This window comes from Dolichospermum circinale AWQC310F, from assembly GCF_000426925.1.
In the GTDB taxonomy this organism is placed as follows: domain Bacteria; phylum Cyanobacteriota; class Cyanobacteriia; order Cyanobacteriales; family Nostocaceae; genus Dolichospermum; species Dolichospermum circinale.
This window is the reverse complement of record NZ_KE384716.1, coordinates 46120-103790: the sequence shown is the minus strand read 5'-3', so window position 1 is coordinate 103790 and position 57671 is coordinate 46120. Positions and strand designations below refer to the sequence as shown.

The window sequence follows — 57671 nt, the reverse complement described above, 5'->3', positions numbered from 1 at the left end:
CGCAAACAGTTGGCAGAAACTGATTCGGATTATGATACCGAAAAACTGCAAGAACGCATTGCTAAGTTAGCCGGTGGTATTGCTGTGATTAAAGTTGGTGCAGCCACGGAAACTGAACTCAAGGACAGAAAACTCCGAATTGAGGACGCACTTAATGCCACTAAAGCAGCGGTAGAGGAAGGTATTGTTCCCGGTGGTGGTACAACATTGATTCATCTATCTACTAAGGTAGAGGAAATTAAAGCCAGACTCTCCCCTGAAGAAAGAATTGGTGCTGATATTGTCAAAAAAGCCTTAGAAGCACCCCTGCGACAAATTGCAGACAATGCTGGAGTGGAGGGTTCTGTAATTGTCTCCAGAGTCCGGGAAACTGACTTAAATATTGGCTATAACGCAGCGACAGGGGAATTTGAAGACTTAATTGCTGCTGGTATCATTGATCCTGCCAAAGTCGTTCGTTCCGCTTTACAAAATGCTGCTTCTATTGCCGGTATGGTACTCACCACCGAAGCTATTATCGCCGAAAAACCTGAGAAACAACCCGCTGCTCCTGATGCTGGCATGGGCGGCATGGGCGGTATGGGCGGTATGGGCGGTATGGGTGGTATGGGCGGCATGGGTATGTTCTAATTTGCCACTCACCCAAATCCATAATTTATAGAATTACCCACTCCTCAACTTAGTAGGGGTGGGTTTTTGTCATCATTCCAGTGGAGTCACAAAAAGGAAACAATCATTATTTTTAATTATTTATTATCATTAATTCACGTGACGCTGTTATTGATTATTGTTGGGTTTCCTTGCGTCAACCCAACCTACTAAATTACTTTTTAACGAACCACGAAGACACGAAGAACACGAAGATAAGATACAAGGAGAAGAAAAAGAAGCATCATTAGTATAGTAACCCATACTACGTCTCTTTGGCAACTGGATAAACCACGAAAAGTACAATAAATTAAACTTTACTCAGATCCTTGACTTCTCAAAGAAGTCGGATATCTATTACACAATTTGCAAAACAACCAATGTCATATCATCCGTATTTTGTCTATCAGCGCCGATAAATTTCTCAACTTGATCAAATAGATATTCCACAATTTCTTGAGGACTATTACAATACTTACAAGCTGTTCTAAAGGATGTAATAAAATTATCTTCATCAAAGCGATCGCCTCCAGCGGCCGCCGCATCAGTCAAACCATCAGTATAATAAATAACTATATCCCCAACTTCTAACTGGGCTTGAGCGTCTTCATATTCACTATTAGCATCTAAACCAATTAACATCCCCAAGGTATCCAAACGTGTAACAGTTTTGGTCCCTGCGTGCCACCACAAAGGCGGATTGTGGGCTGCATTACTATAAGATAAAATCCGCGTTTGCGGGTCATATTCTGAATAAAACATAGTTACAAAGCGGTGGGAATTTTCTAAATCCGCATACATAACACGATTCAAATTTTGCAAAATTCCGGCTGGAGTGTTACCATGTAATACCTCACCCCTTAACATTCCCCGCAACATGGTCATAATTAAACCTGCGGGGACACCCTTACCCATAACGTCCCCAATTACCAAACCCCAACTAGCATTTTCTGATATCATGGGTGGCGTAGCCGTAGGTTGTTGTGGGTTGGGTTTAGTAGGAATAAAATCATAATAATCACCACCGACGCGATTAGCTGGTTTACAGCGTGCTGCTATAGACAAACCCGGAATATTGGGACATTGACGCGGTAAAAGTCGGCGTTGAATTTCCGCACCAATTTCTAATTCTTGATCTAAACGTTCTTTCTTTCTTAATTCTACAGCTAGTTCATCATTTTCAATGGCAACTGCTGTTTGATCTGCTACTAACCGGACTAATTTTTGTCTAGTTTCTGTCCAACTATATTCAGGATCACGACTGAGAACATAAAGCCAACCTCGTTCTGTATGCTTAACTAAAATGGCTGTACCAAAGATTTGCACATCTGCACCCAGATAACGGTGCATTTGTTCATCTAAAATACCTGTAGATATAGTTGGAGGAACGGAATGATTTAAAAGGGTAATTTGACTACTAGCAGTTTCTAGGGCTTTTCTAATATTTTTCCTTTGTTGACTGTCTTGCCAATGTAATTGTTCTAATCTAATTTGTCCATTGGGTTTATAAAGAAAAAGTGCGCTACCTTCTCCATCTGTCACTTTTGTGGCCATAAGAGGAATCAATTCTAAAAACTGATTTAAATTATGGAAGCTTCTGAGAGCAAATCCTAAAGAACCCAACAAGTCTTGAATTTTATTTTGTTCTCGATGTAGCCTGGCCACGAGTTCCTTAAGCGCCACCACAGGAGTGACATCTGTTGTGGCACTGTTATTACTATCAGTAGAATGAGGAGGAAATTGTGACACAGGTTAATATTGCAATTGATAATAGCAAATTTGTGGTTATTTGTAAATACTCTTTTTTGATAAATTGTTAAATTATATTGGCTAAGATTCGTTATTTTAGCAAGAGTAGAAGCGGGGTAGGACGGAATTTTTGTGGTTGATGATTAATCTTCTGATTTTGTCAAAAATATGTCTTTAGTAATCAGTATTAATCAGAGGCTTCCAATTTTTCCATAATTGAATTAGCCATTCATATATCTTGAGAAATATAAAGTTTATCATCAATAAAATTACCTTTATTCCTTACAGGCTAGATATTAGTAATCATCAAACCAAAAACCACATAGATTTATGGTCAGTTAATTGATGATTTTTGGTTAGTTGGGTTTTTGTGAAAAACAGAGTTGTCATCATGCTTTTAACCTATATACCACAAATTTTGTCAATATTTCCGCAGATAGATTTCTTTCATGGAAAAATTCTCTTTTGTTTCCATAAATACGTAAGTTTTAGGTAACATAGATAAACCTAATTTACGCAATTTAAGGACTCCGACGCTAACACCAACCCCATTGGTCTAGATCACACTAAAATATCCGGTACGTTCCCGAAATTACAACAAATGACCTAACTGTAATTTTAGTTATATACTTGACTCAGTACGATGAAGAAATTTGTTCCAGATACTTCAAGCCCGGACAGTTATAAATCTTGCTTTGGCGTTACATCTCAATCAAAAGCAATATCAACCGCTCAATAGTGCTTCTACAAATTCATAACTAGAAAAGGGACGTAAATCTTCAATTCCTTCACCAGCACCAATAAAACGAATAGGTAAGCCTAACTGCTGAACAACAGCCAGGGCGACACCTCCCCTAGCTGTTCCGTCTAATTTGGTTAAAACAACGCCGCTGAGTTGGGCTGCTTGGGAAAATACTTCCGCTTGTCGCAGTCCATTTTGTCCTAGAGTAGCATCAAGAACTAAAAGAGATTCAACATGGGTATTAGGAGCTTTTTTGGTGATAATTTTGCGGATTTTACTGAGTTCCTCCATCAGATTTTTCTTATTTTGCAGTCTTCCAGCGGTATCTATTAATAATAGTTCAGTTTCCCTAGCCTGAGCAGCGGTGATCGCATCAAATACCACGGCTGCCGGATCAGTGTTTTTACCTGGATTGGCGATAACTTCTACACCGCTTCTATTCCCCCAAACTTTAACCTGTTCCACCGCAGCCGCACGGAATGTATCAGCTGCACCAATTAAACATTTATAACCGGATTTTTGCGCTAGGTGAGAAATTTTACCTATGGTTGTAGTTTTCCCCGCTCCATTAACCCCAGTAATTAACCAAATCGTGAGAGTATCTTTTTCCGGGGCGAACCTAGATTTTACATGGTTTTGTAAGGGTGCATCTAGCATATCTCTAAGAATTTCTTTAAGATAGGCTATTGCTTGTTCTGGTGGAGTTACTTCTGCGAGTAATTTTTTTTGTAGCGCAGTAATAATATATTCGGTTGCTTCTACACCTACATCAGCTTGTAAAAGTAGTGATTCAATTTCATTTACAGCATCTTGATTGAGCGGACCTTGACCAACAATTGATTTTAGGCGATTAAGAATATTTCGTCGGGTTTTATCTAAACCTTGACGCAGTTTTTTCAACCAAGTAATCTCTTCTAGGGAAATATCTTCCGCTTTTCTCCCTTGGGCGGCTAAAACCTCTGCTGACCATCTAAAACCATCATCAAATACTAATTCGGGAATTGTTACCTCTGTTTCCGTGGTTGTTGTCAGTATTTCTGGAATTTCGGTTTCTATGGAACTAGCAATCAATTTCTCTTGTTTAGCTTGTCTTTCCGCCGCAGCCCGTTCTAAAAAAGATAAATTAGCTACTTCTGGTTGTAATTCGTTAACAATATCTTCGGTAATTTCTACTGCATTTTCAGCCAGTGTAATTACTTCCTCTGTGGCTACTATTTTTTCAGGAATAGTCTCTTCTGCAACAGTTACAGGTGCTACTGTTTCTACTTGTTGTTTTTCTTGAATATTTTTATACGCAGCTTTGGCGAAAGCTAACAAATCCTCTGTATCTGGTACTATTGTTTCCGGTGGAGTTGCTGAAGAAGCGGGTGTTTCTGTTTGGGGAGTATCAGCGGATTGAGTCTGGGGACGATTAAACCAATTAAAAGCCATTGTAGTTGATTTAGATAAGAATTTAATTAGGAAGCATGGAAGGAGTTAGAAGTCAAGGAAGAAGCAGAAAGAAAAGCCTTAACGGACCAATGATCACTGACTAAGGACAAATTTAAGCAGTTTTTTTCCGTTCACTGACTCGACGAAGAACACCATTAATAAAACGGTGACCATCTTCTCCACTATAACGTTTAGCTAATTCTACAGCTTCATTAATAGCGATACTATCAGGGACTTTCATGAATTGTATTTCTGCGGTAGCTATTTGTAGAATATCCCTGTCAATTTGGGCTAAACGAGTCACTTGCCAATCTACTAAAGCATGAGAAATAAGTTCTTCAATAGCTTGACGATTTTCGTTTACGGCAATAATAATCGCTTTAGCGTAGTTACGAACTTCTTTATCTTGATTAGCTAATTGAATCAATTCAGGAAAATCAACGGACGTACCTAATTGATTAATAGCGGTTTGTGTATAGGAAATTGCCTCCTTCAGCATAGTTCTAGCTGTATTTAAGTCAGCGGCTCTAGTCTCACTAGTCAATAGACGCTCATTACTCCGTTGCAGTTCTCCTGCGGCATTATTCAATGTATCCTGTACCTCTAATGTGAGGGTGCGTACTGCCCCTAAAACTAGCTTAGAGACTAATTGTTCGTCTGATAAGCCTTCTAGTTTTTTGGGGTTTATTGGTAACTGACTGAGACTTAGCAGTGCCAATTCACGCGCTATTTGCTGGGGTTTACGACGTTGCATACAGTTGGGATGATAAAAATATGTGAATTTTCGCACAGACAAACAATTAGCTTATCTATTTTCGGATCACTTTGCCAGATTTGCATCAAGTTCAATTTTTGCCGCTGGTATTTCCATTATTGTCTTATTTCTACAGGTAATACTGTTGTCACCATTGTCAAATTAGATATTTCCGTATTAGGAGCGACTATACCACCAGATACAATTATTTTGAAAGCATCTTCAACGGATATAGAAAGATTAATGACCTCTTCTTCTGGGACTATTGCATACCAACCTGTTGTTGGGTTGGGGGTAGTGGGAACAAATATACTGATTACGGGACGAGAGATATGATTTTGGATTTCATGGCTAATTATTCCTGTCACAAAACCAATTGCCCAAATTCCCTGACGAGGATATTCTACTAATACTACACGGCGAAATTTACCATGAGAATCCTTGAGAAGTGTTTCTAATAGTTGTTTCAGGGTTTTATATACCTGACCAGCTAAAGGAATTGCGTGTAATAACTGTTCACCTACATCTAATAACCACTTTCCAGCAATGTTTCTAGCCATTAAGCCAATGACGAGAATACTTAATAGTGGTACAGCTAATCCAACTAGTAAGTTAAGTATATTTACTAGAATGGGGTTTAAACCATCAAAAGGATTAAGTTGTTTGGGAATTTGGGTAAGAAAGTTAATCACCCAGGTAGCTATGGTAATTGTTAACCAGATGGTAGTTGCTAGGGGAATTAACACCAACAAACCAGCAATTAGGTCATTTTTTAGGTCTTGTTTCAAACGTTCCATTACCGAACTCTGGTTCTCGCTGTTCAACTTTGTCAAACTGTTGTGATTATTTTCCATATCAGCCTAGTCACACTGAAAATATTAGAAACTGATTAGAGAGGTCTCAGTGTGTTATATTAGGTAATTTTTTATCCCTAGAAAACACTTTTTGTATCCGTCTCTAATGGTAAAAGGTCACACTATCGCTACAAAATTCAGCCATTTTTTGCTTAGACGTAAATATAGACATCCGTACACCATTATGGCGGATTGTGAATTTCTGAGAGTGTTACTTATCTTTGCAATCATTGTAAATGATTGTTGCAAATCTGAGAAATATTATAACAGGGAACAGGGAACAGGGAACAGGTTACAGGGAACAGAGAACAGGTTACAGGGAACAGAGAACAGGGAACAGGGAAGAGTCAAGAGTGAGAAGATTTTCAATCTCAGACTTTGCGCCTTTGCGCGAAATATAATTAATCTTTCATTTCCAAAATACCAACTAAAATATGACCAATTTCTTCAATATCATCAGGGATTCTCAAAAGAGTCATATCTTGGGTAATTTGTTGTTGTTGACGATCTAATTTACCAAAGCGCCAAATTTCTCCAGTGGTAACAGCGCCATAAAACACAGATTTATTTTCTTCAATTTCCGATAAAGCAATTAACTCTACTGCGAGTTGAGTAAACCCTCTAGTTAAATCATCATTTTTGGCTTCAATAACTAACAAGCTTTGCTGAGAACGCAACAAATAATCTAGATTTCCTTTTAACCAATTATTCACATTAACTGTATACTCAATTTTTAGCTGACATTGACAACAAGTGATCACCTCCAATAAAAGGGGTGAAACTAGAGTTTCTCGTCTAGCAGTTTCATTATTCAAACTAACTAATGGTAAGAAAGACGTGATTTTATCTTTGAGTTCTGCAATGTTTTTTAAAGGATTGGAAGTTTTAGGTAGAGTAATGGCTTTTTTAATAAATGAGTAACCTAACTCAGAGAGAATTTCCTCTATATCGTAAGGTAATTCAAAATAAGAGCGAAAGGTGTAAGATTGTCCTTCTTGAAGTATTTTTTGTTTAGTCATATAGCAGAGAATTTAATTTCTCAAACTCTTATTCTTTGTGCTTTTGTGTAAGTTACATAGGTCTTGTTTCCATTACTTTTCGCACCAAAGTTGCCAATTTATCCGCACTATCAGGAACAGAGATTGCTTTGGCATTTTCCCCCATTTTCGCCAATTTTTTTGGATATTGCAACAAATTTAAAACCTGAGTTGTGAATATTTCCTGTGTCAAATTTGACTGCTTAAAGGACAACGCAGCGCCAGCTTTAGTAAACACTTCTGCATTATAAGATTGGTGATCTTCTGCTGCAAAGGGATAGGGAATTAAAATTGCTGGCGTACCACAAACCGCCAATTCTGTCAAGCTACCCGCACCAGAACGACTAATAGCTAAATTAGCCCTTCGCAACAAAGCCGCCATATTGTTATAAAAAGGCAAAGCGATATATTGAGGATGTTGTAGACTGTTAATATCAGGATCATTATCACCTGTTAAATGCACTATATAAGCACCGGCTTGAAACCAAGCCTCCGCACACTGACGTACCAATTTATTTACAGCTACAGCCCCCTGACTACCACCAAATACCACAATTAAGGGAACACCATCAGGAACAGATAAGTCTAACCTATTATTGCCTTCCTCGTGCAAAAATTGAGAACGGACCGGAGTACCCACAGAAAAAGTTTTAGTTCGAGGTAAGTATTGAGCCGTAACATCGAAACCTATGGCTACTGCATTACACCAAGGACCAAAAAAGCGGGTAACTTTCCCCGGTAAAGCGTTAGACTCATGAAAAACCACCGGTAAACCCAGAGAACGGGCTGCAATTACCGCAGGACCTGCAATATAACCACCTGTAGTGAAAACTCCGTGGAATTTTCCCTGTTTAAGAATGCGTCTGACCTTCAAAATTGCACCAATGAGTTTAACAAAAGTGCGGAGAGAACGAAGACTCAAACCCTGCTGAAAGCCCTCAACAGAGATGGTATTTAAAGGATAGGTCTCTGGAACTAAGTTAGTTTCTAGACGGTTGGGTACACCTAACCATTCAATATTGTATTCTGGCAGTTTTTCTGCCAATGCGATCGCTGGAAACAAGTGTCCACCTGTCCCACTAGCTGCTATAAGTAATTTAATTGGTGCATTTACCATTCCTGACTATACCATTTATCGCCCAGCTTCATTAAGATAAAACAAATTCCTTGTCTTTGATCATCAAATCAGTAAAATCTTACCTATGACTAAAATTATCCCCTCATTAATGAAACGTAATAAAACATTACCCGTGGGTATTAGTCTCCTTTCCAGTTTACTAGCAATTGGTTTATCTATTCCTGGGCAATTCGCGCAAGCCAGAGAACCGGAAAATGCACCTTCTACACTCACTAAACTCTTAACACAGATTGATACTGCTGCTAATCAAGGTAATGTTAAAGCTGTGATGCAATTTTACAGCCCCACATTTACTCATAGTGACGGTTTAAACCGTAAAGGCATGGAACAAGCCTTAACAGGACTGTGGAAGCGATATCCTCAATTACGTTATACTACAAAGCTAGAATCTTGGAAATCTCAAGGTAATACAATTATTGCGGAAACTGTTACCAACATTAGTGGTTTACCTGCATCTGGTAATAATAATTTAACCCTCCAGTCTACAATTAAATCACGTCAAAAAGTCACAGGTTTAAAAATTGTTCATCAAGATATTTTGTCAGAACGGACTCAACTAACCGCTGGGAGTAAACCACCCCAAGTAGAAATTAAATTACCACAACGGGTAAAAGTTGGTGAAAAATATAGTTTTGATGCCATTGTTCAAGAACCATTAGGTGAGGATTTTCTACTGGGAACAGCTATAGAAGAACCTATTCAAGCCAATAAATTTCTCAAACCCACAATTGCAAATTTACAATTTCTCAATGTTGGAGGACTTTTCAAAATCGGACGCGCACCCTCTACTCCTGGTACTCAGTGGATTTCCGCAGTTATTCGCAGGGGTGAAAATATGACTATTATCACTCAACGGTTACAAGTAGTTAAAAAGTAGGTAATAGGTAATAGGTAATAGGTAATGGGTAATGGGTAATGACTTCTTCATGGAAAACCACATTGTTTTGATTACTGGTGCAAGTAGCGGTATAGGTGCTGCTTGTGCCAAAATTTTTGCTCATGCTGGTGCAAAACTGATTTTAGCGGCACGACGGTGGGAACGTCTACAACAAGTAGCTGATTCCTTGGATATCCCATCTGATAAAATCCATTTATTAGCACTTGATGTGTGCGATCGCTTGGCGGTAGAATCAGTTATTAATAATTTACCCCCTTCCTGGTCAAATATTGATATTTTGATTAATAATGCCGGTTTAAGTCGCGGTTTAGACAAATTACATCAAGGTGACTTTCAAGACTGGGAAGAAATGATTGATACTAATATCAAAGGTTTACTTTACCTCACCCGCTACATAGTCCCAGGAATGGTGGAACGGAATTTTGGTCATGTTATCAATATTGGTTCTATAGCCGGACATCAAACCTATCCTGGTGGTAATGTCTATTGTGGGACAAAAGCAGCCGTTAAAGCCATTTCTGAAGGCTTAAAACAAGACCTTTTAGGAACTCCCGTGCGAGTAACTTCTGTAGACCCTGGAATGGTAGAAACAGAATTTAGTCAAGTGCGTTTTCATGGTGACACAGAACGGGCTAAAAAGGTGTATCAAGGCCTTAAACCCCTAACTCCTGATGATGTGGCTGATGTGATCTTTTTCTGTGCCACTAGGCCAAGTCATGTTAATATTAGTGAGGTCTTACTGATGCCCGTTGACCAAGCCAGCGCGACTTTAGTAAATCGGCGGGTATAAACTTCACTCTCATCCTCTCGTTCCTAGACCGAGGAAAGCCGGAGTCTGGGAACGAGTGATCTTTACCTCCAGATGTCTATTCTATTATTTGAATCTGAACATAGGAAAAGTAGTTACTGATTTTACTGTCGCAATTCCAGTCTCCTCTTCATGCTTTTGTAACCGTTTAATAACTTCCTTTTGAGCTTCTACTTCTGGGGAATACTGCCATGTTTTCTTACTTTGAAGATGCCCACTAATCCCTAGAGATTTATCAGAGATCTTACCACCGTTCTGTTCTAACAGGGTGACGAGATTAGGTTTCAATTCTTCCATCTCTTGTTCCAATAAAGCTAATTGCTGCTTAATTTCTCGATATCTATTGATGTAATTTTCTTCACTGTATCCGAGATCAATTTTTGGTAATTTTTGTTTAGTCAAGTTCATGTTTAATGGTGGGTCGAACTTCTGGATATACCCAACTTCCCACTCATGTAAATCTTGCTCGTCAGTCCAGACAAAGTAACAGATGTGCTGAACTTTGTTGGTTTTGAAATCCTCAAATTTTTCGTGTTGTGAGTGTCTCTTTCTCAAGCTAGACGTGGATATCCCTATATACCAAATTCTACTAGCTGAATCAATAGCGAAGTAAATACCAGGAGCGTCTGGTAAGTTTTGGTGATCTCCCAAAAGAACTTTACCAAGTTTTTTAATTGAGAAACTGGGAATAAAAGCAGAATCCTCTAACTCGATTTGCTGGTCTAAACCGGTTTGTGTCATTTTTCCCCCTAAGTCCAAGACTATTGGCAAAATGTAATATATCTTACTGATTTGCCTTTATGGTTTGTTTTCTTTCACATCTTACCGTGTTTTAATTACCTCTAATTTAGATGAGTATTGTCAGTTGTATTATAATGAAGTCCGTAATGCAGAATTATCAATATTTTGGTGCGTTACGCTGTCGCTAACACACTCTACGTATTTTTGACAAATTAAAAGCAATTACTATACAAAAATATACAGAGAAGAAACTTAAATGTCTCAACAATTAATTGAGTTAATGAAACTAGCAAAAATATTTACACTATATGAAAAATTAAGTTTTATTTGTTACTTAATACAAAGACTGCAACACTGTGAAATTAAACCCAAACCAAGCCACAATTTTACAGAACTTGAAGGAATTGCACCGAATTTATTAGGTGGTATGGATTTTCAAGAATATGTTACACGCATAAGACGCGGTGATTTTCCAGATTTATAGGAAAATAGAAGTGAGTATTACGAACAATTTACGCTGGATGATTTTAAAAATGCTGTATCACATAATCTGTGATTGTTAGGTGGTGCGCTAAATTGTATAAATGCACATTAACGCACCCGATAGTTAATTAAGGAACAATCAAAACAGGACAGGGAGAAAGATTGATTACTCGCGTAGTAACGCTATCAGTTGAGCCTTCCTCCGTTAAGCCTAGTCCTCGACAACCCATAATAATTAAACTGGCCTCAATTTCATCAGCAACATCACAGATAGTAAAAGCTGGTTTACCTTGTCTTTCTAGTAATTCCGCTGTAATTCCCTGTTCAGAAAATAGGTTGCGGGCATTTTCTAGGAGTTGGGCAACTATTTCTGAAGATACCATGGGACTAGTAGTAGACGCTTCTGAGTTTGGCTCTTCAACAACTGAAAGCAGAATTAAGCGGCTATTATATTTTTGCACAATATTGGCAACTATATCAGCGGCCTCTCTGGCTTCTCGACTTTGATCAATGGGAAATAAAACTGTTTTAAACATATCTCACCTCTGCGCCCCTCACTCCGGTAAAATTTTGATGGTCATATTTTGAAGACAATAACAAAAAAGTAATCAGGAGAGTTGTACTGTGTCTAAAAAAAGTTTAGCAAGTTTATCTGCGGCTGATATATCTGGAAAACGCGCTTTAGTACGGGTTGATTTTAATGTGCCTGTGGATGATCAAGGCAACATTACTGATGATACTCGGATTCGGGCGGCGCTACCAACTATCCAAGATTTGACCCAAAAGGGTGCTAAGGTCATTTTAACAAGCCATTTCGGTCGTCCCAAGGGTGTAGATGAAAAATTGCGTTTAACTCCCGTCGCTAAACGTCTTTCTGCGTTGTTGGGACAGGAAGTTATCAAAACTGATGACTGTATTGGTGATGATGTTGCTGCTAAAGTTGCAGCTTTGGACAATGGCCAAGTGCTATTGTTAGAAAATGTCCGCTTTTACGCGGAAGAAGAAAAGAACGACCCCGAATTTGCTCAAAAATTGGCTGCAAACGCTGATTTTTATGTAAATGATGCCTTTGGAACTGCACACCGCGCCCACGCTTCTACTGAGGGTGTAACTAAGTTTTTAAGTCCTTCTGTGGCTGGTTATTTGGTTGAGAAAGAATTGCAATACTTACAAAGTGCTATTGAAGCTCCTCAACGTCCTTTAGCGGCTATTGTCGGCGGTTCTAAGGTTTCTAGCAAAATCGGTGTAATTGAAACTTTGTTAGAAAAATGCGATAAGTTGATCATTGGTGGAGGGATGATTTTCACCTTCTACAAAGCCCGTGGTTTGAGTGTTGGTAAGTCTTTGGTGGAAGAAGATAAACTGGAATTAGCGAAGTCTTTGGAAGCAAAAGCTAAAGAACGGGGTGTGGCTTTGTTGCTACCTACAGATGTGGTACTAGCAGATAAATTTGCTCCTGATGCGGATTCTCAAACCGTCAACATTGACGCAATCCCTGATGGTTGGATGGGTTTAGATATTGGTCCTGATTCTGTAAAGGTTTTCCAAGCAGCTTTGGCTGATTGTAAGACTGTAATTTGGAATGGTCCAATGGGCGTGTTTGAGTTTGATAAATTTGCTAAGGGTACAGAAGCGATCGCTCATACTCTAGCAGATATCAGCAAAACCGGCGCAATTACTATTATCGGTGGTGGTGATTCCGTGGCCGCTGTAGAAAAAGTAGGTTTGGCCGATCAAATGAGCCATATTTCTACTGGTGGTGGTGCTAGTTTGGAGTTGTTGGAAGGTAAGATTTTACCTGGTATTGCAGCTTTAGATGAAGCGTAATTAAAAGTATGAAGGATGAAGTTTTTGGCTTTGTCCTTCATACTCTGCAATTAACCGAATTAAGGAAAACAATATGGAAGTACAAACTCGCATAAATACTTATACACCTGAAGAATATTTAGAATTAGAGGAAAAAGCACTTTATAAAAGCGAATATCGCAATGGAGAAATTATACCTATGACTGGAGGAAGTGGTAATCACAATAAAATTACACTAGCTATTGCTGCTATTTTATTATATGCCCTGAGACGCAAAAAATATGAAGTTTTTATGGCAGATATGCGTTTATGGATTCCACAACTAAGACAATATACTTATCCTGATGTAATTGTAACTGATGGTCAAGCTAGTTATACAAGTAAAAATAATACTACTGTGACTAATCCTTTATTAATTGTTGAGGTTTTATCCAAGTCTACAAAAAATTATGATCAGGGTGAGAAATTTACTTTTTATCGTTCTATTCCCCAATTTAAAGAATATGTTTTAGTAGAACAAAATCAATATCAAGTCATGCACTACAGCAAAACTAATGAGGGTGAATGGATTTTTCGAGAATATAAATCTGAAAATGATATTGTTAAGTTGCAATATCTTGATTTTGAAATTAGTTTAGTAGACATTTATCAAGATGTGAATTTTGAGGATAAAGAATAATATCAAGTTCGGATAATTACTGACGATATAAAAGGTAAAATCATCGAAATCCAAGAAATTAAAGCCTTGATTAAGGAGATAGTTCAAGAAGTATTACAAGAAGAAAGACTAACACTTTATAATACTCTGTTATCATATAGGAATAATACAGAAAATCAAGAATGGAATCAATTTTCTCTTGAACAGGCCATGAGAGGTTTAGAAAATGATCATCTTCCCGAATACACAGAAGCGGACATTATAGAAAATGGCAATAGTTGGTCAAATTGTTTTATTCAAATTTCCCCTAGTTTAACTATATTATATATTTACAGCCCAATCTTCCATTTTTAAATCAGGAACTTTGATAAAATCTTGGTAATTTTGAGTTACTAAAATTGCATTATTAACTAAAGCTATAGCAGCAATTCTTAAATCTTGTGTACCTATGTTTATTTTCTGCTGACGCAGTTTTTTAAAACATTCGCAACATTCTTGATTAAATTCTAATAAATTCATGTTACAGAAATAACGTTGAGTTATTAGTAAATTTTGGTGAGCAATTGGTAATAATTCTGGTTTAGTGGCACATCTACTAATAGCTGCTAATCTACCTTTTAATTGTTCTTCAAGTGTGACAGTTGTAATAAATATATTGGTAATTCCTACAACTTTGGCACGTTGAGCAATATGAGAATTTCCGTGTTGAGAAAGAGTCACAATATTAGTATCAAGAATATATCTACTCACGCTGTTTGATTCTCCTCTAAAGAAGCTTCATAAGCAGCTATTTCTGCATCTAATTCACGGCGATTTGCAGCCATATCTTCTAAAAATTCATCAAAAAGTGGGTCGTCTTTGAAAATACCATCAAACTGAACAAAAGGATTAGATTTTTCCATATCTTCGGATAAAATGTGTATGTTTTGAACAATCTCAGGTTGTTCTATTTTGTAATCTTGATCAAGATTAATCTGATTAATTTTTTCATCAACAATTCTATTAATCAAGGATTCTAAATCCTGTAAAGTCAGTTCGGTAATAGACTGATTATTTAGCATTTATGATTTACCTCCAGTGGTAATATCAGGTTTGTTTTAACTACAATTTATATAATATCAAAATTGTCTGTTAACTAAACTGGTTTAATTCTAGCATACTTACTTACTGGGGAAAAAATCAGTCAATTATCAATTTAAGTGTATTTCGTGTATATTAGTAGATATTTAATCGTAAGACCTCGAAAACCTAACTTGTTTTAAATTTATACTTGATTGATATGAGTGAATCAAAAATCCCATGGCCAATTTGGGCTGCTGTTATGCTGGCTTGCGCGGTTATTGCTGCTTGGGCTTCTCGTCCCCAAACCGATGGTCAAACAGTTGAAGATCTGCAAAGAAAAATTCGCAGTCTAGAAGCACAATTAAATCGTCAGCAACGGACTTATTCTCCAAGTGTTTCTGAACCATCGCCATCACCTAAAGCAATACCTGCACCAACTTCTACTATTACTACTGAACCAACTCCAAATTTATCAAATCCAAAATCGGAACCTGAACCAACACCTACATCAACTCCTACACCTGAACCGCCTTCTATTCCTGAGCCTACTCTGCGTTTATCAAATCCAAAATGGGACTATAGGGCTTTTAATTCTAACGTAAAAACACAGGTTTACGGAGGCGGTTCATACAGATTAGTTGATAAACCTACTTTTGATGAAAATAATAGACAAGTACAATGGATTGCTGAATATATGCATGAAAATGAGAGTTTTCGTTACTATGGGGAGTTATATGGTCTTTTGTACAGATTCAAGGCCGAATTTAAAGACAAAGATGGAATCCTCATGGATTCTATTACCCTTAACGCCGATGGACAAGGGAACAGAAAGCGATATACACTGACAATTCCCGATTCAGTGTGGTCAAGATGGTCGGAAGTTACTCAAGTTATTATTACTAATTACTAAATTTGGTACAAAATGAATAAATTTCAACCTTTGAAAAGTGCTTAGGTTTTGTACATGAAACCATCCTACATATTGGGTGTTGAAAACTCATGTTTATAGGTGATGTAGCAGCAATTAGGGCTGAATATGAAAAATTCCTGTTTCTTTATCCCAGTGAGTTAGTAGGGTGCGTCAGTATGAGTAATTTATCGGTGTGGTTGGGGTTTATAGCACTGACGCACTCCAAGTTGAGATAAAAGTGCTGATTTTCTCATTCAACTTTCTAATTCAAGCATAATTGTAGAATGTAAAAATAGTCTCATGTCTCTTGATATAAGTAAATATTTCCATCCTCAAGGAATTGCAGAACTTTGTGCGATCATACTCTGGCAGAAATCGGCAAAACTGGCGCAACTACGATTGTTCGTAACTTCATATCTTATATGCTGAAAACCGTTCCTGTTCTCGTTGCGCTTTCATTGCCCTCAAACGCTGTATCATTGGAGAGGGATTAGCAGCAGCCTCTTGATAACGCTGTTCCCTCCACCTAGCCAACCGCAACATATAAGCATCTATTTCCCCACGATTATGGAGATAGTAGGTAATAGTAGCGTGAATCTTTTCTAAATCTAGCGATGGCAAATCTTCCAGAATTTGTTCAGGTGTGTATCCTTGTAAGTAATAATCAATCACATCATCAATACCGATTCTATGACCCTTAATGCGGATATCGTCTGAATCTAAAAATTCAAAATAATCTTCTAGCTGCATATTTTTACCTTTATACAGTCCCTTGATTCTATCTTACTTGACAAAGGCTTCTTCGTGGGAGCTTAATTTCTGAATTTTATGTGTTGTGATTGTGATTGCTGCGGATAGGGAAGCGAACTGATAAGTCAGCGATCGCTCACTGATACTCTAGCAAAAATTGGTAAAACTTGCACAACAACTGTTATTTTTAGTGGTGTATTTCTAGCGTAGCGTTATCAGCGCTATGCTAGAAATAGTAAACTTCAAGAAGAGAGCAAATCATGGAAGAATTACTAGAACTCAGAGAATTAGTGGTTTCTGGCAACCTAGAAGCGGCTCTATCTTTAATTGATCAATTAGAAGAAATGAGCAAAGAAGATAAAATCAATAAAATTTATAGCTATTGTGTAGTGCTTTTAGTCCATTTAATTAAACAACAGGCAGAAAAAAGGACAACTCATTCTTGGGATGTTTCCATTCGTAATGCTATTGACGCAATTGATCGGATCAACAAACGCAGAAAGTCTGGAGGATATTACATGGAAAAAAAAGAAATAGAAGAAATTTTACCAGGAGCTTATAATCGAGCTTTAGATAATGCTTCTTTAGAAGCTTTTGGCGGAATTTATGATGAATTAACCTTAAAAAATATGGTAGATCAAGAATTAATTCTCAACCAGGCATTAAATTTTATTTTTAATTAAATAAAGCGCGAACTTAATTAATGAAAAAAAATTCTTGTGCGAATAAATTATGCTATTTACACAAATTGCTATTTAAAAAATCGTTTAATGGTGAGTCATGAAAATCGAAAGTATCCATCTAAAAAACTTTAAAGCTTTCAAAGACGTAGAAATTAAAAAAATTCCCAAAATGTGCGTTTTTGTCGGTGCAAATGGTACTGGTAAAACTACACTTTTTAATGTGTTCAGTTTTCTCAAAGATGCTTTAACCGATAATGTTCATGTTGCTCTCACGAAATTAGGAGGAGGTCGAGGATTTCAGGAAGTAAGAAGCCGCAATTCAACCGGACCAATAGAAATTGAATTAAAATTTCGTCTAGCTGATAAATCACCCTTAATTACTTATTCTTTGAAAATCAATGAAGAAGATGGTCGTCCTCTCATAGAAAGAGAGATTCTTCAGTACAGAAGAGGGAGTAAAGGTCAGCCCTGGAGGTTTATTGATTTTTCCAAAGGTAAAGGACAAGCTGTTATTAATGAACCTGATCAGATTATAGATGAAAAAGAATTAAAACGAGAGGACCACGAGTTAAAATCACCAGATATTCTGGCTTTAAAAGGTTTAGCACAATTTGAAAAATTCCCTGCAAGTAAAGCAATTGGTGATTTACTTGAAAATTGGCATATTTCCGATTTTCATATTCAACAAGCGCGACCAGAACGGGAATCTAGTTATGCAGAACATCTTTCCAAAGAGGGTGAAAACTTGGCAATGGTGACGGAATTTCTCTATAAAAGACATTCTGCTATTTTCCAGAAAATTATTGAAAAACTAAAACAGAGAGTTCCAGGTATTAGCGAAGTTGATTCTAAAATTACCGAGGAAGGACGGGTATTGCTGCGGTTTAAAGATGGTGATTTTCATGATCCTTTTTTAGCCCGATATGTTTCTGATGGAACTATCAAAATGTTTGCTTATTTAGTGCTTTTGTATGACCCAAAACCTCATCCTTTGTTATGTGTAGAAGAACCAGAAAATCAACTTTACCCTAAGCTTTTATATGAACTTGCAGAAGAATTTCGAGAATATGCACGTAAGGGAGGTCAAGTTTTTGTCTCCACTCATTCCCCTGATTTTTTAAATGGTTGCGAACTAGAAGAGGTATTTTGGCTACAAAAAGAAAGAGGTTATACAGTAGTGAAACGAGCGAGTGATGATGAACAAATCACAACTTACATGAATGAAGGTGATAAACTTGGTTATTTATGGAGACAGGGTTTTTTTGAGGGAGCAGACCCGCTATGATAGAGCTTGTTTTCTTGCTAGAAGAACCATCTGCGAAAGCAATGATTGAAGGTATTTTACCTAAGATTATTGTAGAAATAAAAGATATAGTTGTTCGCTATATTGTTTTTGAAGGTAAACAAGATATGGAAAAGCAGATAATACGAAAACTTCAAGGATATAACAATCCTCATGCAAAATTTATAATTTTGCGTGATCAGGATTCTGGAGATTGTCAAGTTATTAAAACAAATCTGCAACAAAAATGTAAAGATGCAAATAAATGTCAATCTATTGTGCGTATTGCTTGTCGTGAATTGGAAAGCTGGTATCTTGCTGATTTAGCAGCGGTAGAAAAAGCTTATAATAAAAACAATATTTCATCACTGCAAAATAAAAATAAATTCCGCAATCCTGATCATATTGAAAGTCCATCTAAAGAATTAAAATCCCTTGTACCTGAATACCAGAAAATCAACGGTTCACGAATAATAGCACCTTATTTGAACCTTGAAAACCCACGCTCCCCCAGTTTTTATCATTTTATTAATTCAATCAAAAAAATTATTCAGTCTTGAGGTACAAATTTATTTACGGTTGACTTCCTGATTTCTATACCTAACTAAGATCGGAAATGCTATAAACTTTTCAATTATTCTCAGGGTTTGGGGTTTCTGTCAGGGTTTCTATGGGTGTAGGTTCTTCTGTCGGGGTTTCTGTGGGTGTTGGCTCTGGTTCTGGGGGATTTTCTGCTATGATAGTTAGTTGATAATTTAGGGTTTCTGAGGCTGTGGAAACAACCACAAATTCATAAAATCCTGTTTCTGGTAATGTATTAGATATACTTCTTTCTTGAGAATCTTCTAAAAATTTGATTTTTCCAGTAGGAGAATAAATTGATATTAAAACTTTTGAATTTGCTTCTAGTTTAACTTCTAAATTTTGATTTTTGGTTAGTCCAGCAATGAAAACTTTACCTCTTCCTGGTTTGAGACTCCCACTCACTGTTTTAGCGGTAGCACTTTCAGGAAAGACTAATCTTTGAAATGCGCTTCTATCAAGAATGGCGTTAAGTTGATCGTTGACAAATCCATACCAAACTTGTCCGATGGGTTGTTTAATAAAATTTTTACCCCTTTGTTCAGGAAATTTACTGAAAAAAGCAACATCCCCCAAATCATACAAAGAACGACTAGCAACGTTAATTTTATTAACTTCGGCTTTCCAGTTAGTGAGGACTGATAATGTATAAGTTCCTAGTTGACTACGGGATTCAGAACTGAGTTCTGACAGCTTTTCTAGAACTTCAGCGGCGGTTTGATCCCATTTTGCGCGTAACTTCTCATCTTCTGGACTATCGCTCAGAATACGCCCTTTTAAACTGGGGTATTTTGCCCAAAATAAATCGTTTGTAATTGTAACATAGAAGTTATAATTTATGTCTAATTCTTCACGGCGATCGCTTAATTTTTGTTTACGTTGTTTTTCCGCTGGTGAAAAATTAACTTCTGGTTTTACTGATTCCCTAGAATTGGAGTTAGATGTAATTATTGGGTGACTTGCGTTGAAATTATAACTGCGGTTTTTAAATCTCCACGTAAGTAATCCACCGCTGATAATTACAGTAAAAGTAATTATAAAAACATTTGTTCCCGTCCAAATACTCGGTTGAGGAGCAGTGGGAGTAATTTTAGGTGGGGAAACTGGGGTTTTCGGGGGAGAAAAAGCGATAGTTGCGGCGGTGGGGGGTTGAGTTTGCGGATAGTTAATAGGTTGAGGATTAAGGGCTTGCAGAACTTGACTGGCGGTTTGATAGCGATTACTGGCAATTGGTGATAACATTTTATCAATAATTTGCCCCAATGCAACACTTAAGCTAACTTCCCGTCGCCATTGCCAACTCAGATTATAAGTATCAATTAATTCTTGTGGTTGTTTACCTGTCAGTAAAACTAACATAGTGGCAGCTAAAGCATATAAGTCACTTTGGGCAGATACTATACCCGTTTGCATTTGTTCTGGTGGGGCAAATCCTATTTTTCCCAACAAAGTTTCACTGGGAGAAGGTGTTTTTGCCCCTGTTTGATAATATTGAGAAGCGGCATTTGCGGCTACTTGTTTCACGCCACCAAAATCAATTAAAACTGGTAATTGATCACCATTTCTCAACATTAAATTATCAGGAGAAATATCACGATGAATGACACCAAGAGAGTGAATATATTCCAGAACTGGTAAAATTTGCTGTAATAGTTGACGAATTTCTGTTTCTGTAAATTTTAAACCGCGTTGTTGACGATGTTTTAATAAAGAATTATAAGTTTCACCATCTACATAATCTTGAATTAAAAAAAGACTTTCTTTACCTTGTAAATTAATTGGTAATAATTCCCGAAATCTAGGAATTTGGGAATGTTGTAATTTATAAAGAACACTTGCTTCTCTTTGAAAAAGTTCCGCTGCTTTTTGGACAACATCAGGAGTTTGTATTTGGGGAGAAAATTCTTTTAAAACACAATTTTCTTGAAAGCGGTTAATATCTGCGGCTAAATAAGTCCGGCCAAATCCTCCTTGGCCAATTTGCCGAATTATAGCATAGCGATCGCCTAAAATTTGACCTGGTTGAATATGGTGATTTACAGATGTTGGTATATTGGTAATTTTCTCTCCACATTGACGACAAAAGCTACTACCAGCGGGATTTTGATGTCCTTGAGAACAATAAAGATTATTCATTTGTCATTTATCAATTGTCAACTTAGAGACTTAGCGATTAGAAGTCGCGGCTATACAAACAATGTCCGCAGCGGCGGACTCAGGAAAAATTAGGAGTTTAAAACCGATTTAGGTGGTTTTTACCTGTGTAAAGCGGTTTTTAACCCCAATTTAACTAGCAATTTTATCAGATGCGATCGCATACCAAATTTGTAAAAAAGTTTTTTGATTTAGTTGACCGCGTTTTTGACCAGGAAACAAGGGTTCAAAGGTTCGATATGTGTCCGTGCGTAAATCTGGGAAAGATTTATATTTACCCAGTTTACCTGCTTTAGCTAGTTGTTCCCATCGTTGGGAATCTTGTTGACTATAACTACCTATTTTCCGTCTAGCTGTCTGACTTAAATTTGCTTTTTCCAAGTTATTTAATAACTGATTAGCAATGTTATTCCATTGTTCCCGTAAAGCAGCATCTTCTGGTTTTTCCGTTAATTTCCGTCCCCTCAAATTCGGATTTTGCATATAGAAAATCTCATTAACTGTATTGGTGAAAAATACCCCAGAAATTTCTAATTCTTTGAGACGACTCAAAACCTCTTGAATACTGCGTTTACTATTTTTTCCACCCCCAGAATTATTAATAGCAGGTATCTTAGGAACTGCAAATTCAGGAAATGTAATTGATGATATCTCCTTCACCGCAAAATTTCCCAAAGCGAACATACCCACACTCGTTAATAACACCCCCGTTGTCATCATCAAGCTAACAGTAAAAGGACGTAACCATACGGGCATAGGTATTTTCTGTACAAATAATGTCGTCTGATTGTGGAAGCTACCACCAATAGTACGAACTTTTTTTATACCTGGTGCGACTATTTGGGTTTTTAGCTTAGTCACATCAGGATGGGGATGATTGTGAGAATTTATCATAGTTTGCCCCCCAGATGCTATAGATGCCAAAGGTAAATCTTTAATAACTTGTTCAGCCTTTTGATAGCGATCGCTGGGCTTATAGGCTAACATCTTTCTTAACACAGTCTCTAACTTGGGACTCACCTTAATTTCCTTACCCCAAAGCCAAACCCCATGAAAACCATCATAAAGTAAATTTGGTTGTTTCCCCGTAATTAGCACTAAAGCTGTTACCGCCAAAGAGTAAAAATCACTACTTTTATATACCTTTCCTTGAAGTAACTGCTCCTCTGGTGCGTAGCCTTTTTTACCTAACAATGTTCTATTTGCCGCCAAGTTTGTCCGCAAAAACCCTTGATAAGCTGGTAACTGTTTCACACCCCCGAAATCAATCAACACGGGTAAATTATCACTTTGGCGTAAAATCAAATTATCCGGGGAAATATCGCGGTGAACAATATCCAAACTATGAATATAAGCCAGCACTGGGAGAATATTGTGCAGTAAATTAATAACTTCTTCCTCACTAAAAGACTTTCCCTGATTTTGACGCTGTGCCAATAATTGGTCATAATTATCACCCTCAATGTAATCTTGCACCAAAAAGAAAAAATCCTTAGTACCAATTTTAGCTTGAAAGGAAGAGTGAAAATGAGGAATTTGGGGATGTTGGATTTTTTCCAGGACACTGGCTTCCCGTACAAACAACTCCTTGGCCTTTTGTAAATCCTGGGGTTTGACAACTTGAGGCGCAAATTCCTTTAAAACGCAGATTTTCCGATATTTTTGCCTATCAACCGCCAGATAACTGCGTCCAAAGCCACCTTGTCCCAATATACGCCCAATTTCATAACGATTATCAATAACTTGCCCCACAGTCAAGGGTAGTGATTCACCGCAGACAGTACAAAAATGGTGATTAGCATTATTTGCGTGTTTTTGACTGCAATATACTTGCATAATACTACGAGATAAATTAAGTCTAATCAAGTTATACAACATCACCAAAAGGATTTACGCAATGTTTGTTCACGGAGTATGAAAATAAAAAATCCATTATAAATATTAACAATTAGTAATATTCCGTAATTTTGAGTAAATATCTATTTTTAGGGTTGACATTTCAAGATTTTTGTTCTATTTTAATTAGAATCATTAGGTCTAGCTGTCTAAATCAGGACTTACGCAAAATATCTCTCAAATCCTCATTTCTCCGTGACCTCTGTGCCTGGAGTGGTTCGTTATTCCATGAATCTTGCGTAAGTCCTATAAATATCAAAAACTTAATACTAATTAAAATTACCCGAAAATTACCTGCGTTCTTTGGTCTTTATTTAAAGATATAAAATATATTGGAAATTTAAGATCAACGAACCACAGAGGACACAGAGGACACAAAGACAGGAAAGAAAATTTCCAAAAAATTTGACGCAGTTTTACGGGAAGATGGTATGATTACCAGTCTATTTTCGAGATAATAAAGATAAATTAAATAAATCTAGTCAACACCATAGTTTTTACCTGAGATAAATTATGAAATCCCCAACAGAAACCCAAAATATAATTCAAGAACTCACCAACTTTATATCTCTTCCTTTAGAGGAAAAACTGCAACTTTATCCCGATCATGATCTAGAAATAACTGTGATCAAATTCTTTCAGAAAGTCGCAGCTAATGTACCTGCATATCAAGAATTTTTGGCAAAAGCCGGAATTAAACCAGATAATATTCAAACTTTGGCTGATTTTCAGAAAATACCGAAAATTAATAAGGAGAATTATATAGCAAAATATCCTGTATCTCAATTGTGTTATCATGGAAAAATAGAAAACTGTGATTTTATAGCTGCTTCCTCCGGTTCTACAGGAAAATCAACATTTTGGCCGCGTTTTTTAACAGATGAATTACACATAGCAACCCGCTTTGAGCAAATTTTTCATAATAGTTTCTACGCAGATTCTCAAACTACTTTAGCCGTAATTTGTTTTTCCTTGGGAACTTGGGTAGGAGGAATGTTTACTACTAATTGTTGTCGTTATTTAGCTGCTAAAGGTTATCCCCTGACCGTCATTACTCCAGGTAATAATAAACCGGAAATTTTGCGAATTGTCCAGGAATTAGGAGCTAACTTTCAGCAAGTTGTATTATTAGGATATCCACCATTTTTAAAAGATGTCATTGATACGGGTCTTGCTCAAGGAATGCGATGGAAACAATATAATATTAAATTGGTAATGGCCGGAGAAGTATTTAGTGAAGAATGGCGAAATTTAGTCGCTGAAAGAATGGGTTCTGAAAATCCCTGTGATGATTTTGCTTCTTTGTATGGAACAGCAGACGCGGGAGTTTTAGGAAATGAAACCCCTTTAAGTATATGTATTCGACGGTTTTTAGCGCGTACTCCCGCAGCAGCCAAAGCATTATTTGGAGAGTCCCGTTTACCTACTTTAGTCCAATATGATCCTAGCAGTCGTTTTTTTGAAGTTGAAGAGGGAAATCTGCTATTTTCTGGGGATAATGGAGTTCCTTTAATTAGATATAGTATTCTTGATCATGGGGGTTTAATTTCCTATCCAGAAATGCTAGAATTTTTAGCAAATTGGGGTTTTAATCCTCTCACAGAATTAGAAAATAATCGCGGAATTAATCAGTTACCTTTTGTCTATGTTTTCGGACGTTCTAACTTTACAGTTTCCTATTTTGGCGCAAATATCTACCCAGAAAATATTACAGTAGGGTTGGAACAACCAATTATTAGAGAATGGGTAACGGGTAAATTTGTATTACAAATAAAGGAAGATTTAGACAAAAACCGCTTTTTATCTGTAGTCGTCGAACTAGCACCAGGAATAGAAGATCAAGAACAGAAAAAATCATCTATTACTAACTCTATTTTGACCCAATTATTACGTCTGAATAGTGAATTTGCTAATTATGTTCCCCCCCAATATCAAACCCCCTTGGTAGAATTAAAACCCATTGGTGATCTTGAATATTTTCCCATAGGAGTCAAACACAGATATACTCGAAATAACACAAGTAAATAGGTAAGAATTGAATATCTCAAACTTTGCGTCTTTGCGCGAAACAACAATAATAATAACGCAAAACAACGTCTAAGATATTATCAAATTCCTACCTATGGTCAAGTTATTTGCACACTGCTTACAAAGGTTGCCAACCAGTACCTTGATAACCATAATCAAAGATATCAGGATGCAATATTTCTGCTAATATCTCCACAGAATCTACCAATCGTGGACCAGGACGGTTAAAATAAGCATTACCATCGGTAATGAAAACCCTTCCACTTTGAACAGCGTGGAGTTTTTTCCATTCTGGACGTTGAGTTAATAATTCAGCTTGTTGCTGAGTCCGTTGCAAATCAAAGCCACAAGGCATGAAAATAATTACATCTGGGTTACTAGCTACTAGTGTTTCCCATTGTACATGAACAGCGGGTTTACCCATCAAACAGAACAATGATTGTCCCCCTGCTAAATTAATTAATTCAGGAACCCAATTTGCAGCAGCTATTAAAGGATCAGTCCATTCAATACAAGCTACCCTCGGCATTTCTGCATTAGAAAGCCCCTGGAGTTTGCGCTTGCAAATTTTAATACGGGCTTCTAAGTTATCCAGTATTTGTACTGAATCTACGCCAAAAGTGTGACTAACTCGCTCAATATCACCCCAAACATCTTGTAATGTGTTAGGCTGTAAAGATATAATTTGGGGTGAACTGTGGGTAAGTTGGGCAACTGCTGCTTCTACTTCTGGTAAAGTAACAGAAAAAGCATCACATTGGTCTTGAGTGATAATGTGGGTAGGGTGCAACTTCTCCAAAACATCAACTTTGATCTTGTGAATACTTAAAGCAGATTGTAATACATCATTGACTTGATTATGAACAGAAGTCTTATTAGCATGACCATTAAAACGTGCTTGAGTACAAACTGGACGATTTACGATTTCTGGAGGATAGTCACATTCATGAGACCTGCCTACTATAGCATCAAATAAACCCAGTTTAGCGATAATTTCCGTAGCACTCGGAATTAAAGAAACAATTCTGATATCGTTATTTGTACTAATCATAGTTCCACCCCCTGCTAATAGGAGTTCAGGAGTTAAAAATAGAAAATGGTGTTAAGTTTTTTTAACAGACGTTTCTACTTTCATTGTGGCATATTTTCCGAGAGTGGGTATCTGTCTTGAGGATGTTAGCATTTTTATTTTTCGCTAAGATGCTAAGGTACAAAGTTTTATTCTAGACACGAATACGCAGTTACCCATCTTAATTAGTAATTATATTTAGTAATTATATTTCAATCTGGGGATTTGATCTGAATTTAGATATTCAGGTTAATAAGGTTCATGAATTGATTTACATTCCCAAAACAGTCCCGGTCCTACTATTAAAATTTGCTCATTTGGCATTAATAATTCCCAATAAGCAAGCCCAGAATCATCTTCTAGATCTGGTTCTAAAATTATTTCATAATTAAGATCACCCTCAAATGATAAAGTAAGTTTAAAATAATGTATAGTTTTGAGATTGTAAAGTAATTGTAAGAAGGGTGTAAAACAAATTGACTACTATCGGAAGTTATCACGTAAAAGTTTTAATTGAATCCAACGCTGAGGAAGTTGCTTTTATTTCTCCAGCAACTATTGATGATATGCCCACAAATTGGTCTTGTAACTGGTTAAATATTTGCAATGAAACAGCCTTTTACTGTCAAAATATAGTTAAACTTGTTTATAATGATAAAATCTGGGGATTAATAAAATATAGTCTTTATCCATATACTTATCCTGATCCGAGTCCCCCTATATTTCTGGAAATAAATAATTTAGAAGCACACCCTACCAGTCGAGGAGATGTTGCTACAAGATTAATTGAACCTATTGGTAAATGGTTGATTTGGTATGCAATACAGGTTGGTTTCGAGTTTTGTGAACCAAAACCAGAAGCACCGCTAATTATACTAGATGCTTTGGATAAAGCTGTGCCATACTATAGAGATAAGGTACAAATGGAGTATCTTGGTTTATCATGTAGCACACCTGGAGAAGATTTATATGGCTTCAGATTTTCACGAACCGCAGCAGCAGAATTTTGTCAGCGACATGAAACAATATGGGGAGAACCCAAGCGATATGAGTAGTGACGAAATAATGGCAGGGTCAAAAGAGATAATGACTCATGCTCAAAGACAAGCTTTTCTGAAAACATCTTATGCAGGAAAGTTATTTGGTGTTGCACATTTACTTCCCGAAGTGATAGAGGTAATAGAAGAAAGATCAGAAAATTTACCACACTTAAAACGAGTACGCGGACTATTCAAGTCTGAAAAACAAAAAGATCAACAACATAATTCTAATAATACCGAAGTTGCTAAACATGGAAGTTAGGATTTAGAGCAACACTAATGATCAGAAAAGTTTTATTAGATGATGATATTCTTCTAGATATTCTGCTCGAAAGAGATCCATTTGTAGAAGATTCATCAAAAATTTGGGAATTAATTGAAACTAAACAAGTAGAGGGTTATGTAACACTTACAACCCTCAATAAAATCTTTGATGTTGGTAGAGATAACGGAGGATTTGAGATTGCTTGGGAGGCTATATCTGAAATTCGATCTGTCATGAAAGTTTGTATTATTGATGATAGAATCTTAGAAATAGCTCATTCATATCACCTTAAAGATTTTGAACAATCTATACAATTAGCTTGTGCGAAATTTTTTAAATTAGACTATATTCTTACTAGAAAAGTTGAATATATTAAATCTTCTCTTCAAAACTTAGGGGATTCTTATAAAGAATTTTTTTCTGTAGTTAAACCTACCTCATTTTTGTTCATTTACTTTCGTAGTCATTTGAGTTATGGTTTTTGCAACTCTCTTGAATTTTATAAAATTCTTTTTCAATATTACAGAAAACGTATAGAAATTGTTGGAAATATTACTAATAAAACAGATATTCTAGTTAATTATTCATTAAAATATCTCTTAGATTCTATTTCTACTCAATCAATTGAAATACAAAATCAGCAAGAATCTGAAAACAAAATTGCTGTTATCAAGCGAGATATTGCCACTATTGTACGCTATATAATATATGCAATTTTAGCTGAAAAGTTAACTTTAGATGATAATTATATAAATAGTTGTTTTACAGAATGTAACTCTCTTAATATATCACGTCAATCTTTAATTATTGCTTTACAACATACGAAAGAATTAACTATTAAACTTACTACTCAACCAGCTAATCAAGATATTGATTTTTCTGACTTGAATTATAAGATTTTGGTTAATGAGATAAGCAGATATTTTGATCAATTTATAATTAAACTCACATCATATTAATTTTATATCCCCAACCTCTTAAAGAAGTCGGGGATATTTATAAACCCCTACAAATTAATTATTCATTACCCTCAATTGGTGCAAAACCTTGACGTTGGATGTTTTCTGTGATATGGCGTGGTTCTAGGAATTGCAAAAGATAATCTGGTCCTCCTGCTTTTGAACCGACTCCAGAAAGTTTAAATCCACCGAAAGGTTGACGAGATACTATTGCACCAGTTATATTCCGGTTAATATATAAATTCCCTACTTCAAAATCTGCTTGCGCTTGTTCAATGTGGGAAGGGGTACGGGAATAAAGACCACCTGTTAAAGCGTAATTTGTGTTATTGGCAACTTCTAAAGCTTTTTGAAAATCTTTAACTCTAATTACAGCTAAAACAGGTCCAAATATTTCCTGTTGTGCAATAACTCCATTTGCGGGTACTTCTGAAAAAATCACAGGACCGATAAAATATCCTTGGGTGGGTGCGGGTAACTCTAAAGCTAATTTAGCTTCTTTTTTGCCTTCTTCAATATATTCTAAAATGCGAGCTTGGGCATTAGCGTCAATTACCGGACCAACTTGGGTACTGGGTAACTCCGCTTCTCCAATATTTAAAGATTTTGTCGCTTCTACCAACCTTTCCACAAAAGCATCATAAATAGGTTCAAGCACAATTACCCGTGAACAAGCAGAACATTTTTGTCCACTATAACCAAAAGCAGATTGCACAACGCCGACAACAGCTTGGTCTAAATCAGCACTTTCATCAACAATGATGGCATTTTTGCCTCCCATTTCCGCAATTACTTTTTTGAGGTGCTTTTGACCGGGTTTTAAGATAGCGGCTTCTGCGTAAATTCTACAACCTACTTCCTGAGAACCAGTAAAAGCAATAACATGAGTATCAGGATGATTTACCAAATAAGCCCCGACTTGAGAACCCTTGCCAGGGACGTATTGAAAAACACCTTTAGGGATTCCTGCTTCTATTAATATTTCTGTAAATTTTGCTGTAATTACAGAAGAAGTTTCCGCAGGTTTGAGTAGAGTACAATTTCCTGAAACCAAAGCAGCGACGGTCATACCGCAAGCAATAGCTAGAGGGAAATTCCAGGGAGAAATGACAATTGCGATTCCTTTGGGTTGGTAAATATAACGATTAGTTTCGCCAAGAACATCGTAAATTATACCTTGATCTAGACGTTCCATTTCCTCAGCGTAATAAAGACAAAAATCAATTGCTTCGGAAACTTCTGCGTCAGCTTCCTTGACGGGTTTTCCTACTTCCAAAACTATCCAGGCCGAAAGTTGGGCGCGTCTTTGTTCCATTAACTTCCCAGCTTGACGCAAAATATCAGCACGTTGTTTAACGGGAGTTTTTTTCCAAGCGGGAAAAGCAGCTTTAGCAAATTTCATTGCTTCCTCAGCTTGTTCAACGCTAAGTAAACCTACTTTACCAACAATTTGACTAAAGTTAGAAGGGTTAAGAGAATCTACAAAAGTTGTCGTATTTACATATTCCCCATTAATGAAAGGTAAATAAGTTTTACCCAACTGTTGACGCACATTTTCCAAAGCTAAACGCGAACTATCCCTGCTTTCTTCCTTTGCAAAATCGGTATCTGCTACACCGCAAAACCCCCCCTCAGTCCCCCCCGCAAGCGAGGGGGAAGTTAGAACTGGTATTGGTGGTGCTAACAACTCCTCAATGGGACGATTTTCCAGATTTTGGCGTAAAAAGGAGCTATTTGCGGTATTTTCCAACAACCTCCGAATTAAATAAGCCATTCCCGGTAATAAGTCACCGTAGGGACAATAGACCCGGACGCGATAACCCTTATCTACCAAGGCTTTAGCTATTTTATCACCCATGCCGTAAAGCACTTGCATTTCAAAGCGACGACGGGGAACTTGAAGATTTTCCGCAATGGCTATGGCACGAGATTGCGATCGCACATTATGACTACCTATGGCAGAATAGACATACTGATGATTTTCTAACAATAACTGGGTAATAGCTTCAAAATTGGCATCTGTGGCGACTTTATCATGATAAACTGGTTGCGGCCAATGTTTTTGAGCGGCTTTGATGGTTTCCTGGTCCCAATACGCACCTTTAACCAAACGAATAGTCAGAGGATAACCCCGTTGTTTTAACCAAGCAATGATTTCTCTAGCGTCCTGTTCGCTGTCGCGGAGATATGCTTGAATGGTCATACCAATATCGGTACGTTGACGAAATTCCGCTTCTAGTAAAAGTTTTTTGAGAATGGTGAAAGTAATATTTTTATAAGCGTATTGTTCCATATCAAAATGGACTGCTGTACCTAATTCTTTGGCACGACGGAGTAAAGTCCGAATATGTTCGCTTACTTTCGCTTCACTACCTTCAGCATCTAAAGGGTCAAATTGGGAATAAAACGCCGTTAATTTGACAGAAACCTGGACTTTGGGGATATTTTCGCCGTCTGCTTCGTCAATAGCTGGAATTTTCGCCCAATTTTGTGATGCTTCCACCAACTGCTGCATCAATTCTAGGTATCTTTCTAAATAAGATTGTGCCTCTATTTCCGTAATTACCGCTTCACCAAGTAAGTCAATGGTGAAAGCCATTTTATCTTTTCTCAGTCTCTCAACGGTTTTGATGACTTGTTTAATATTTTCGCCTGAAATATATTTATGTGCTAAAGTTTGCACAGCATTTCCCACGGTTGTCGCTGCTACCTGTGCGGGCATAGAATCCGGGTTAGCAAAGTTCAAAATTGCTTTTAAAGCTGCTGGTAATTCTACTGATTCATCTCCCAAATATTCTTGTAAATGGGACGCAATTTCTGATTTACTATGTAAAGCGGGTAAAGTATCTATGAACCGAAATAATTGTACTCGTAAACCGGGGTTACTCATAGCCCAGTCGAGTAATTTATCATCCCAGCGCATTTGGTCGCGTAAAGCAGCTAAAAATGAGCGATTTTCCTGGGTAACAGCTAAAACCTGTCTAGCAATTTCTTGGGTTTTCTCTTCGTATTTGTTGCTTTCTACTTGTAGTACCATAAAATTTGTTAAAAGTATGAATTTCCCAGTCAGGTAATTATGTTCTTATCTAAGATAACCCAAGATTAAAGCACTCCCACCAATAATACTACCACCTAAAATCAAGTAAATGCTATTAATGCGGTAGCGAATGACTAAAATTGCGGAAATAACAGCAATTCCTAAACCTAAAAAATCTATGGAATCAGTTTTGGGTAGTATTAAAGTAGCTACTCCTAATTGTATTATAGTTAGTGTCATTAAGGCTACAGCACTAACATTAACAGCATCTAAAAATGGTCTTGTCCAAGATGATTTACGAAGGGTATCCATAAAGAAGTTTAAAATAGCAACAAACAAAAATGAAGGGAGAAAAACCCCCATAGTTGCTACAATTGCTCCAGGAAAACCAGCAATTATATAACCAATAAATGTCGCGGTAGAAAGCACTGGACCTGGTGTAAATTGTCCAATAGCAATACTATCTAATAACTGTTGTTGTGTTAACCAGCCATATTCTTCTACTAGTGCTTTTTGTAAAAATGCTATTAGTAAATAACCACCTCCAAATAGGACACTACCAACTTTAAAAAAAAATAAACCCAGTTTCCATAAAGGTACAGATACATGATTATTTATAATATTTATATTATTGATAACTGTACTTGTTGGGGTTGTTTCTAAAAACGTTCCTGTGGTTTAACCCAGAATAATTAAGAATAATTAAACGCAGATGAATTTTAGGATTTTGACAAGAGATAGATTCATTATTTATTTTTGATTAAGGTAGCAACATTTCTGCTTTACAGCTAGATCTGGATAATCAGTAAATAGACCATTTACTCCTAAATTTAAAAAGATTTCATATTCTTTTTCAGGACTTCCTTGTAAGCCTAAAGGTAAGAAAAAGTCTTCATTTCTAAATGTCCAAGCATGAACTTGTAAATTGGCTGCATGAGCATCTATAATTAAGGATGTTGGTGATAATAATTTACCATGAATATCTCTGGGAATTAATAAGTTTTTATGTACACCTATTGCTTGTGCATATTCGGCAATTTCTTGTAACCCTTTTGGTGTTAATAAATCTCTATATATACGCAGATCATTGTCTATAACAAAATCATAGGGTTTACCAATATCATTAATTAATTGTACTAATGGTAAATCTGTTTTCTGAGATAATTCTTTGAGGTTACTCACCGCAAATGATTGAATAAATATGGGTAAATCAATGTCTTGCAAATTCGATAACAAGGCCGCTTCTAATGGTAAACCAATCTCTTGAAAATAACTGGGATGTTTGGTTTCTGGATAAATACCAATATTGCGACCAACTTTTTCACGTTTATCCTTGACTAAATCAATGATTTCTGTAAAAGTGGGAATAGTAAACATTCCGTTATAAGCTGTATTGTGGGGACGAATTTGGGGAATACGTTCTTTAGCAGTTAAAGTTTTGATTTCTGCTATGGTAAGATCTTCTGTAAACCAACCAGTTTTAATTTCACTATCAATGATTTTAGTAGTTCTTAAATAAGCAAATTCAGCATGATCAACAATATCCGTAGTTTCTGATATTTCATTTTCATGACGCGCAATTAAAATACCATCTTTAGTCATTACCAAATCTGGTTCAATATAATCAGCACCTAAATCAATTGCTAACTCATAACTCGCTAAAGTATGTTCAGGACGGTAGCCACTTGCACCCCGATGAGCGATAATAATAGGAGACTGATTTGTGAAAGTTTGAATCATGGTTTTTCTTTATAATTAAAGTTCTGGCGTTGCTGAATTGAGGTATGAAATTGGACAATCAAAAAAATGAAACTCTTATCTTACTCTCTGCGCCTCTGCGCCTCTGCGTGAAATAAAATCATACTCTTAATCACCAACGCCAAAGTTCTGCTACTACTTTATTCTTCCTTCCTGTCCTTTGCGTCTTTGTGGTTCATTCATATCAGTATTCTTCCCTCAAAAAAGGAGTATAATTCTTTCATTATGAAACTTATGATCTCAACTCAACCTGAATTAAAACGTATAGAAGAATTACGATCTTTGTTACAAAAAGCTAGTTACGCTTATTATGTTTTAGATGCACCAATAATGGAAGATACAGTTTATGATCGGCTGTATCGAGAACTACAAGAATTAGAAACAAAAAATCCAGAATTAATTACTCCCGATAGTCCTACCCAGCGTGTTGGAGAAAGACCTGCAACCCATTTTACCTCAGTCCGCCATAATATTCCTCTGTACAGTCTGGAAAATGCTTTTAATATTGAAGAATTGCAAAATTGGGAGCAACGTTGGCGGCGACACATACCAGAGCAGTATAATACCGGAGAAATAGAATATGTATCTGAATTGAAAATTGATGGTGCGGCTTTGGCCTTGACCTACGAAAATGGAGTTTTAGTAAGAGGTGTAACTAGAGGAGATGGCATAATGGGTGAAGATATTACCCAAAATGTCAGAACTATCCGCTCAATTCCCCTCCGTTTGAATTTTGACGGCTTGGAAAATATCGCCAAAGTGGAAGTACGGGGAGAAGCGTTTCTACCTTTACAGGTATTTAAAGAAATTAACGAAAAAAGACAAAAAGCTGGTGAACAAGTATTTGCTAACCCGCGCAATGCTGTAGCTGGTACGCTGAGACAATTAGACTCCCGTATTGTCGCCCAACGACAGTTAGATTTTTTCGCCTATACTCTACATATTACCGGGTTAGATGATTCCAGTATTGCCAATACTCAATGGGAAGCTTTGGAATTATTACAAAAAATGGGTTTCCGCATTGATACTAATCATAAACTTTGTTATTCTATCCCTGAAGTCGCCGCATATTACCAATATTGGGATACAGAACGGCTCAACTCTCCCTATATGACCGATGGAATTGTAGTTAAATTAAATACTTTTAAACTCCAGGAACAATTGGGGTTTACACAGAAATTTCCCCGCTGGGCTATAGCCTTAAAATATCCCGCCGAAGAAGCCCCAACCCGTGTAGAAAAAATTACCGTTAATGTCGGCAGAACCGGCGCGTTAACTCCCCTGGCGGAAATGTTACCAGTACAATTAGCGGGAACAACTGTTTCCCGTGCTACCTTACATAATAGCGATCGCATTGAACAGTTAGATATTCGCATTGGTGACACCGTAATTGTACGCAAAGCGGGAGAAATCATTCCCGAAGTAGTCCGGGTAATCAAAGAATTGCGTCCCCCTGACACCCAACCCTTTATTATGCCTTCCCATTGTCCCGTCTGTGGACAACTGGTAGTCAGAGAAACTGGAGAAGCTGTTACTAGATGTGTAAATGCTTCCTGTCCCGCCATTCTCAAAGGTGAAATCGAACATTGGGTAAGTCGTGACGCTTTAGATATTAAAGGTGTTGGGGAAAAACTTGTGTATCAATTAGTAGAAAAATGTTTAATACATTCCGTAGCTGATTTATACGAATTGACAAAAGAGCAATTATGTGAATTAGAACGCATGGGAGAAAAATCAGCGGAAAAATTGATCAAAGCGATCGCCCAATCAAAAATTCAACCTTGGTCTAGGGTATTATATGGCTTAGGCATTCGTCATGTAGGTAGCGTCAACGCCCAATTATTAACCCAGAGGTTTACCACCGTCGCCGAATTAACAGCCGCCAGACAATCAGATATTGCGGGCGTTTATGGTATCGGTGCAGAAATCGCCCAATCAGTGTATCAATGGTTTCATACAGTAGCAAATCAAACTTTAATTTCCCGTCTCCAAACCATTGGGTTACAATTAGCAAACAGCCCAGCAACGAAAGCTGTGGGTGAGATTAATCAAAAACTTGCCGGCAAAATCTTTGTAGTGACTGGCACATTACCAACCTTAAAAAGAGAGGAAGCAAAAGCTTTAATTCAAAAATATGGAGGTAAAATTACTGATTCAATTAGCAAAAAAACAAACTTTTTGGTAGTAGGAGCAGATGCCGGTTCTAAATTAGAGAAAGCCCAGAATTTAGGAATTAGCCAATTGACTGAGGCAGAACTATTAGCAATGCTGGCAGAATAGTTGTCAACAGACACTTATTAAATTATGTTACAGTGCTAATAGTCAAGTGAAAGTGGCCGCAATTTGGAGTATAAACCATGAATTCCCTATTCAGTAAAACAGTTAGTATCGCCATAGCTACAACCACCCTTCTGGTCAGCGCCCCTAGCTTCGCAGAAACTAAGTCTCCTGCTAATCATACTACACCTGTTACCAGTAAACAGACCGTAGGCACAATTGTCGAAGTTGCCAGCGCCAACAGTTCCTTGATCACCCTAGTCACAGCTATCAAAGCCGCAGGTTTGGTAGAAACCCTCTCTGGTCAAGAACCACTCACTGTATTTGCGCCTACAGACGCAGCATTTAAAGCCTTACCAAAAGGAACTTTAGCAAAACTCCTCAAACCAGAAAACCAAGACACCTTAGTTAAAATATTAACCTATCATGTAGTTCCTGGGGCAATTACCTCTAAAGATATCAAAGCTGGTGAGGTCAAAACAGTTGAAGGTGCTGTAGTTAAGGTTAAAGTCAGAAAGGGTCGAGTTACTGTAAATAACGCCAGAGTAACAAGAGCAGACGTTAAAGCCAGTAACGGTGTGATTCATGTAATTAATAAAGTCCTACTTCCTCCCGATGTAAAATTGTAGACTTTTTTCCTAACTCAGATTCCCAAATTCTTTAAGAATGCGGGAATCTTTTTGCTTATAAACGACTTACAATAAAAATTAGTAATTCAAACTTGGAAATAAATCTTAATCACGGGTATTATATATTTAATTAGTAGTGCAAACTGCGATTTTTGATTTCTGGAGCTATTCAATGTCAATTTATGCCGGTAATTTATCCTATCAGGTTACGGAAGACGCCCTGAAAGAGGTTTTTCAAGAGTATGGAAGTGTTAAGAGAGTCCAAATACCCACAGACAGAGAAACTGGTCGTGTTAGGGGCTTTGCATTTGTCGAAATGTCATCAGATGCGGAGGAAGAAGCCGCAATTGCTGCTCTTGACGGTGCTGAATGGATGGGACGGCAGTTGAAAGTCAACAAAGCTAAACCCAAAGAAGATCGTGGTGGACGGGGTGGTAGTTATGGCGGTGAACGCAACCGTTACTAAGTTTTACCACTAAAATGTTGTTAGGAAAGTTTTGGATCGTGATTTTGGATACTTGCATATCCCCCCTAACCCCTCCTTAGCAGAGGGAATTAAAATCTAACTCCCCCTTTTTTTGAGGGATTTAAGGGGAGATGAAAATATTTGATACGCTATGAGCGACTTTTCAAACATCCCCTAAAACTCTAAAATATCATATTTTCAGGACAGGGTAAATCTCTGTCTTTTTTTTTATGACGACTTACCCAAGAGGTAACTTCCCTCTCCTGGCGAGGTTTATGGTAAATTTTGCAACTTATTAAATAACCTCTTATACATAAACATTAAAACCATTTCACTTTCGACTTTTTCTATATTACCCGGACTAGCCACCAACAGCCAGAAGTATTTAACTATTCCTGGTACTTGGCTATGATGTAAAAATAATGTTGAAAAATAATTTATGCCATTTAGTCATTATTAATAATGCCTAAAAATTGCCTAAAATTAGTAATTTTTCAGCAGCGTTATCCATGATATTAATAACTGGGTGTAGCTCTATTAACTTAGGGTTTTGCACTATCGCAAAAACAACTATTACAATCTTTAAATTATGCCTGAAAACAGAAAACAAATAATTTTTCAGCATTACCTTTTTTATCCCTAAATTCAGATAAAAAGTAACTTTGATTAATAGGATTTATTAGCATTATTCAAATTTTATTAATCAGTCAAAATACATAATCAATACTGATGTGGATAAATCAGTCATGTATTATGATCTTCAAAGAAATGCTGGTATTAGAACCTGAATATAAATCCTTCTATCCCATTTCTGATTTCACTCATAAATATACCTGAGAATTAGAATACAGCATAAATTTATCAGGGTGTCCAAATAACTACCAAAATTGAGCCGCGCTCAACAACATCACCATAAAAGTTAAGCGATCAATATGTTTGGTAATTGTGGCAAGAACCTGATAAAAAATTCCCTATTACTGATTTTATCAATGTTGCTGCCAACATTGGGAATAAGTAACTCTGCAATGGCAGCAGCACAAATTCATGCAGCTTATTCAGCATTAGACATTTCTATCCCCATTAATGTTTTAGAAAACTATGCTCAACATGGTTTTGTTAATACAAACTTTGCCCAATATTATCAATATATTCCTACAAATATACTACAAGAATTAAGGAAAATTTTAATTCAACCAGTCAAAATTAGTCCTGCTGTAGTTTCTGAATTTCTCGACACTCAACAGGGGAAATTTATCTTAAAAAGGTTGACAGAATTAATTCAAACTAAATCCGATTCTCCAGCATCAGAATCTCAGAATTTACGCACAGCTTTAATTTCCGCTGCTGCTGAACCAGAAGGATTAAATTTATTAAATTTATTACGTAAATATCCACAAAATAGTATTAGTATTGATGTGGTTTCTGGTTGGAGAATTGCTAGGGAATTAGAGCAAATGATCAGCGCAACTCAAAAAGCGATCGCTACATTAACACAAGCATCAAATTTAGAAGCAGCAACGATTTCTCTAGAGAATTTATCTAAATTACCACAGCAGCCAAATTTCCCAATTCAAAAACAAACATTAAAGTTATTCGACTCATTACGTAATCGGCATTTATCTACTGATATCTATATTCCTAATACCCAAAATTCTGCCCCTATAATTGTCATTTCTCACGGTTTAGGTTTAAACAGTAGTAACTTTCGTTATTTAGGAAAATATCTAGCTAATTATGGTTTTGCTGTTGTTATTCCCAATCATCCAAGTAGTTATCAAGAAAAAGTAAAATCCTTGATAAATAGTAATCAAGTCATCCAAGCTCATGAATTTAAAGATAGACCTTTAGATATAAAATATATTTTAGATCAATTGGCATCAGATTCACAATTTCAGAAGCGGCTTAATTTCCAACAAGTAGGAGTATTTGGCCAATCTTTAGGAGGTTATACTGCATTAGCTTTAGCTGGAGCAAAAATTAACTTTCAACAACTAAAAAAAGACTGTGATTTAGACAAATTAAGAAATACCTGGAATATGTCTTTACTGTTGCAATGTCGGGCTTTAGAATTACCAAATCAATCAGAAAAAGAATATAATTTACAAGATAAAAGAGTCAAAGCTGCTATCGCTGTTAATCCTATTACCAGTTCCATTTTTGGACAAGTCGGTTTAAGCCAAATTCACACCCCAATTATGATTATTGGTAGTAGTGAAGATACTGTCGCCCCTGCTTTATATGAGCAGATTTTACCTTTTTCTTGGCTTACTTATCCCCATAAATATTTAGTCATGCTACTTGGTGCTACTCACTTTTCTACTATTGGTAATAGTAACCCTGAAAGTACACAAATATCATTACCTAAAGATATGGTAGGTGATGCTTCCCAAGCCCGTCGTTATATGAATGCTTTAAGTTTACCTTTTTTTCAAACTTATGTAGCTAAAAACCCAGAATATATTTCCTATCTTAACGCCGCTTATTTTCAGAGTATTTCTAGTCAGTCTCTTGGTGTAAATCTTGTTCAATCTTTCGATCATATTAAATTAGCACCAGTTTTAGATGATCACTGCCATAAAAACCGACCTCGCAAAAAAAAACTTTCTCATATCATAGTCCGCTTTGGATTTTGGATACTGGGTATTGGTATTTCTCTACTTCACTTATTGATATTTTCTTCCTAATTCAAGATTCCCTTTGCGAAGAAGTTGGGAATCTTATGCTTGACAATTTATGTGAAAATACAAAGATATCAAATCTTAAATCTAAAATTGTGCAAGGTTTTCTGAATTTAAACAAACCATTTGACTGGACTTCCCATGACTGTGTAGCTAAAGTGCGAAAACTACTGAAAATGAAACGGGTAGGACACGCAGGAACTTTAGACCCCGCAGCCACCGGAGTATTACCTATAGCCTTGGGTAAAGCCACAAGATTGTTACAATATTTACCAGGCGAAAAAGCCTATCAAGCCACCATTCGTCTAGGTATACAGACTACTACTGATGATTTACAAGGAGAAATTATTACCTCCAAACCTTGTCCCGGCTTGGATTTAGAAAATGTAAAAACCGCACTTTCCCAGTTTATTGGCAAAATAGAGCAAATTCCCCCCAATTATAGTGCCATTCAAGTTGATGGCAAACGCCTGTATGATTTAGCACGAAAAGGGGAAATAGTCAAAGTTCCAGTGCGAACAGTAGAAATTTTTCAAATTCAGCTATTAGACTGGCGAGACAGTGATTTCCCGGAGTTGAATGTAGCTATATCTTGCGGTGCGGGAACTTATATTCGGGCGATCGCTCGTGATTTAGGTAGTATATTAAACACAGGTGGTAGTCTAGCCGCCCTTATGCGTACAGAAAGCAGCGGTTTTCAAATCCCAGACAGTCTCACATTCACAGATTTAGAAAACCAACTGCAAACAGGCAGATTTCAACCTCTAGCCCCAGACACGCCATTAAAACATTTACTATCCGTAAATTTACCAACAGTATCAGCAAAAAAATGGTGTCAAGGTCAAAAAATTGCCCTCAATCTTGATATTCCCGACTTTGTGCGGGTTTACGAAACAGAAGGAAATTTTTTAGGAATCGGAAAATTACAAGATGACTTATTAATTCCCCAAATGGTATTTTCTGATCTGACAATTCCCTCTCTACAATTATAAAATCTTTAGCCAAACTTTATTAAACCATTAAGTTTGTAAACTCTTCCGCAAGATTTCCTGATCAATTTACTTTTCGCCCTGATATTTCCAACCTAAATGGTATTTTATTGGTGATTTGTTTCGCATAGCAGTCTTATTTTCATACTGAAAAGCGAAATATAATTCTCAGGAGTAAGAGTTTGCAGAAAGCCATAATTTTATTTATGATGGTGCGAAGGCAACTGTTGCAGTTTAAGGGTATAACACTCTTCAGTTGTATTTGTTTCGCCAATTTTATTTCAGTTAATCTTGCATTGGCAGCAAATAATATAGTTGCTAAAAAACAGGGTAGTGAATTGATCACTAATAAATTTCCTGATCACAAAGAAGTGACAGTGAAAAAAGCAGAATCTACTTTTGAAAAACAACCACATATAACTGCTCAAACAGATCCTTCTGTACCTAATAATAGCACTCCAATTGATGCTGATAAATTACGGCAGGATTTATTAATTCAACCTGTTTTCAAAGTAGTTCCCAAAAAACGGACTTACCAACCTTCACTTACTTTTGCTACTCCCAGCGCCTTCGGGGCTACTTGGGGTGACGTGTTTTTTGGAGGATCAGGAGCAACCACCGGTAAAGCTAGAAATCAACCAGACGGGAGTTTGAGTATGGGTTTTGGCTTAGGAGATGCCCGGCAAATTGGTTTAGAGCTTGGCTACAATATTGGTAGTATCAAAAATTTTGGGTACAACGGCACATTTGACCTCAAAGCTAACCACATTGTCTATGCTCAAGGTAATACTCAAATAGCTGCTGCGGCCGGCTGGAAGTCCTTTGCCCAGCACGTTAAGAGGGAAACAGTTAGACCTTCCAGTGGCTATGGTGTAGTTACAACTTACTCCCTATTGAAGCCTAATGATCCAGTCAATCAAATGCCTATCTCCTTTTCTTTAGGAGCCGGTGGTGGCGATTTCCGAAAAGACCCTGCTACTACTGGAGTATTTACTGGAGTAGGCCTACAAGTTCACCCCCAAGTAGGTATCGGTATGGGTTGGAGTGGAGTTGGTTTCAACATTGGTGCTTCCTTCGTTCCTATCCCTACCATTCCCATGATCATTAATGCCGTGGGTGCAGACCTGACAGATAATAGTCTAGGCGGTACAGTATTCGTTCTAAGTGTAGGCTATGGTTTCAATTTCTTACCTAAATAAACACTTCAATTCTGAGAAAATTCCCATGTTAAAAATAAGAACCTTGATTCTTGTCCTCAGTCTCACACCCCTTTTGTCACTCAATTGGCAGCTACCAAGCCAAGCCCAAAAATCACCTAGTTTAGGTACAGCAGGTAGTGTAAGTGGTGGTGGCACAACTGGCAGCAGTGTTACTCCTTATTCCAATCCTAATCTTTCTAATCCTTCTATTTTACTTCCACCTCAAGCGCAGGTTTCCCCAGAATCAGTAGCGGCACTCACAAATGCCTTACTTGAGTTGAATACACCAGGATCTGTAAACACTGCTAAAGTGAACATTGCTATTCAAGCCTATAATGACATTATCCAACAAAGCAGTCCAGAAACTCTGCAAGCACTCTCACAAAATAAAGATTTCCTAGACACTGGTGCAATGCTCAAAGGATTAGCGCGTAACCTCTAAGCAGCTAATCGCTAACTTTCAGATACTTCAAACCTCATAGCTATTTAGAAAAATAACGGGGAGACAAAAAGAGCCTCTTCGTTATTTTTTCAATTTGAGAAAGTTCTTTGACACTTATTGATGAGTTGTGTGTATTATTAATTACAGCTAGACAAGAAAATACTAAGTATAGCCAGAAAGAATAAAAATATGATATCGTCATGAAACCATATTTAACCTATCTCCGATACTGTACTTCATAACAACGGGAAGTGCTGCATCTTTATCATGACAGTTACAAAATGTACTCTACTAAAACTTGTTTTAGAAAAATGGGTTTATGAACCCAAATTTTTGATAAAAAAGTTAACTTAAGGGAAAATAGGCAAAGAAAACGGGGAAACAAAAGTGAGTCCTGGATTTGATTACGATTTAGTGATTATCGGCGCTGGTGTAGGTGGACATGGTGCTGCCTTACACGCTATCAGTTGCGGTCAGAAAACGGCGATTATTGAAGCTGGGGATATGGGAGGGACTTGTGTAAACAGGGGTTGTATCCCTTCTAAAGCATTGCTGGCGGCTTCAGGAAAAGTGAGAGAATTACGTAACGCTCATCACCTCAAGTCATTGGGAATACAAATTGGCAGTGTCGAGTTTGAACGAGAAGCGATCGCTAATCATGCTAACAATCTCGTCTCTAAAATTCAAGGAGACCTCACCAACAGTCTCAAACGCTTGGGAGTTGATATTATTCGAGGTTGGGGTAAGGTCGCAGGTACACAAAAAGTCACCATTACCACAGATAAAGGCGAGAAAACCATCACCGCCCAAAATATCATCCTTTCCCCCGGTTCTGTCCCCTTTGTTCCCCCTGGAATTGAAGTAGACGGGAAAACAGTCTTTACCAGCGACCAAGGCGTTAAATTAGAAACTCTTCCCAAATGGGTGGCGATTATTGGTAGTGGTTACATTGGCTTAGAATTTTCTGATGTTTACTCAGCTTTGGGTTGTGAAATTACCTTAATTGAAGCCCTAAATGAGTTAATGCCAGGATTTGACCGGGATATTGCTAAACTGGCAGAACGGGTCTTAATTAACCCCCGCGATATTGAAACTAAAGTCGGTATTTACGCTAAAAAAGTCATACCGGGTTCACCAGTAATCATTGAATTGGCTAACTTTGAAACTAAAGAAGATTTAGAAGTTCTCGAAGTTGATGCTTGTTTAGTCGCTACAGGCCGTGTTCCCGCTACCCAAAATCTTGGTCTGGAATCCGTTGGTGTTGACCTTGACCGCCGTAATTTTATTCCTGTTAATGATAATATGGCCGTATTAGCCAACGGCGAAGTTGTCCCCCACCTCTGGGCTATTGGTGATGCTACCGGGAAAATGATGTTAGCTCATGCGGCATCGGCTCAAGGTATCATTGCTGTAGAAAATATTATGGGTCGTCAAAAAACTGTTGACTATCGCAGTATTCCCGCCGCCGCCTTTACTCACCCAGAAGTTAGTTATGTGGGCTTAACAGAAACAGCCGCCCATGCTTTGGGTTTAAATGAAGGTTTTGAAATCGCCACCACCAAGAGTTATTTTAAAGGTAATTCTAAAGCTTTGGCGGAAAATGATACCGACGGTATGACAAAGGTGATTTACCGCCAAGATACAGGAGAAGTTTTAGGTGTACATATCTTTGGTCCCCACGCCTCAGATCTAATTCACGAAGCCTCAGCCGCTGTTGCTAACCGTCAATCTATCAAGACTCTTGCTTACCAAGTTCACGCTCACCCTACCCTTTCAGAAGTTCTAGATGAAGCTTATAAACGCGCGTTAGTTAGTTAATTCGTAGTCAGTGGTCAGTTGTCACTGGTCAATGGTTAGTTGTCAATGGTTAGTTGTCAATGGTCAGTTGTCAGTTGTCAGTTGTCAGTTGTCAATGGTTAGTTGAATAAATGGCGAAATCTAACTTCGAGAATTTGCAAGTTTACCAATTAGCAGAAAAACTGGCTGATAATATTTGGAACATTGTTCTTCATTGGGAGGAATTTCCTAAAGCAACAATTGGTAAGCAAATAGTACGTTCTGTTGATAGTATTGGCGCAAATATTGCAGAAGGTTGTGGTAGGTATAACTTTCAGGATAATCGCCGTTTCGTCAGAATAGCGCGAGGTTCTTTAAATGAAACTAGACATTGGTTAAGACGGGCTTATAAACGAAATCTGTTAACAAATTAAGAAGTAAATAGGCTCAAACCAATTATTGAAGAACTTTCTCCTAAGTTAAACGCTTATCTTAACTCTATTGGCAATCTTTCAGAAAAAAAATCTGACAACGGACAACGGACAACGGACAACGGACAACGGACAACTGACAACGGACAACAGACCATTAACAACGGACAACAGACCATTAACAACGGACAACTGACAACGGACAACTAACAACGGACAACGGACAACTGACAACGGACAACTGACAACGGACAACTAACAACTGACAACTGACAACTAACAACTGACAACTGACAACTGACAACCAACAACCAACAACCAACAACCAACAACCAACCAATATGCAAATTCGTCGTCGTTCACCTAGCCCAGCCATTAATATTTCTATAATCCAATATAAATCCGCTATAGAGGGTGCAGCACCAAATAATATTTTAGAAGAAATTGTCTGGCATAAAGAAACAGAAGTTGAAAAAATGCGGGAAAAGCTCCCCTTACGGGAATTACAAACACAAGCCCTAGCTGTACCACCCACCCGTGATTTTATCGCTGCATTGCGTTATGGGAAAACTAATCCCGCTTTAATCGCCGAAGTTAAAAAAGCTTCTCCCAGTAAAGGGATATTGAGGACAGATTTTGACCCAGTAGCCATAGCTCGATCTTATCAAGCAGGAGGCGCTAGTTGTCTTTCGGTGCTGACAGATGTTAAATTTTTCCAAGGTAGTTTTGAAAATCTGTCTTTAGTCCGTTCTACAGTGGATTTACCCCTACTGTGTAAGGATTTTATCATCTATCCTTACCAAATGTATTGGGCACGTATTAATGGCGCAGATGCGGTATTATTAATAGCAGCAATTCTCAATGATCAAGATCTACAATACTTTATTAAAATTGCTAATAACTTGAAAATGGCAGCTTTAATAGAAGTGCATAATTTAGAAGAATTAGATCGGGTTTTAGCTTTAGATGGTGTTTCTTTAATCGGAATTAATAATCGCAACTTAGAAGATTTTACCGTTGATTTACAAACAACTTCTGAATTAATGACAGCTAGAGGTGAGCAATTACAAGCAAAAAATATTCTAGTCGTCAGTGAATCAGGATTGCATCATCCAGAGGATTTAAATGTAATTAAAACAGCAGGTGTATCAGCTGTACTGATTGGTGAATCATTAGTGAAACAACCAGATCCTCAAGTAGCAATTACGAATCTGTTTGCTTAATTACAGCCCATGATCTGCAATTATTTATTTTCTGTGTAACAACTAGTTAAGGATTAACTAAACTTTGACTAAAAGAAAATTAAAAAATCTCTAAATTGCAACTTCACAATAAACTACATGGAGCCAATTCCTTTACCCTCTCCTATCCATTACGAACTGATACTTCAACTCTTGGAAAAGCAAACCATGACCTCTTTAGGTCAAAATCAAGACCTTCGCAATCAAGTCAATCAACTGATTATTACCATGCGAAAAGCTGCATCCCAACAAAAACGGTTAGAAGAAATTTTTCAGTCTTCCTCTATGGTGATTGATCACCGTTGGTCTATCAATCATTTTGCAGATCACTCCTGACGGTTTTTAACTACTATCCCTACAAAGGATTCTAGTAAATTTTTTGTGTTTTTATCCCCTTTAAGGGTTAATTTGGATCGTATTGAAATTTTCAACTAGGACATAACACACAGATGGATAATAAATTGATGCTGATGATTCCAGGACCGACTCCAGTTCCAGAAGCAGCTTTACTAGCATTAGCCAAACACCCCATTGGCCATCGTACCGGTGAATTTAGTAGTATGATGGGGGAGGTGACAGAAAACCTGAAATGGCTACATCAAACTACAAGTGATGTACTGATGTTAAACGTCAGCGGTACTGGTGCTGTAGAAGCGGGAATAATTAATTTCCTTTCCCCAGGCGATCGCATTTTAGTTGGTTCTAATGGTAAATTTGGTGAACGTTGGGTAGAAGTCGGTCAAGCTTTTGGTTTAAATGTGGAAACTGTCACCGCAGAATGGGGACAACCTCTAGACCCAGACCAATTTGCAGCTAAACTGCAAGCAGATACTAACAAGGAAATTAAAGCTGTAATTATTACCCACAGTGAAACCTCCACCGGGGTGATTAATGATTTAGAAACTATTAACCGCCACGTTAAAGAACATGGACAGGCCTTAATTATTGTTGATGCTGTCACCAGTTTAGGTGCTTACAACGTCCCTGTAGACGCTTGGGGTTTAGATGTAGTCGCTTCCGGTTCTCAAAAAGGTTACATGATTCCTCCCGGTTTAGGATTTGTTTCCGTCAGTCCCAAAGCCTGGGAAGCTTACAAAACCGCAAAATTACCTAAATATTATTTAGATTTAGGTAAATATCGCAAATCTACCGCTAAAAATACTACCCCCTTTACTCCCCCTGTTAACTTAATAGTAGCCCTACACACCACTCTGGGAATGATGAAAAAGGAAGGATTGGAATCCATCTTTACCCGTCATGAACGCCAAAAAAATGCCACCCGTGCGGCTATAAAAGCCTTAAATTTATCTTTGTTTGCGGCCGACGAATGTGCTAGTCCGGCCATTACCGCTGTCGCCACTCCAGGCATCGAAAGTGATAAAATTCGCTCTTTGATGAAAAAACGGTTTGATATCGCTCTAGCAGGTGGACAAGACCATCTCAGTAATAAAATTTTCCGCATTGGTCACTTGGGTTTTGTCAGCGATCGTGATATCCTTAGCTGTATAGCTTCCCTAGAGGTTGTTCTTCCACAGGTTGGTCACGAAAACTTCACCCCCGGTGCTGGTATAGCAGCAGCAGCACAAGTTTTTGCTCAGTAGTTATTAGGCTGGTAATGGGTAATTGGTAATTGTTCTCTCTTAACTGTCACCTGTTACCTGTCACCTCTTCCCTATACCGTTTCTAGCCAATCATAAATTTGTTCTAACTGTTCTAGAGTAATTAAACCATATTGCCAAAGAGTCATTGTTAAAGAACCAGGATCTTGATCACGGTTACGCAATGCTACGGACAAGGAAGCAGTGGAAATTGCTAAATCTTCCTGGAGAAAATTAATCAGCCGAGAATATCTTGATATTACCATTTGTATCTCACATCCTTAGGGGAAATGTATAATTATAGATTGTTTATCTATTTTGCGGGTATTATGTAACCAGTATTTTATTTGTCACTTTGCTGCAAGTAGATTAACATTGGCAGGTTATATAGAAAATATTGCTTCTCCATAACCATTTTTCAAAGTTTTATATCAAAAGAGAGATTTTTGCTACTTGTATCTAATCTGGTAAGTCTAACCAGGAGAACCTAACACTTGATCTTATTCACACTAATACTAAATGTTAACCTCTTCCCTGTTATTTATGCTAGTTCACCTCATATTTTTTGACAATAAACCAAGTATTGGCGAAAAGTCTGGTATATTGATACCCTATTGTAGAGATTACTTACACAAAATATAAGGAAAGTAAGTCGTTGCTAGTAGCCTGCATGGTGATAGACTAATGGAGGTATAAATTCGGAAAATTAAAAATCTTTTTTCCTTTGCACTTTGGACGAAAACATAACTGATACTGTCATTATGCAACGCCAGAAACGCTATAATCAGGATTTAAATTACTGATAACTTACAGGACTAACGAAATCAATTTTGATATAATCTCCTCTTTTTAAATTTAATTCTGCTGCTCGTCCTGATCTGAGTTCAATTACTTGATTTACAGGTACAGAAGGACCATAAGTAGCACAAGGCTCTTTACTACAAGGAGGAGCAGATTGTTGTATATACTCAACTACACCTTTTCTGATAAAGACCATATCTAAAGCAACTGGGACGTTTTTCATCCAAAATCTTAGCGGTTGTGACGAGGGAAAAATAAACAGCATTCCCCGGTTATCCGCTAAAGTTGGCCTATACATTAAACCCATCATTTGCTGTTCTGGTGTTTCTGCTACTTCCAACTCAATTTTTACATTTTTAGGGAAAGTCGCAATTGCTGAAATTGGTAAATTTTGACCAGCATTTACTAGTATTTGGGCTGGAGACTCTGATATCACAGGAGGAGATTTAGCTGTGGTCGGTGGTGAACAACCTGTTAGTAAAATACTAAGTAATACCGAACATAAACTGAGCCAATAAATCATAATTGCTATAGGGAAGAGGAAATGGGTGATTAGTAATTAATGATTGACAGTTGACAATTTAGTTTATTTACTGGAATTTAGATTTTAACTATTTTACTTAATTTCTGCCAAATTGTCCACAAACTTAGATTTTATTTGTATTTATTTGTAAATGTTCCTCAGTTTATGGATTTTAGGATTCTCTGAGTACGTAACCTACACCGCGTACAGTTTGAATTAGACGTTTTTGACCCTCTTCTTCAATTTTGAGGCGAAGATAACGAACATAGACCTCAATTACATTAGATTCACCCATAAAGTCGTAACCCCAAACATTCTCTAAAATTTGTTCGCGGCTTAATACTTCGCGGGGATGTTCCATTAAGAACTTTAATAGTTCAAATTCCTTCATGGTTAAGTCAATAGCTTTGCTATTGTAAATAGCGCGACGCGTTCCTATATCCAAAACCAAATCTCCAAAGCGCAATTGCTCTGTGGTATCAAGATCCGGTTTGAGATAGAGATGAATCAGCTTGAGAAAATCTTCCGAACGGTAAGGTTTGAGAATATAATCATTAGCGCCAGCGTCTAAACAAGCTATTCGATCATCTATTGTATCTCTGGCCATTAAAATTAAGACAGGAGAACGATTACCCATATTTCTGATATTTTTACATAGAGATAATCCAGATTCTCCAATCAGCATCCGGTCTATAACAATTAAAGCAGGTTGATTACGGTTTTGAACACCACAAGCATCGCCGCAGTATTCTAATCCATTGACCGCATCATGAGCTACAATTGCATCATAACCAGCTTCTTGTAAATCAAAGGCTAACTGATTAGCTAGAGTTTCATCTGGTTCAATCACCAAAACAAAAACAGAGGGATTGTGAATAGCTATCATTTGCTAGAAATTGGTAATTCGGAAGGCTGCGCGAAGGTGGACTAATGAAAAATCAAGACTCCTGAACCCAAGTAGTTGAGTTTCGTCTATGTGTCCGGTATTTTTCATTGTCTCAGAGAGAAGAAAAAAATGTAAAATCTGAGAAAGCGATACCAAAAATCTCATAATTGGTTGGTTTGGTTAACATCTAAACCGTATTGCTACGATTTAGGATGATCCTGCATGGAGAAGTGCGAGTTAGACTAAATTGGCGTTTACTAGCCAATATGACTATGACACTAACTGACAAATGACAACTAACCACTGACTACTCACAATTAAGGCAATTCTACAGAAGAAGGTTTAGCAATATGTGGTAAACCCCAACCCAGTTTTTCCCGGAGAACACGGAAAAACTCAGGTCGCTGTAGACGGATAAATCTGGCACTATAGGGCGATCGCTCTAAATATACCCGATCCTCTGCTAAAATATAACATCCACCATTACCATCTACCACCATCACCAATCGGGGAATGTTCACAGGATAGATATTAATCGCTTCATGATCAGGAAATACCAAAGCTCTAGAAGCTAAGGAATGGGGACAAATGGGTACTAATTGTAAAACGGGGACACCAGGAGTAATTACCGGACCCCCCGCGCTTAATGAATAAGCTGTAGAACCCGTGGGAGTAGAAACAATAATACCATCTGCGGCAATATCCACTGGAGAATGTCGCCCCACCGCGATTTCAAAATGGCACATACAAGTTAGAGGTTCTCGATGTAACACCATTTCATTTAAGCAGAGAGCCTCCCATGTCACCGTATCTCCCCGGAAAACTTTGACGGCGAGCATGACCCTATCTTCAACTTCATATTCATCAGCCATTACTTGTTCTATGGCTTCGGGTAACTGGTTGAGATAAGTTTCTGTCAAAAATCCCATGTGACCCGTATTGACCGTCAGCATGGGGATACCAGAGGGGGCGACTAAGCGAGATGCTGCTAACACCGTACCATCTCCCCCTAACACCACTGCAAATTTCATATCTGAGTCAAAGCCAGGGGGCGTAAGACCTTCGATAGGTGTGTGAAAGACAAGGCTATTCGGTTGAGAATAACCCAATATACCACCGATACTCGCAGTGATGTAAACATCCCAACCAGCAGCGGTGAGCTTGTCTTTTAGTTGGATAGCGACACTACTCGCTATCGGTTTCACGTCGTTATAGATAATGCCTGCTTTCGGCACACTCAAATATCCAAGTTTAAAGGATGCTTTTTCTGTATCTAATGGTTACACATTTTTGACCAATATAACCATTAGTTCCACATTTGTTGAAAAAGTCTTTTTGTTAGCGATAGAAATCAGGAAGAACTCCAAAATCCAATTTATTGACTATTGGCTTTGGAAGATTGTTTAAAAGGAGTCTTTTGGCTTTTGAGCTTTTTAACTTTAGCTTTTTCGTAATCTAACTCTTTTAGCTTCTTCATAATCCGGCTGAAGTATTCTTGTAAGTAAACTTCCAGGGTGGTTGTTTGTTCTTTGTCCAACCCAAAGACAGTATATACTTCCTCCATATTTTCTGCATTTAAAGCCTTACCACTGGCTAAAACCTCTGTAAAAGCCAATCTATCCGCAACATTCCATCCCCACTGAAAAAAGCGGAGGAAATTTTGGACAGTACGTAGTAAAGCCAGGGGCATTCGTGTAACTTTTGCGTCTCTATCAGATAAGTTTTCACAAAGATCAATAATTTCCTCAGCACCCCAAGCGCGAGTTCCCACCACAGGGAAAGACTGCTTTTCTGTTTCTGGCACACTCAAAGCACGAATAGCGAATTTAGCAATATCCTGGGTATCCATGTAAGCTATTTGCGAAGACTTACCTGTTACCCATACAGGTTGTTTTTCCAAAATAGGTATACCATATTGACCAATTAAACCTTGCATAAAACCAGCTAGACGTAAAATTGTATAGTTTAAGCCTGATTCTGCTAAAAACACTTCTGTACAGCGCTTAATTTCCATCAGTGGAACATTGGGGTATTGATCAGCATCTAAAATCGAAAAAAAGATAAACCTTTCCACACCCGCAGCTTTAGCAGCTTGAATTAACGCTACTTTCCCATTCCAGTCTACCTCTTTAATAGTCAGAGAATCCGTGGCACGAGATGTAGCAGCGTCAATAACTGCGGTTACACCTATTAAAGCTTCTGTCAGGGTTTGAGGATTACATAAATTCCCGCGTACCAGTTCAGCGCCCCATTCCTTGAGAAAAGCTGCTTTTTTAGGACTGCGAACTAAACAGCGGACTTTGTATCCTTCATCAATTGCGCGACGGGCTACTTGTCTTCCCAATGTGCCAGTTGCACCGACTATTAATAATGTCATGGGGTTGGTTATATATTTTAATGTTTATGAAAAGAATCTTAACAGAATTAGCTCTGTAAATAAAACTTTACAAATTTTTCAGCAAACTCGATTTAGGATTTACACGGGTGTCACAAAAACCTATCACGTATTATCTGTAGTCAGGGCTTTAGCCCTGATTTCATTTAAATAGTTTCTCTAAGAGAGGACTAAAGTCCTCACTACTAAATATTTAGGCATTAATTCGGAGGCATTTTTCGGGACCGGTGCAAAATGTAAATATACTCAAATTCAAGTTTTTACATACTTACATAAGAATTTTTCCAGTCCTTCGACACTGAGACGAGGAGAGGGACGAGGTATGGCTTGTTCCTTACCCTCATTGGTGACAAAATACAGTATGGGTATTTCATATTGAAACATCGCAAACCAATTTTTATCCGTGGTAATATCCCGAATTTCTAGCTCAAAACTGAGAGTTTTGATTTGGGCTAATTTTTCCTGCAATCCTTCACAAAGGTGACAACCGGGCTTGCTGTAGAGAATTAATCGCATAAAATCATACTTAGAGAACTATTTAACATCCACTCAGATCCCCGAATTTTTTAATAAGTCAGGAATCTCAAGGAGATAACCTGTATTATGACTATTATGGCTAATAACGTCAGAATTAAATTAGGATCTCCAGAACTATGGCTCATCCCTTCTTCGCCAATATACAAGTTCCTCCAGAATATTTTATCGGTCGCACATCTGAAATCACAGCCGCTTTTGACACAATTCATGCTCGCAGTCATTTAGCTATTTGGGGTGGTCCAGGAATGGGGAAAACTTCTTACTTAGACAAAGTTGCTTGTCCCCAAACCTGGAAAGAATATGGACTAGATTCATCTCCCGCTGTAATTGTATTATTCAGTTGTCAGAGTTTATACCCCTTTACTTCTGCTAAGTTTTGGGCAGAAATTTTGACGATTATGGATGATAAATTAGAAAATGAGCCAGAACTACAAGCAGAAATTAGAAACTTAAGAGGGAATAATATTACAAATGATACTCTACGTCAAGCTATAACAAGGTTAGGTAAAAAAAATAAATTCCTGGTTTTGTTGGTAGATGACTTTGACGCGGCCTTAGAAACCAATGAGGGATATACGGAATCTGACAGAGAAACATTTTTAGCTCAATGTCGTAGTTTAGCCGTTCATGGTGCTAACAAAAAACTTACCATGATTGTCACCTCACTTCAGCGCCTCAATGAAATTGGTCCACCACTGCGGCCAAATGCTTCTCCTTGGTATAATCACTATATGTATCAATCTTTGAAAAAATTTGATTACAAGGAAACAGAGCAATTATTATCAGTATTTCCACCAAAATTAAGAGATGGAATTAGAAATATTACTGGTAGTCATCCGACTTTAATACAAATTGCTGGTTTTTTACTAAACATAGCAAAACAGCAAGGAGAAGAAGTTGATATTAATAAATTTAATAGTGATTTTGAAAGGGATTTTGAAAGGGATACTAAACAGATTTTTGAAACAATTTGGAAAAGATGTAATGACCAACAAAAAACCTTGTTAATGCTGATTGTTTTGTTAGATCTAGACGGTCATTTAGAGCAGAAAGACTTTGATTTAAAAGGTATGGGTCGCATTTTGAATCAAAATGAACGCAGTTTAACTGAATTAGAAGAACAGGGGGTAATTGTTTCGGAAATCAGGCCAAAACCAAAGTTACCAAAAGAACAGGAAAAGATATATTTATTCACTTCTTCAATTATGAAAAAGTGGGTAATTCAGGAGATTTGGAATACAAAAGCTAGTGAAATCAGAAACCGCGAGAGAGTATTTCTTAATCTGATGAGTCATGGACAAGTTGAGGAGATGAAAAAAGCAATTACTTGGTTAGGTCAGCATCAAGATACGGTTGTATCCCTCCTTAAATTTGGTCGTGAGATATTATTTGGATAGGACTTATCTAAATCTCAAAAATCTCAGGTGCGTTACGCTGACGCTAACACACCCTACTGCTGTAAAATACAAAGTAGGGGTAATTCATGAATTACCCCTACACAAAAATAAACAAAAATTTTTGGTAAGATATTGCGTAAATTCTACAGAAAATGGATAGGATCAATATCCCATTTTTATTTAAAACCAAGTGTATAACCTGTGAGGAGTACAAATAATATGAATAATCCACAACATCAGATAAATCCTTATATTATAGGTTCTGTTATTCATGAACCAGACAAATTTTTTGGTAGACAAAGTTTATTTGATTTTATTAAAGATAATTTACAACAAAATACTCCACTAATTCTCTTATATGGTCAAAGACGGATTGGTAAATCTTCTGTACTCAAACAAATTCCTCAAAAGATAAGTTATAGTGAGGATCAATTTATTTTTATTGATTTTGATATCCAGGTTTTTGTCGGTGATAATCAGAAACATCCCATCAATCAAATTGTACACTGTCTAGCAAAGAGAATTGGAGAAGAAATAGAAAATAGTCTTACGACTATTCCTATTACTATTCCTACAGCAGAAGATATAGAAGATGATCCTACAATTTTCCATAAGTATTTTTTAACTCAAATATACAATATATTAGGTGAAAAAAAGCTGGTTTTATTGTTAGATGAGTTCGATGTTTTAAGTGAAGCAAATAACGAAGGTAATGTAGAATTTTTCGGATTAATCAATAACTGGTTGTCAAAATGGCCAGAACGATTATTTATTATTCCCGTATTGGGACGACATCTTAAAGAACTACCACATCTACTTTCTTTGGTGGGAAGATCACCCTATAAAGAAATCAGTTTTTTGGACAGAGATAGTGCTGAAATGCTTATTACCAGACCTGCTAAAAGAGTTGTTACCTATCAGCAAAATGCAATAGAAAAAATATTTAGTTTATCAGCAGGTCATCCTTATTTCACTCAATTAATTTGCTATGAGCTTTTCAATTTAGCGCGGGAACGTCAGATATGGACAATCAATGCAGAAGATGTTACAACTATCATAGATAAAGCAATTGAAAGAGGAGAAGCTGGTTTAGCATGGTTTTGGGATGGTTTATATCCTCAAGCACAAGTTGTTTTTTCAACAGCAGCAGAAGCTCAAGATAGAGAAGAGCAAGACGACCGAGGTTTCTATAACCCCAAACTACTACTAGAAGAGTATGGGATATTAACAGATTCCTTAACTCAGGTAGCCAAAGAAATGGTTGACTATGGTTTTTTAAATGAGTCAAAAAGAGTGAAAATTGAGTTAGTCCGGCGTTGGTTATTGCAGAAACATCAGCTAAAAGATGAGATTAGTAATTTAGAAAAAGTTGATAAGCAAGACGTTGACAATCTTTGTTCAGTAGCACAAAATCAACCGCAAATAGCATTACAACTTTATGAAGAAGCATTAGGAATTAATCCTAATAATTTTCAAACTGTAACCTCTCTGGCGAAAGAATATTTACAGGTAGAAAAATTCGACCAAGCTTTTGAACTTTACAGTCGGGCTTACAAATTTTACTCTATTAAATATCAACAGGAAAGGGTCTTACAGCCTGTATTTGATCTAGTTACAGAATATTCCCAAGCAAACAATTTAGATAAAGCTTTAGAACTGTATGCACAAGCCTATAAAATTGCTCCAGAAGAGAGCAAAGACGGTTTTATAGAAACATTAGAAAAATACGGACATGACCTGACCATTAATAAAGACTTTGCTCGCGCCAGAGAACAGTATAAACGAGTTTTACAAATTGATCCCAATAGACAATTATCTCAGGATAAATTGGCAGAAATTGGAGCTTTTGAATCTAAGTTACAAGTTGTAGAAAACCTAAACTCACAACCACAAATCATAGCAAATAAAACTACAGTAAAACCGAAACGATTCACAGGAATCATCAAAAAACCTGTCGCATTTGTTGCCTTAACTACGGTTGTATCTGTTTTCGGTTTTGGTATTTATCAGCAGCTTTCTAGAACCTGTCCACCAGGTGAAAACAGAGAATTAGGTGTTTTAGGTGTTTCTTGTGTGGTAGATAATAGCAAAATTAGCCGAGGTGAAAGAACATTATTTCCTAATAATAATAATCCCTCCCGTGACCAAGGTATTGCAGCTTTCAAAAATGGTAATTATCAAGAAGCGGCTAAGTTATTTCAACAGGCCATAAAAGCAAATCAAAATGATCCAGAACTAGTAATTTACTATAATAATGCCCGCGCTCGTCAACAGGGTTCTCCCTTTATATTGGCTGTCGTTGTACCCATAGGTACTAACGAAAATGACGCTCAAGAAATCTTACGAGGTGTAGCACAAGCCCAAAACCAATTTAACGATAATAAAGGTTTAAATAATAGGTTTCTTGAAATTGTCATTGCTAACGATGATAACACCAAATCAGCGCAACAAGTAGCACAACAATTAGTTAAAGATAATTCCATATTAGGTGTAATTGGACATAATTCAAGTGATGCTACACAAGCAGCATTACCAGAATATGAAAAAGCTGGTTTAGCAATTATTTCTCCCACCGCGACTAGTGTTTTCCTCAAAAAATCTGTTTTCTTTAGGACAGTTAGTTCTGATGCAAGTGCTGGAAAAAAACTAGCCGAATACACTTTCAATAATTTGAAATTAAAAAGAGCAGTCATTTTTGCTAATCCTAACAGCCCTTATAGTAATAGTATCAGAGAAGTATTTACTAATCGCTTTGAAAAATTAGGCGGTGAGGTGGTTCGTAAACCCCTAATTGATTTAACTGATATCAATTTTGATGCGAGGAGAGAAATTTCCGCCACTGTCTATAGTAGAGATAAATTTGCACAAGCTGCTATGTTGTTTCCAGATACACAAAGCACTGATACTGCCATCAAGATTGCTACAGAAATTACCCGTAGAAATGCCAAACTCAAGGATAACCCCCAAGACGGACGAGTAAAAGAGTTAAAAATGTTAGGTGGAGACACTCTTTATAGCGATAATACCTCAAAGAATGTAGAGGGTTTAATTGTTGCTACACCCTGGTTTAGAGAAACTCCACAAGCAAAGGATTTTGCTCAAAAATCTCAAAAAAAATGGGGCGGAGGTATTAGTTGGCGTACTGCAACTAGCTTTGACGCTACCCAAGCATTTATCAAAGCTCTATCTAACAATGCTACAAGAACCAATTTGTTAGAAAAATTACCAAGCATCAACCTTGACACTAATGAAACATCAGGCTATCAACTCAAGTTTACAGAAGAAAGAGAACGCGAAGGGCAATCTATTCTTGTTCAAGTTAAAGATGGTAAATTTGTTCCCATTGAATGAGTTACAATGGGAGATTAGATGTATGATTAGAGCATGATTACTTCCAACCTTCACAGAAACCCATATATTATCGGTCGTCCCATTGACTACCGAGAGTCCCTGTTTGGCCGAGAAAGTATATTTAAGCTTGTTCAAGATTCTCTTGAACAGTCTCAACAATTACTATTGTTATACGGACAAAGACGTATTGGTAAATCATCTATCATCCTTAGTATTCCCCAACAATTGGCGGAAGTGAATGAGTTTGTTTTTGTTACCTTTGATTTATCATGTTACAGTCAGGATCCCTGGAGTAGTATTTTAGCAGCACTAGCTCAAGCAATCGTAGATAATTTAGAGCTAGAAACTAGCATATCACCACCCACAACCACAGAATTAGAATTAGAAATTAATATCTTTGAACGTCAATTCTTACCGCAAGTTTATCAACAATTAGAAAACAAAAATTTAGTTTTACTGTTGGATGAATTTGATGCTTTAATTAGTCAAGATTTAGAATCATTGGCCATAGAAACATTTACAAAAAAGATTTTCCGCCGATTATCTGATATCACTAAAAGAAATAATAAATTATTTATAGTTGTATCCATAGGAGAACATTTAGCAAGTACACTTAATATCCTGAAAATATTTGAAGATGTACCTAAGATAGAAATTGGGTTATTAGATAAAGATAGTACGAAGGAATTAATTACGAAACCAGCCCAAGGTGTACTTGAATATGAAGAAGAAGCTATCAAAGCGATTTTCAATCTATCCGCAGGACATCCATATTGTACACAAATAATATGCTTTGCTATTTTCAGTAGAGCGCGAGAACAGAATAGTTTTAA

At 37.2% G+C, this 57671-nt stretch carries 55 protein-coding genes and 1 pseudogene (1 of these 56 running past the window's edge); 31 read left to right on the top strand and 25 right to left on the bottom strand.

From position 1 onward, the window contains the following. A protein-coding gene (gene groL, locus ACIR310F_RS0120155; RefSeq protein WP_028085385.1) for a chaperonin GroEL crosses the window boundary here: on the top strand, window positions 1-630 show its 3' portion. Its footprint begins 1041 nt before the window's first position; 630 of the gene's 1671 nt are visible here — the last part of the coding sequence; its start codon lies beyond the left edge, outside the window; its stop codon occupies window positions 628-630. Window positions 631-1005: 375 nt separating this feature from the next. Here the strand turns inward: groL and ACIR310F_RS0120150 are convergent, their stop codons facing one another. From ACIR310F_RS0120150 to ACIR310F_RS0120135, 4 genes are all read right to left on the bottom strand, one after another. Continuing rightward, window positions 1006-2397, bottom strand: coding sequence for a PP2C family protein-serine/threonine phosphatase (locus tag ACIR310F_RS0120150; RefSeq protein ID WP_028085384.1), 1392 nt, complete (start codon window positions 2395-2397; stop codon window positions 1006-1008). 724 nt (window positions 2398-3121) lie between these two features. Continuing rightward, window positions 3122-4570: a signal recognition particle-docking protein FtsY gene (ftsY, locus tag ACIR310F_RS0120145; RefSeq protein WP_028085383.1), complete on the bottom strand. Its 1449-nt coding sequence runs from the start codon at window positions 4568-4570 to the stop codon at window positions 3122-3124. A gap of 112 nt (window positions 4571-4682) precedes the next feature. Continuing rightward, a complete protein-coding gene (gene nusB / locus ACIR310F_RS0120140) occupies window positions 4683-5324 on the bottom strand; it encodes a transcription antitermination factor NusB (protein WP_028085382.1) in 642 nt (213 codons plus the stop codon). 116 nt (window positions 5325-5440) lie between these two features. Then, on the bottom strand, window positions 5441-6178 hold the full coding sequence (locus tag ACIR310F_RS0120135; protein WP_028085381.1) for a DUF502 domain-containing protein: 738 nt from the start codon (window positions 6176-6178) through the stop codon (window positions 5441-5443). Between the two features lie 236 nt (window positions 6179-6414). Between ACIR310F_RS0120135 and ACIR310F_RS26440 the strand changes: the two genes are divergently transcribed. Continuing rightward, the gene (locus tag ACIR310F_RS26440) at window positions 6415-6579 is read left to right on the top strand and encodes a hypothetical protein (RefSeq protein ID WP_196803261.1); all 165 of its coding nucleotides are present in this window, start codon (window positions 6415-6417) and stop codon (window positions 6577-6579) included. Here ACIR310F_RS26440 and ACIR310F_RS0120130 read toward each other — a convergent pair whose 3' ends face one another. Next, window positions 6580-7197, bottom strand: a complete 618-nt coding sequence (locus ACIR310F_RS0120130) for a hypothetical protein (protein ID WP_028085380.1) — start codon at window positions 7195-7197, stop codon at window positions 6580-6582. It lies immediately after the preceding gene. 52 nt (window positions 7198-7249) lie between these two features. Then, on the bottom strand, window positions 7250-8332 hold the full coding sequence (murG, locus tag ACIR310F_RS0120125; protein WP_028085379.1) for an undecaprenyldiphospho-muramoylpentapeptide beta-N-acetylglucosaminyltransferase: 1083 nt from the start codon (window positions 8330-8332) through the stop codon (window positions 7250-7252). Window positions 8333-8417: 85 nt separating this feature from the next. Here murG and ACIR310F_RS0120120 point away from each other — a divergent pair, with 85 nt between their 5' ends. Both ACIR310F_RS0120120 and ACIR310F_RS0120115 read left to right on the top strand, forming a co-directional pair. Further along, window positions 8418-9230 carry a P-loop NTPase family protein gene (locus ACIR310F_RS0120120; RefSeq protein WP_028085378.1) on the top strand — a complete coding sequence of 271 codons (813 nt, stop codon included), beginning with the start codon at window positions 8418-8420 and terminating at the stop codon, window positions 9228-9230. Between the two features lie 31 nt (window positions 9231-9261). Next, window positions 9262-10041, top strand: a complete 780-nt coding sequence (locus ACIR310F_RS0120115) for an SDR family oxidoreductase (RefSeq protein ID WP_028085377.1) — start codon at window positions 9262-9264, stop codon at window positions 10039-10041. 84 nt (window positions 10042-10125) lie between these two features. Here ACIR310F_RS0120115 and ACIR310F_RS0120110 read toward each other — a convergent pair whose 3' ends face one another. Then, entirely contained in the window at window positions 10126-10800 is a 675-nt protein-coding gene (locus tag ACIR310F_RS0120110; protein WP_028085376.1) for a GIY-YIG nuclease family protein, read from the bottom strand. A 256-nt stretch (window positions 10801-11056) separates the two neighbouring features. Between ACIR310F_RS0120110 and ACIR310F_RS0120105 the strand changes: the two genes are divergently transcribed. Further along, window positions 11057-11284: a hypothetical protein gene (locus ACIR310F_RS0120105; protein ID WP_028085375.1), complete on the top strand. Its 228-nt coding sequence runs from the start codon at window positions 11057-11059 to the stop codon at window positions 11282-11284. Between the two features lie 127 nt (window positions 11285-11411). On the opposite strand, the gene ACIR310F_RS0120100 is transcribed toward ACIR310F_RS0120105, so the two are convergent. Beyond that, window positions 11412-11819, bottom strand: coding sequence for a universal stress protein (locus ACIR310F_RS0120100; RefSeq protein ID WP_028085374.1), 408 nt, complete (start codon window positions 11817-11819; stop codon window positions 11412-11414). A gap of 88 nt (window positions 11820-11907) precedes the next feature. Between ACIR310F_RS0120100 and ACIR310F_RS0120095 the strand changes: the two genes are divergently transcribed. From ACIR310F_RS0120095 to ACIR310F_RS23335, 3 genes are all read left to right on the top strand, one after another. Then, window positions 11908-13110 (top strand): phosphoglycerate kinase, encoded by a 1203-nt coding sequence (locus ACIR310F_RS0120095; protein WP_028085373.1) that lies wholly within the window; start codon window positions 11908-11910, stop codon window positions 13108-13110. Window positions 13111-13183: 73 nt separating this feature from the next. Beyond that, the gene (locus tag ACIR310F_RS0120090) at window positions 13184-13768 is read left to right on the top strand and encodes a Uma2 family endonuclease (protein WP_028085372.1); all 585 of its coding nucleotides are present in this window, start codon (window positions 13184-13186) and stop codon (window positions 13766-13768) included. Between the two features lie 66 nt (window positions 13769-13834). After that, window positions 13835-14101, top strand: coding sequence for a hypothetical protein (locus ACIR310F_RS23335; RefSeq protein WP_155963936.1), 267 nt, complete (start codon window positions 13835-13837; stop codon window positions 14099-14101). Here the strand turns inward: ACIR310F_RS23335 and ACIR310F_RS0120080 are convergent. Then, complete coding sequence (locus ACIR310F_RS0120080; RefSeq protein ID WP_028085371.1) at window positions 14069-14497, bottom strand: type II toxin-antitoxin system VapC family toxin; 429 nt, start codon at window positions 14495-14497, stop codon at window positions 14069-14071. The two genes, ACIR310F_RS23335 and ACIR310F_RS0120080, sit on opposite strands and share 33 nt — an antisense overlap. Continuing rightward, complete coding sequence (locus tag ACIR310F_RS23330; protein WP_051289776.1) at window positions 14494-14808, bottom strand: hypothetical protein; 315 nt, start codon at window positions 14806-14808, stop codon at window positions 14494-14496. Before ACIR310F_RS23330 ends, ACIR310F_RS0120080 begins: the two co-directional genes overlap by 4 nt. A 218-nt stretch (window positions 14809-15026) precedes the next feature. On the opposite strand from ACIR310F_RS23330, the gene ACIR310F_RS0120070 reads away from it, so the two are divergent. Next, window positions 15027-15719 (top strand): hypothetical protein, encoded by a 693-nt coding sequence (locus ACIR310F_RS0120070; RefSeq protein ID WP_028085370.1) that lies wholly within the window; start codon window positions 15027-15029, stop codon window positions 15717-15719. Between the two features lie 411 nt (window positions 15720-16130). On the opposite strand, the gene ACIR310F_RS0120065 is transcribed toward ACIR310F_RS0120070, so the two are convergent. After that, window positions 16131-16469, bottom strand: a complete 339-nt coding sequence (locus tag ACIR310F_RS0120065) for a DUF433 domain-containing protein (protein ID WP_028085369.1) — start codon at window positions 16467-16469, stop codon at window positions 16131-16133. A gap of 260 nt (window positions 16470-16729) precedes the next feature. On the opposite strand from ACIR310F_RS0120065, the gene ACIR310F_RS0120060 reads away from it, so the two are divergent. The 3 genes from ACIR310F_RS0120060 (at window position 16730) to ACIR310F_RS0120050 (ending at window position 18994) form a co-directional block, all read left to right on the top strand. Then, a complete protein-coding gene (locus ACIR310F_RS0120060) occupies window positions 16730-17152 on the top strand; it encodes a DUF29 family protein (protein ID WP_028085368.1) in 423 nt (140 codons plus the stop codon). Between the two features lie 97 nt (window positions 17153-17249). Continuing rightward, the gene (locus tag ACIR310F_RS0120055; protein ID WP_028085367.1) at window positions 17250-18437 is read left to right on the top strand and encodes an AAA family ATPase; all 1188 of its coding nucleotides are present in this window, start codon (window positions 17250-17252) and stop codon (window positions 18435-18437) included. Continuing rightward, window positions 18434-18994, top strand: coding sequence for a DUF4276 family protein (locus ACIR310F_RS0120050; protein WP_028085366.1), 561 nt, complete (start codon window positions 18434-18436; stop codon window positions 18992-18994). The genes ACIR310F_RS0120055 and ACIR310F_RS0120050 overlap by 4 nt, the downstream gene beginning before the upstream one ends. Before the next feature lie 70 nt (window positions 18995-19064). On the opposite strand, the gene ACIR310F_RS0120045 is transcribed toward ACIR310F_RS0120050, so the two are convergent. Together ACIR310F_RS0120045 and ACIR310F_RS0120040 are read right to left on the bottom strand one after the other, a co-directional pair. Next, window positions 19065-21152, bottom strand: coding sequence for a serine/threonine-protein kinase (locus ACIR310F_RS0120045; RefSeq protein WP_028085365.1), 2088 nt, complete (start codon window positions 21150-21152; stop codon window positions 19065-19067). A gap of 150 nt (window positions 21153-21302) precedes the next feature. Continuing rightward, window positions 21303-23006 (bottom strand): serine/threonine-protein kinase, encoded by a 1704-nt coding sequence (locus ACIR310F_RS0120040; protein WP_028085364.1) that lies wholly within the window; start codon window positions 23004-23006, stop codon window positions 21303-21305. A gap of 573 nt (window positions 23007-23579) precedes the next feature. Between ACIR310F_RS0120040 and ACIR310F_RS0120035 the strand changes: the two genes are divergently transcribed. Beyond that, a complete protein-coding gene (locus ACIR310F_RS0120035) occupies window positions 23580-25094 on the top strand; it encodes a phenylacetate--CoA ligase family protein (protein WP_028085363.1) in 1515 nt (504 codons plus the stop codon). Window positions 25095-25212: 118 nt separating this feature from the next. On the opposite strand, the gene ACIR310F_RS0120030 is transcribed toward ACIR310F_RS0120035, so the two are convergent. Beyond that, a complete protein-coding gene (locus tag ACIR310F_RS0120030) occupies window positions 25213-26145 on the bottom strand; it encodes a cobalamin-binding protein (protein WP_028085362.1) in 933 nt (310 codons plus the stop codon). Window positions 26146-26639: 494 nt separating this feature from the next. Between ACIR310F_RS0120030 and ACIR310F_RS0120025 the strand changes: the two genes are divergently transcribed. From ACIR310F_RS0120025 to ACIR310F_RS23890, 3 genes are read left to right on the top strand one after another with little or no spacing between them, the layout of a single operon-like run. Beyond that, entirely contained in the window at window positions 26640-27218 is a 579-nt protein-coding gene (locus ACIR310F_RS0120025) for a hypothetical protein (RefSeq protein WP_028085361.1), read from the top strand. 31 nt (window positions 27219-27249) lie between these two features. Next, complete coding sequence (locus tag ACIR310F_RS26435) at window positions 27250-27465, top strand: hypothetical protein (protein WP_196803260.1); 216 nt, start codon at window positions 27250-27252, stop codon at window positions 27463-27465. A 17-nt stretch (window positions 27466-27482) separates the two neighbouring features. Further along, entirely contained in the window at window positions 27483-28427 is a 945-nt protein-coding gene (locus ACIR310F_RS23890) for a PIN domain-containing protein (RefSeq protein ID WP_051289775.1), read from the top strand. A 58-nt stretch (window positions 28428-28485) separates the two neighbouring features. On the opposite strand, the gene pruA is transcribed toward ACIR310F_RS23890, so the two are convergent. From pruA to ACIR310F_RS0120000, 3 genes and pseudogenes are all read right to left on the bottom strand, one after another. Next, entirely contained in the window at window positions 28486-31464 is a 2979-nt protein-coding gene (pruA, locus tag ACIR310F_RS0120010) for an L-glutamate gamma-semialdehyde dehydrogenase (protein ID WP_028085360.1), read from the bottom strand. 45 nt (window positions 31465-31509) lie between these two features. After that, window positions 31510-32070 (bottom strand): annotated as a pseudogene (locus tag ACIR310F_RS23315) (chromate transporter); the annotation flags it as partial. 144 nt (window positions 32071-32214) lie between these two features. Further along, window positions 32215-33204: a glycerophosphodiester phosphodiesterase gene (locus ACIR310F_RS0120000; protein ID WP_028085358.1), complete on the bottom strand. Its 990-nt coding sequence runs from the start codon at window positions 33202-33204 to the stop codon at window positions 32215-32217. A 252-nt stretch (window positions 33205-33456) separates the two neighbouring features. Here ACIR310F_RS0120000 and ligA point away from each other — a divergent pair, with 252 nt between their 5' ends. From ligA to ACIR310F_RS26430, 9 genes are all read left to right on the top strand, one after another. Continuing rightward, window positions 33457-35502, top strand: coding sequence for an NAD-dependent DNA ligase LigA (gene ligA, locus ACIR310F_RS0119995; RefSeq protein WP_028085357.1), 2046 nt, complete (start codon window positions 33457-33459; stop codon window positions 35500-35502). A 77-nt stretch (window positions 35503-35579) separates the two neighbouring features. Beyond that, entirely contained in the window at window positions 35580-36128 is a 549-nt protein-coding gene (locus tag ACIR310F_RS0119990; RefSeq protein ID WP_028085356.1) for a fasciclin domain-containing protein, read from the top strand. Between the two features lie 172 nt (window positions 36129-36300). Continuing rightward, window positions 36301-36594 carry an RNA recognition motif domain-containing protein gene (locus ACIR310F_RS0119985; protein ID WP_028085355.1) on the top strand — a complete coding sequence of 98 codons (294 nt, stop codon included), beginning with the start codon at window positions 36301-36303 and terminating at the stop codon, window positions 36592-36594. A 989-nt stretch (window positions 36595-37583) separates the two neighbouring features. Continuing rightward, window positions 37584-39278 (top strand): alpha/beta hydrolase, encoded by a 1695-nt coding sequence (locus ACIR310F_RS0119975; protein WP_081677628.1) that lies wholly within the window; start codon window positions 37584-37586, stop codon window positions 39276-39278. Window positions 39279-39367: 89 nt separating this feature from the next. After that, entirely contained in the window at window positions 39368-40264 is an 897-nt protein-coding gene (gene truB / locus ACIR310F_RS0119970; protein ID WP_028085353.1) for a tRNA pseudouridine(55) synthase TruB, read from the top strand. Between the two features lie 179 nt (window positions 40265-40443). Then, window positions 40444-41460: a hypothetical protein gene (locus tag ACIR310F_RS0119965; protein ID WP_231387628.1), complete on the top strand. Its 1017-nt coding sequence runs from the start codon at window positions 40444-40446 to the stop codon at window positions 41458-41460. After that, entirely contained in the window at window positions 41435-41902 is a 468-nt protein-coding gene (locus ACIR310F_RS0119960) for a hypothetical protein (protein WP_155963934.1), read from the top strand. The genes ACIR310F_RS0119965 and ACIR310F_RS0119960 overlap by 26 nt, the downstream gene beginning before the upstream one ends. 387 nt (window positions 41903-42289) lie before the next feature. After that, on the top strand, window positions 42290-43720 hold the full coding sequence (gene lpdA, locus ACIR310F_RS0119955) for a dihydrolipoyl dehydrogenase (RefSeq protein ID WP_028085350.1): 1431 nt from the start codon (window positions 42290-42292) through the stop codon (window positions 43718-43720). Between the two features lie 110 nt (window positions 43721-43830). Further along, the gene (locus tag ACIR310F_RS26430) at window positions 43831-44112 is read left to right on the top strand and encodes a four helix bundle protein (protein WP_196803259.1); all 282 of its coding nucleotides are present in this window, start codon (window positions 43831-43833) and stop codon (window positions 44110-44112) included. 78 nt (window positions 44113-44190) lie between these two features. On the opposite strand, the gene ACIR310F_RS26425 is transcribed toward ACIR310F_RS26430, so the two are convergent. Beyond that, the gene (locus tag ACIR310F_RS26425; RefSeq protein ID WP_196803265.1) at window positions 44191-44364 is read right to left on the bottom strand and encodes a hypothetical protein; all 174 of its coding nucleotides are present in this window, start codon (window positions 44362-44364) and stop codon (window positions 44191-44193) included. After that, window positions 44288-44449, bottom strand: coding sequence for a hypothetical protein (locus ACIR310F_RS24650; RefSeq protein WP_231387626.1), 162 nt, complete (start codon window positions 44447-44449; stop codon window positions 44288-44290). Before ACIR310F_RS24650 ends, ACIR310F_RS26425 begins: the two co-directional genes overlap by 77 nt. 1 nt (window position 44450) lies before the next feature. Between ACIR310F_RS24650 and trpC the strand changes: the two genes are divergently transcribed. The 3 genes from trpC (at window position 44451) to ACIR310F_RS0119935 (ending at window position 46951) form a co-directional block, all read left to right on the top strand. Continuing rightward, window positions 44451-45332 (top strand): indole-3-glycerol phosphate synthase TrpC, encoded by an 882-nt coding sequence (gene trpC, locus ACIR310F_RS0119945; protein ID WP_028085349.1) that lies wholly within the window; start codon window positions 44451-44453, stop codon window positions 45330-45332. A gap of 117 nt (window positions 45333-45449) precedes the next feature. Continuing rightward, window positions 45450-45686 (top strand): DUF5340 domain-containing protein, encoded by a 237-nt coding sequence (locus tag ACIR310F_RS0119940; protein WP_028085348.1) that lies wholly within the window; start codon window positions 45450-45452, stop codon window positions 45684-45686. Window positions 45687-45799: 113 nt separating this feature from the next. Continuing rightward, window positions 45800-46951, top strand: a complete 1152-nt coding sequence (locus ACIR310F_RS0119935) for a pyridoxal-phosphate-dependent aminotransferase family protein (protein ID WP_028085347.1) — start codon at window positions 45800-45802, stop codon at window positions 46949-46951. A 71-nt stretch (window positions 46952-47022) separates the two neighbouring features. Here the strand turns inward: ACIR310F_RS0119935 and ACIR310F_RS0119930 are convergent, their stop codons facing one another. From ACIR310F_RS0119930 to ACIR310F_RS0119905, 6 genes are all read right to left on the bottom strand, one after another. Next, entirely contained in the window at window positions 47023-47214 is a 192-nt protein-coding gene (locus ACIR310F_RS0119930) for a DUF2949 domain-containing protein (RefSeq protein WP_035368584.1), read from the bottom strand. A 530-nt stretch (window positions 47215-47744) separates the two neighbouring features. Further along, entirely contained in the window at window positions 47745-48272 is a 528-nt protein-coding gene (locus ACIR310F_RS0119925) for a DUF192 domain-containing protein (RefSeq protein ID WP_028085345.1), read from the bottom strand. A 172-nt stretch (window positions 48273-48444) separates the two neighbouring features. Next, window positions 48445-49158, bottom strand: a complete 714-nt coding sequence (gene nblR / locus ACIR310F_RS0119920; protein ID WP_028085344.1) for a response regulator transcription factor NblR — start codon at window positions 49156-49158, stop codon at window positions 48445-48447. Between the two features lie 317 nt (window positions 49159-49475). Then, entirely contained in the window at window positions 49476-50393 is a 918-nt protein-coding gene (locus ACIR310F_RS0119915; protein ID WP_028085343.1) for an NAD(+) kinase, read from the bottom strand. A gap of 140 nt (window positions 50394-50533) precedes the next feature. Further along, a complete protein-coding gene (locus ACIR310F_RS0119910) occupies window positions 50534-51535 on the bottom strand; it encodes an SDR family oxidoreductase (protein WP_028085342.1) in 1002 nt (333 codons plus the stop codon). A 270-nt stretch (window positions 51536-51805) separates the two neighbouring features. Beyond that, window positions 51806-52069 (bottom strand): glutaredoxin family protein, encoded by a 264-nt coding sequence (locus ACIR310F_RS0119905; RefSeq protein WP_028085341.1) that lies wholly within the window; start codon window positions 52067-52069, stop codon window positions 51806-51808. 137 nt (window positions 52070-52206) lie between these two features. Here ACIR310F_RS0119905 and ACIR310F_RS0119900 point away from each other — a divergent pair, with 137 nt between their 5' ends. The 3 genes from ACIR310F_RS0119900 to ACIR310F_RS26420 all read left to right on the top strand — a co-directional run. Beyond that, window positions 52207-53487, top strand: coding sequence for an ATP-binding protein (locus ACIR310F_RS0119900; RefSeq protein ID WP_028085340.1), 1281 nt, complete (start codon window positions 52207-52209; stop codon window positions 53485-53487). A gap of 219 nt (window positions 53488-53706) precedes the next feature. Continuing rightward, window positions 53707-56838, top strand: a complete 3132-nt coding sequence (locus ACIR310F_RS23885; RefSeq protein WP_051289773.1) for an ABC transporter substrate-binding protein — start codon at window positions 53707-53709, stop codon at window positions 56836-56838. A 33-nt stretch (window positions 56839-56871) separates the two neighbouring features. Then, window positions 56872-57671 (top strand): AAA family ATPase (locus ACIR310F_RS26420; RefSeq protein WP_196803258.1); only part of this gene is annotated, 800 nt, incomplete at its 3' end.

Excerpts from the sequence above, each read along its gene's own strand:
- ftsY (WP_028085383.1), bottom strand. The coding sequence starts at position 4,570 with ATGGCTTTTAATTGGTTTAATCGTCCCCAGACTCAATCCGCTGATACT.
- nusB (WP_028085382.1), bottom strand. The coding sequence starts at position 5,324 with ATGCAACGTCGTAAACCCCAGCAAATAGCGCGTGAATTGGCACTGCTA.
- ACIR310F_RS0120135 (WP_028085381.1), bottom strand. The coding sequence starts at position 6,178 with ATGGAAAATAATCACAACAGTTTGACAAAGTTGAACAGCGAGAACCAG.
- ACIR310F_RS26440 (WP_196803261.1), top strand. The coding sequence starts at position 6,415 with ATGATTGTTGCAAATCTGAGAAATATTATAACAGGGAACAGGGAACAG.
- ACIR310F_RS0120130 (WP_028085380.1), bottom strand. The coding sequence starts at position 7,197 with ATGACTAAACAAAAAATACTTCAAGAAGGACAATCTTACACCTTTCGC.
- murG (WP_028085379.1), bottom strand. The coding sequence starts at position 8,332 with ATGGTAAATGCACCAATTAAATTACTTATAGCAGCTAGTGGGACAGGT.
- ACIR310F_RS0120120 (WP_028085378.1), top strand. The coding sequence starts at position 8,418 with ATGACTAAAATTATCCCCTCATTAATGAAACGTAATAAAACATTACCC.
- ACIR310F_RS0120115 (WP_028085377.1), top strand. The coding sequence starts at position 9,262 with ATGGGTAATGACTTCTTCATGGAAAACCACATTGTTTTGATTACTGGT.
- ACIR310F_RS0120110 (WP_028085376.1), bottom strand. The coding sequence starts at position 10,800 with ATGACACAAACCGGTTTAGACCAGCAAATCGAGTTAGAGGATTCTGCT.
- ACIR310F_RS0120105 (WP_028085375.1), top strand. The coding sequence starts at position 11,057 with ATGTCTCAACAATTAATTGAGTTAATGAAACTAGCAAAAATATTTACA.
- ACIR310F_RS0120100 (WP_028085374.1), bottom strand. The coding sequence starts at position 11,819 with ATGTTTAAAACAGTTTTATTTCCCATTGATCAAAGTCGAGAAGCCAGA.
- ACIR310F_RS0120090 (WP_028085372.1), top strand. The coding sequence starts at position 13,184 with ATGGAAGTACAAACTCGCATAAATACTTATACACCTGAAGAATATTTA.
- ACIR310F_RS23330 (WP_051289776.1), bottom strand. The coding sequence starts at position 14,808 with ATGCTAAATAATCAGTCTATTACCGAACTGACTTTACAGGATTTAGAA.
- ACIR310F_RS0120070 (WP_028085370.1), top strand. The coding sequence starts at position 15,027 with ATGAGTGAATCAAAAATCCCATGGCCAATTTGGGCTGCTGTTATGCTG.
- ACIR310F_RS0120065 (WP_028085369.1), bottom strand. The coding sequence starts at position 16,469 with ATGCAGCTAGAAGATTATTTTGAATTTTTAGATTCAGACGATATCCGC.
- ACIR310F_RS0120060 (WP_028085368.1), top strand. The coding sequence starts at position 16,730 with ATGGAAGAATTACTAGAACTCAGAGAATTAGTGGTTTCTGGCAACCTA.
- ACIR310F_RS0120055 (WP_028085367.1), top strand. The coding sequence starts at position 17,250 with ATGAAAATCGAAAGTATCCATCTAAAAAACTTTAAAGCTTTCAAAGAC.
- ACIR310F_RS0120050 (WP_028085366.1), top strand. The coding sequence starts at position 18,434 with ATGATAGAGCTTGTTTTCTTGCTAGAAGAACCATCTGCGAAAGCAATG.
- ACIR310F_RS0120045 (WP_028085365.1), bottom strand. The coding sequence starts at position 21,152 with ATGAATAATCTTTATTGTTCTCAAGGACATCAAAATCCCGCTGGTAGT.
- ACIR310F_RS0120040 (WP_028085364.1), bottom strand. The coding sequence starts at position 23,006 with ATGCAAGTATATTGCAGTCAAAAACACGCAAATAATGCTAATCACCAT.
- ACIR310F_RS0120035 (WP_028085363.1), top strand. The coding sequence starts at position 23,580 with ATGAAATCCCCAACAGAAACCCAAAATATAATTCAAGAACTCACCAAC.
- ACIR310F_RS0120030 (WP_028085362.1), bottom strand. The coding sequence starts at position 26,145 with ATGATTAGTACAAATAACGATATCAGAATTGTTTCTTTAATTCCGAGT.
- ACIR310F_RS26435 (WP_196803260.1), top strand. The coding sequence starts at position 27,250 with ATGACTCATGCTCAAAGACAAGCTTTTCTGAAAACATCTTATGCAGGA.
- ACIR310F_RS23890 (WP_051289775.1), top strand. The coding sequence starts at position 27,483 with ATGATCAGAAAAGTTTTATTAGATGATGATATTCTTCTAGATATTCTG.
- pruA (WP_028085360.1), bottom strand. The coding sequence starts at position 31,464 with ATGGTACTACAAGTAGAAAGCAACAAATACGAAGAGAAAACCCAAGAA.
- ACIR310F_RS0120000 (WP_028085358.1), bottom strand. The coding sequence starts at position 33,204 with ATGATTCAAACTTTCACAAATCAGTCTCCTATTATTATCGCTCATCGG.
- ligA (WP_028085357.1), top strand. The coding sequence starts at position 33,457 with ATGATCTCAACTCAACCTGAATTAAAACGTATAGAAGAATTACGATCT.
- ACIR310F_RS0119990 (WP_028085356.1), top strand. The coding sequence starts at position 35,580 with ATGAATTCCCTATTCAGTAAAACAGTTAGTATCGCCATAGCTACAACC.
- ACIR310F_RS0119985 (WP_028085355.1), top strand. The coding sequence starts at position 36,301 with ATGTCAATTTATGCCGGTAATTTATCCTATCAGGTTACGGAAGACGCC.
- ACIR310F_RS0119975 (WP_081677628.1), top strand. The coding sequence starts at position 37,584 with ATGTTGCTGCCAACATTGGGAATAAGTAACTCTGCAATGGCAGCAGCA.
- ACIR310F_RS0119960 (WP_155963934.1), top strand. The coding sequence starts at position 41,435 with ATGGTTTCAATTTCTTACCTAAATAAACACTTCAATTCTGAGAAAATT.
- ACIR310F_RS26430 (WP_196803259.1), top strand. The coding sequence starts at position 43,831 with ATGGCGAAATCTAACTTCGAGAATTTGCAAGTTTACCAATTAGCAGAA.
- trpC (WP_028085349.1), top strand. The coding sequence starts at position 44,451 with ATGCAAATTCGTCGTCGTTCACCTAGCCCAGCCATTAATATTTCTATA.
- ACIR310F_RS0119940 (WP_028085348.1), top strand. The coding sequence starts at position 45,450 with ATGGAGCCAATTCCTTTACCCTCTCCTATCCATTACGAACTGATACTT.
- ACIR310F_RS0119935 (WP_028085347.1), top strand. The coding sequence starts at position 45,800 with ATGGATAATAAATTGATGCTGATGATTCCAGGACCGACTCCAGTTCCA.
- ACIR310F_RS0119930 (WP_035368584.1), bottom strand. The coding sequence starts at position 47,214 with ATGGTAATATCAAGATATTCTCGGCTGATTAATTTTCTCCAGGAAGAT.
- ACIR310F_RS0119925 (WP_028085345.1), bottom strand. The coding sequence starts at position 48,272 with ATGATTTATTGGCTCAGTTTATGTTCGGTATTACTTAGTATTTTACTA.
- nblR (WP_028085344.1), bottom strand. The coding sequence starts at position 49,158 with ATGATAGCTATTCACAATCCCTCTGTTTTTGTTTTGGTGATTGAACCA.
- ACIR310F_RS0119910 (WP_028085342.1), bottom strand. The coding sequence starts at position 51,535 with ATGACATTATTAATAGTCGGTGCAACTGGCACATTGGGAAGACAAGTA.
- ACIR310F_RS0119905 (WP_028085341.1), bottom strand. The coding sequence starts at position 52,069 with ATGCGATTAATTCTCTACAGCAAGCCCGGTTGTCACCTTTGTGAAGGA.
- ACIR310F_RS0119900 (WP_028085340.1), top strand. The coding sequence starts at position 52,207 with ATGGCTCATCCCTTCTTCGCCAATATACAAGTTCCTCCAGAATATTTT.
- ACIR310F_RS23885 (WP_051289773.1), top strand. The coding sequence starts at position 53,707 with ATGAATAATCCACAACATCAGATAAATCCTTATATTATAGGTTCTGTT.